General features: G+C 71.1%; 51 protein-coding genes and 1 pseudogene (1 of these 52 cut by a window edge). 19 read left to right on the plus strand and 33 right to left on the minus strand.

The features are described from left to right. Positions 1-133: 133 nt before the first annotated feature. On the minus strand, positions 134-412 hold the full coding sequence (locus tag ACZ6S6_RS04410; RefSeq protein WP_469703898.1) for a hypothetical protein: 279 nt from the start codon (positions 410-412) through the stop codon (positions 134-136). A gap of 58 nt (positions 413-470) precedes the next feature. After that, entirely contained in the window at positions 471-1,490 is a 1,020-nt protein-coding gene (locus ACZ6S6_RS04415; protein ID WP_362953119.1) for a LacI family DNA-binding transcriptional regulator, read from the minus strand. Positions 1,491-1,694: 204 nt separating this feature from the next. Here ACZ6S6_RS04415 and ACZ6S6_RS04420 point away from each other — a divergent pair, with 204 nt between their 5' ends. Continuing rightward, entirely contained in the window at positions 1,695-2,162 is a 468-nt protein-coding gene (locus ACZ6S6_RS04420) for a type II toxin-antitoxin system PemK/MazF family toxin (RefSeq protein ID WP_362953117.1), read from the plus strand. 123 nt (positions 2,163-2,285) lie between these two features. Here the strand turns inward: ACZ6S6_RS04420 and ACZ6S6_RS04425 are convergent, their stop codons facing one another. Further along, positions 2,286-3,128 carry a TIGR02452 family protein gene (locus ACZ6S6_RS04425; RefSeq protein WP_362953115.1) on the minus strand — a complete coding sequence of 281 codons (843 nt, stop codon included), beginning with the start codon at positions 3,126-3,128 and terminating at the stop codon, positions 2,286-2,288. Between the two features lie 147 nt (positions 3,129-3,275). On the opposite strand from ACZ6S6_RS04425, the gene egtA reads away from it, so the two are divergent. Genes egtA through egtD form a run of 4 tightly spaced genes read left to right on the plus strand, consistent with a single transcriptional unit; the run spans position 3,276 to position 7,652 of the window. Continuing rightward, positions 3,276-4,592 carry an ergothioneine biosynthesis glutamate--cysteine ligase EgtA gene (egtA, locus tag ACZ6S6_RS04430; RefSeq protein WP_469703901.1) on the plus strand — a complete coding sequence of 439 codons (1,317 nt, stop codon included), beginning with the start codon at positions 3,276-3,278 and terminating at the stop codon, positions 4,590-4,592. Beyond that, positions 4,589-5,938: an ergothioneine biosynthesis protein EgtB gene (gene egtB / locus ACZ6S6_RS04435; RefSeq protein ID WP_469703903.1), complete on the plus strand. Its 1,350-nt coding sequence runs from the start codon at positions 4,589-4,591 to the stop codon at positions 5,936-5,938. The genes egtA and egtB overlap by 4 nt, the downstream gene beginning before the upstream one ends. Further along, on the plus strand, positions 5,938-6,693 hold the full coding sequence (egtC, locus tag ACZ6S6_RS04440; RefSeq protein WP_469703905.1) for an ergothioneine biosynthesis protein EgtC: 756 nt from the start codon (positions 5,938-5,940) through the stop codon (positions 6,691-6,693). Before egtB ends, egtC begins: the two co-directional genes overlap by 1 nt. Beyond that, a complete protein-coding gene (gene egtD, locus ACZ6S6_RS04445; protein ID WP_362953107.1) occupies positions 6,690-7,652 on the plus strand; it encodes an L-histidine N(alpha)-methyltransferase in 963 nt (320 codons plus the stop codon). Before egtC ends, egtD begins: the two co-directional genes overlap by 4 nt. A gap of 85 nt (positions 7,653-7,737) precedes the next feature. Here egtD and ACZ6S6_RS04450 read toward each other — a convergent pair whose 3' ends face one another. After that, on the minus strand, positions 7,738-8,994 hold the full coding sequence (locus ACZ6S6_RS04450; protein WP_362953105.1) for an extracellular solute-binding protein: 1,257 nt from the start codon (positions 8,992-8,994) through the stop codon (positions 7,738-7,740). A gap of 201 nt (positions 8,995-9,195) precedes the next feature. Between ACZ6S6_RS04450 and ACZ6S6_RS04455 the strand changes: the two genes are divergently transcribed. Next, entirely contained in the window at positions 9,196-9,411 is a 216-nt protein-coding gene (locus tag ACZ6S6_RS04455) for a dodecin (protein ID WP_362953103.1), read from the plus strand. Positions 9,412-9,469: 58 nt separating this feature from the next. Here ACZ6S6_RS04455 and ACZ6S6_RS04460 read toward each other — a convergent pair whose 3' ends face one another. Further along, on the minus strand, positions 9,470-9,658 hold the full coding sequence (locus ACZ6S6_RS04460; protein ID WP_469704254.1) for a hypothetical protein: 189 nt from the start codon (positions 9,656-9,658) through the stop codon (positions 9,470-9,472). Positions 9,659-9,878: 220 nt separating this feature from the next. On the opposite strand from ACZ6S6_RS04460, the gene ACZ6S6_RS04465 reads away from it, so the two are divergent. Then, on the plus strand, positions 9,879-12,326 hold the full coding sequence (locus ACZ6S6_RS04465; protein WP_469703911.1) for an excinuclease ABC subunit UvrA: 2,448 nt from the start codon (positions 9,879-9,881) through the stop codon (positions 12,324-12,326). Positions 12,327-12,574: 248 nt separating this feature from the next. Next, positions 12,575-14,341 (plus strand): glycosyl hydrolase family 18 protein, encoded by a 1,767-nt coding sequence (locus ACZ6S6_RS04470; RefSeq protein ID WP_469703913.1) that lies wholly within the window; start codon positions 12,575-12,577, stop codon positions 14,339-14,341. Between the two features lie 65 nt (positions 14,342-14,406). Here ACZ6S6_RS04470 and ACZ6S6_RS04475 read toward each other — a convergent pair whose 3' ends face one another. From ACZ6S6_RS04475 to ACZ6S6_RS04485, 3 genes are read right to left on the minus strand one after another with little or no spacing between them, the layout of a single operon-like run. After that, positions 14,407-15,153, minus strand: a complete 747-nt coding sequence (locus ACZ6S6_RS04475; protein ID WP_362953097.1) for a succinate dehydrogenase/fumarate reductase iron-sulfur subunit — start codon at positions 15,151-15,153, stop codon at positions 14,407-14,409. Then, positions 15,150-17,099, minus strand: a complete 1,950-nt coding sequence (locus ACZ6S6_RS04480) for a fumarate reductase/succinate dehydrogenase flavoprotein subunit (RefSeq protein ID WP_469704240.1) — start codon at positions 17,097-17,099, stop codon at positions 15,150-15,152. Before ACZ6S6_RS04480 ends, ACZ6S6_RS04475 begins: the two co-directional genes overlap by 4 nt. 25 nt (positions 17,100-17,124) lie before the next feature. Beyond that, complete coding sequence (locus ACZ6S6_RS04485; protein ID WP_362953095.1) at positions 17,125-17,832, minus strand: succinate dehydrogenase; 708 nt, start codon at positions 17,830-17,832, stop codon at positions 17,125-17,127. Positions 17,833-17,927: 95 nt separating this feature from the next. Between ACZ6S6_RS04485 and ACZ6S6_RS04490 the strand changes: the two genes are divergently transcribed. Then, complete coding sequence (locus ACZ6S6_RS04490; protein ID WP_469703916.1) at positions 17,928-18,845, plus strand: LysR family transcriptional regulator; 918 nt, start codon at positions 17,928-17,930, stop codon at positions 18,843-18,845. A 34-nt stretch (positions 18,846-18,879) separates the two neighbouring features. Here ACZ6S6_RS04490 and ACZ6S6_RS04495 read toward each other — a convergent pair whose 3' ends face one another. Beyond that, positions 18,880-21,054 (minus strand): putative bifunctional diguanylate cyclase/phosphodiesterase, encoded by a 2,175-nt coding sequence (locus tag ACZ6S6_RS04495; RefSeq protein ID WP_362953091.1) that lies wholly within the window; start codon positions 21,052-21,054, stop codon positions 18,880-18,882. Then, positions 21,051-21,869 (minus strand): SAM-dependent methyltransferase, encoded by an 819-nt coding sequence (locus ACZ6S6_RS04500; protein ID WP_362953089.1) that lies wholly within the window; start codon positions 21,867-21,869, stop codon positions 21,051-21,053. The genes ACZ6S6_RS04495 and ACZ6S6_RS04500 overlap by 4 nt, the downstream gene beginning before the upstream one ends. Positions 21,870-23,146: 1,277 nt before the next feature. Between ACZ6S6_RS04500 and ACZ6S6_RS04505 the strand changes: the two genes are divergently transcribed. Together ACZ6S6_RS04505 and ACZ6S6_RS04510 are read left to right on the plus strand one after the other, a co-directional pair. After that, on the plus strand, positions 23,147-23,914 hold the full coding sequence (locus ACZ6S6_RS04505; protein ID WP_362953087.1) for a bestrophin-like domain: 768 nt from the start codon (positions 23,147-23,149) through the stop codon (positions 23,912-23,914). A gap of 359 nt (positions 23,915-24,273) precedes the next feature. Further along, complete coding sequence (locus tag ACZ6S6_RS04510; protein ID WP_469703919.1) at positions 24,274-24,828, plus strand: hypothetical protein; 555 nt, start codon at positions 24,274-24,276, stop codon at positions 24,826-24,828. Positions 24,829-24,920: 92 nt separating this feature from the next. Here the strand turns inward: ACZ6S6_RS04510 and ACZ6S6_RS04515 are convergent, their stop codons facing one another. Continuing rightward, positions 24,921-25,571: a hypothetical protein gene (locus ACZ6S6_RS04515; RefSeq protein WP_469703921.1), complete on the minus strand. Its 651-nt coding sequence runs from the start codon at positions 25,569-25,571 to the stop codon at positions 24,921-24,923. Positions 25,572-25,885: 314 nt separating this feature from the next. Here ACZ6S6_RS04515 and ACZ6S6_RS04520 point away from each other — a divergent pair, with 314 nt between their 5' ends. Next, the gene (locus ACZ6S6_RS04520) at positions 25,886-26,545 is read left to right on the plus strand and encodes a class F sortase (RefSeq protein WP_362953081.1); all 660 of its coding nucleotides are present in this window, start codon (positions 25,886-25,888) and stop codon (positions 26,543-26,545) included. A gap of 50 nt (positions 26,546-26,595) precedes the next feature. Here ACZ6S6_RS04520 and ACZ6S6_RS04525 read toward each other — a convergent pair whose 3' ends face one another. Beyond that, on the minus strand, positions 26,596-27,438 hold the full coding sequence (locus ACZ6S6_RS04525) for a polysaccharide deacetylase family protein (RefSeq protein WP_469703923.1): 843 nt from the start codon (positions 27,436-27,438) through the stop codon (positions 26,596-26,598). Between the two features lie 165 nt (positions 27,439-27,603). Here ACZ6S6_RS04525 and ACZ6S6_RS04530 point away from each other — a divergent pair, with 165 nt between their 5' ends. Together ACZ6S6_RS04530 and ACZ6S6_RS04535 are read left to right on the plus strand one after the other, a co-directional pair. Then, positions 27,604-28,065, plus strand: coding sequence for a universal stress protein (locus tag ACZ6S6_RS04530; RefSeq protein ID WP_362953077.1), 462 nt, complete (start codon positions 27,604-27,606; stop codon positions 28,063-28,065). Positions 28,066-28,264: 199 nt separating this feature from the next. Then, the gene (locus tag ACZ6S6_RS04535) at positions 28,265-28,834 is read left to right on the plus strand and encodes a sigma-70 family RNA polymerase sigma factor (protein ID WP_362953075.1); all 570 of its coding nucleotides are present in this window, start codon (positions 28,265-28,267) and stop codon (positions 28,832-28,834) included. Here ACZ6S6_RS04535 and ACZ6S6_RS04540 read toward each other — a convergent pair. Continuing rightward, the gene (locus tag ACZ6S6_RS04540) at positions 28,768-28,965 is read right to left on the minus strand and encodes a zf-HC2 domain-containing protein (RefSeq protein WP_362953073.1); all 198 of its coding nucleotides are present in this window, start codon (positions 28,963-28,965) and stop codon (positions 28,768-28,770) included. The genes ACZ6S6_RS04535 and ACZ6S6_RS04540 overlap by 67 nt on opposite strands. Before the next feature lie 123 nt (positions 28,966-29,088). Between ACZ6S6_RS04540 and ACZ6S6_RS04545 the strand changes: the two genes are divergently transcribed. Then, positions 29,089-29,604, plus strand: a complete 516-nt coding sequence (locus ACZ6S6_RS04545) for a hypothetical protein (RefSeq protein WP_469703926.1) — start codon at positions 29,089-29,091, stop codon at positions 29,602-29,604. Positions 29,605-29,691: 87 nt separating this feature from the next. Here the strand turns inward: ACZ6S6_RS04545 and ACZ6S6_RS04550 are convergent, their stop codons facing one another. The 10 genes from ACZ6S6_RS04550 to ACZ6S6_RS04595 form a co-directional block, all read right to left on the minus strand. Then, complete coding sequence (locus ACZ6S6_RS04550; RefSeq protein ID WP_362953069.1) at positions 29,692-30,882, minus strand: sensor histidine kinase; 1,191 nt, start codon at positions 30,880-30,882, stop codon at positions 29,692-29,694. Continuing rightward, positions 30,879-32,360: a sodium/solute symporter gene (locus ACZ6S6_RS04555; RefSeq protein ID WP_469703930.1), complete on the minus strand. Its 1,482-nt coding sequence runs from the start codon at positions 32,358-32,360 to the stop codon at positions 30,879-30,881. Before ACZ6S6_RS04555 ends, ACZ6S6_RS04550 begins: the two co-directional genes overlap by 4 nt. Beyond that, positions 32,357-32,719 (minus strand): hypothetical protein, encoded by a 363-nt coding sequence (locus tag ACZ6S6_RS04560; RefSeq protein WP_362953065.1) that lies wholly within the window; start codon positions 32,717-32,719, stop codon positions 32,357-32,359. Before ACZ6S6_RS04560 ends, ACZ6S6_RS04555 begins: the two co-directional genes overlap by 4 nt. 64 nt (positions 32,720-32,783) lie before the next feature. Continuing rightward, positions 32,784-33,536, minus strand: coding sequence for a LytR/AlgR family response regulator transcription factor (locus tag ACZ6S6_RS04565; protein ID WP_362953063.1), 753 nt, complete (start codon positions 33,534-33,536; stop codon positions 32,784-32,786). Between the two features lie 60 nt (positions 33,537-33,596). Beyond that, on the minus strand, positions 33,597-34,457 hold the full coding sequence (locus ACZ6S6_RS04570) for an Fpg/Nei family DNA glycosylase (RefSeq protein ID WP_469703932.1): 861 nt from the start codon (positions 34,455-34,457) through the stop codon (positions 33,597-33,599). A gap of 34 nt (positions 34,458-34,491) precedes the next feature. Next, positions 34,492-35,349: an amidohydrolase family protein gene (locus tag ACZ6S6_RS04575; protein ID WP_469703934.1), complete on the minus strand. Its 858-nt coding sequence runs from the start codon at positions 35,347-35,349 to the stop codon at positions 34,492-34,494. A gap of 1 nt (position 35,350) precedes the next feature. After that, on the minus strand, positions 35,351-35,662 hold the full coding sequence (locus ACZ6S6_RS04580) for an L-rhamnose mutarotase (protein ID WP_145766931.1): 312 nt from the start codon (positions 35,660-35,662) through the stop codon (positions 35,351-35,353). 1 nt (position 35,663) lies between these two features. Further along, entirely contained in the window at positions 35,664-36,647 is a 984-nt protein-coding gene (locus ACZ6S6_RS04585) for an aldo/keto reductase (RefSeq protein WP_469703937.1), read from the minus strand. Between the two features lie 168 nt (positions 36,648-36,815). Further along, entirely contained in the window at positions 36,816-38,195 is a 1,380-nt protein-coding gene (locus tag ACZ6S6_RS04590; protein ID WP_469703940.1) for a wax ester/triacylglycerol synthase family O-acyltransferase, read from the minus strand. Positions 38,196-38,338: 143 nt separating this feature from the next. Then, positions 38,339-40,405 carry a SpoIIE family protein phosphatase gene (locus ACZ6S6_RS04595; RefSeq protein WP_362953053.1) on the minus strand — a complete coding sequence of 689 codons (2,067 nt, stop codon included), beginning with the start codon at positions 40,403-40,405 and terminating at the stop codon, positions 38,339-38,341. A 275-nt stretch (positions 40,406-40,680) separates the two neighbouring features. Here ACZ6S6_RS04595 and ACZ6S6_RS04600 point away from each other — a divergent pair, with 275 nt between their 5' ends. After that, positions 40,681-42,048, plus strand: a complete 1,368-nt coding sequence (locus tag ACZ6S6_RS04600) for an FAD-dependent oxidoreductase (RefSeq protein ID WP_469703944.1) — start codon at positions 40,681-40,683, stop codon at positions 42,046-42,048. A 77-nt stretch (positions 42,049-42,125) separates the two neighbouring features. Here the strand turns inward: ACZ6S6_RS04600 and ACZ6S6_RS04605 are convergent, their stop codons facing one another. Next, positions 42,126-43,178 (minus strand): chitinase, encoded by a 1,053-nt coding sequence (locus ACZ6S6_RS04605; protein ID WP_362953049.1) that lies wholly within the window; start codon positions 43,176-43,178, stop codon positions 42,126-42,128. A gap of 215 nt (positions 43,179-43,393) precedes the next feature. Continuing rightward, positions 43,394-44,569 carry a DUF6777 domain-containing protein gene (locus ACZ6S6_RS04610; RefSeq protein WP_469703946.1) on the minus strand — a complete coding sequence of 392 codons (1,176 nt, stop codon included), beginning with the start codon at positions 44,567-44,569 and terminating at the stop codon, positions 43,394-43,396. Between the two features lie 204 nt (positions 44,570-44,773). Here ACZ6S6_RS04610 and ACZ6S6_RS04615 point away from each other — a divergent pair. The 3 genes and pseudogenes from ACZ6S6_RS04615 to ACZ6S6_RS04625 form a co-directional block, all read left to right on the plus strand. Continuing rightward, positions 44,774-44,991: pseudogene (locus ACZ6S6_RS04615) on the plus strand (YndJ family transporter); the annotation flags it as partial. After that, positions 44,988-45,512 (plus strand): DUF1990 family protein, encoded by a 525-nt coding sequence (locus ACZ6S6_RS04620; RefSeq protein WP_362953045.1) that lies wholly within the window; start codon positions 44,988-44,990, stop codon positions 45,510-45,512. The pseudogene ACZ6S6_RS04615 and the gene ACZ6S6_RS04620, both read left to right, overlap by 4 nt. Positions 45,513-45,549: 37 nt before the next feature. Next, a complete protein-coding gene (locus ACZ6S6_RS04625) occupies positions 45,550-46,986 on the plus strand; it encodes a lipase maturation factor family protein (protein ID WP_469703949.1) in 1,437 nt (478 codons plus the stop codon). Here ACZ6S6_RS04625 and ACZ6S6_RS04630 read toward each other — a convergent pair. From ACZ6S6_RS04630 to ACZ6S6_RS04665, 8 genes are all read right to left on the minus strand, one after another. Further along, the gene (locus tag ACZ6S6_RS04630; protein ID WP_469703951.1) at positions 46,964-49,318 is read right to left on the minus strand and encodes an alpha-L-fucosidase; all 2,355 of its coding nucleotides are present in this window, start codon (positions 49,316-49,318) and stop codon (positions 46,964-46,966) included. The genes ACZ6S6_RS04625 and ACZ6S6_RS04630 overlap by 23 nt on opposite strands. A gap of 143 nt (positions 49,319-49,461) precedes the next feature. Continuing rightward, positions 49,462-50,811: an ammonium transporter gene (locus tag ACZ6S6_RS04635; RefSeq protein WP_362953039.1), complete on the minus strand. Its 1,350-nt coding sequence runs from the start codon at positions 50,809-50,811 to the stop codon at positions 49,462-49,464. Between the two features lie 38 nt (positions 50,812-50,849). Next, positions 50,850-51,809, minus strand: a complete 960-nt coding sequence (locus ACZ6S6_RS04640; RefSeq protein WP_469703955.1) for an urease accessory protein UreD — start codon at positions 51,807-51,809, stop codon at positions 50,850-50,852. Position 51,810: 1 nt separating this feature from the next. Then, a complete protein-coding gene (gene ureG / locus ACZ6S6_RS04645) occupies positions 51,811-52,431 on the minus strand; it encodes an urease accessory protein UreG (protein WP_362953035.1) in 621 nt (206 codons plus the stop codon). 30 nt (positions 52,432-52,461) lie between these two features. Continuing rightward, positions 52,462-53,208: an urease accessory protein UreF gene (locus ACZ6S6_RS04650; RefSeq protein ID WP_362953033.1), complete on the minus strand. Its 747-nt coding sequence runs from the start codon at positions 53,206-53,208 to the stop codon at positions 52,462-52,464. 4 nt (positions 53,209-53,212) lie between these two features. After that, entirely contained in the window at positions 53,213-54,937 is a 1,725-nt protein-coding gene (ureC, locus tag ACZ6S6_RS04655) for an urease subunit alpha (protein WP_362953031.1), read from the minus strand. Further along, positions 54,937-55,428: an urease subunit beta gene (locus tag ACZ6S6_RS04660; RefSeq protein WP_469703959.1), complete on the minus strand. Its 492-nt coding sequence runs from the start codon at positions 55,426-55,428 to the stop codon at positions 54,937-54,939. Before ACZ6S6_RS04660 ends, ureC begins: the two co-directional genes overlap by 1 nt. Next, on the minus strand, positions 55,425-55,735 hold the 3' portion of the coding sequence (locus ACZ6S6_RS04665; RefSeq protein ID WP_362953027.1) for a sirohydrochlorin chelatase. The gene runs 562 nt beyond the window's last position; the window shows 311 of its 873 coding nt (coding positions 563-873); its start codon lies off the right edge, out of view; it ends in the stop codon at positions 55,425-55,427. The genes ACZ6S6_RS04660 and ACZ6S6_RS04665 overlap by 4 nt, the downstream gene beginning before the upstream one ends.

Here is a 55,735-nt window from a genome sequence, read left to right on the forward strand (position 1 = left end):
GCGCGCGCCCCCCAACCCCCCCGCCCCCCCCAAGCCCGTCCATTCGCCGGGCCCCCCCCCCCCCCCCCCCCGGCCGGGCGGGGGCCGCGGGCCCCCCCCCCCCCCCCCCCCGACGCGCTGGCGCGGGGCGGCCTCAGCCGTCCGTGTGCTTCTCCGAGATCCGGACCGAGAGTCCGTAGTCGAGTTCCGAGCCGTCGACCAGGAGTGCCTCGACGGTGTGCGTCGCCGGGTCGATGTCCGCCACCATGCCCTCACCGGCGTAGCGGGGGTAGCCGGACTCGCCCGTCGCACCGGTCGCGTCCACGACCGCGGACCGGATGGCCGTCCCGAGGCGGGAGTCGTCGGCGCCGGCCCCCTTGCTGTCGGTGAACTCGGGGACCAGCAGGATCTCGTAACTCTGCGGATGGCTCATGGTCATGACGCTAGGCAAGGGAGGTGCGCCGCGCACGTTGCCGCGCTGGCGGGCCGGGTCAGCTCGATTCCCGGTGGACGGCCCGCGCGCGCAGCAGGTCGTGCCGCTCGGGTTCCTTCCCGGGGTGCCGCACCAGGCGGTCGACCAGATCGGCGAGCGGCTGCACCGTGTCCAGTTCCATGCGTACGCTGCTGAGCCTGGGCCTCAGCAGCCTCCCCAGCATCAGATCCTCCGCGCCCACCACGGCGGTTTCGGCGGGGACCTCGATGCCCGTGTCCTGGAGCGCCCGCATCAGGAGCATCGCGTAGGTGTCGTCGTAGGCGAAGACGGCGTCCAGGCCGAGTCCGCGCCAGCGGGCGGCGAGCGCGGCGGCCGATTCCTCGTCGTGGCGCAGCGGCAGCGGCTCGATCCGGGCCGCGCCGTCGGCGGCCTGCCGGGCGCCGGCGAGTCTGGGTTCGGCGAACAGCGCCAGGCCGGGTTCCTCGGGCATCACCACGCCGATCCGGCGCCGGCCGCGCTCCAGCAGGTGGCGGACCGCGCAGCCGCCGACCCTGCGCTGATCCATGATCAGGGCGTGGGTGCCCGCCACCGGCTGCGGCCCGAGCGTGATGACCGCCTTGGCACCGGAGCGTCGGAGCACGGCTGTGCCCTGCGGGGCGAGGGGGACGGAGCCGGGCACGATGACGGCGACGGGCCGGAGCTCGGCCCAGGCGCGGGCCGCGTCGTCGGCGTCGAGTCCGAGGGAGCCGTACTGGACGACGGTGTAGTCGAGGCGGCGCAGTCCGGATTCCAGCTCGTGCAGGAAGCGTTGGTGCGGTGGCCCGGAGGGGAAGTTCCCGGTGGGCAGCAGCACCATGCGGGAGTGTCCGGCGCGCAGGCTCCGGGCGGCCGCGTGCGGTACGTAGCCGAGTTCGGCGGCCGCCTCCCGCACCCGGCGGCGGGTGGGATCACTGATCCGTACGGCCGCGTTGTTGTTCAGTACGTACGACACGGTGGCCCGGGAGACCCCGGCGAGCCGCGCCACGTCGGCGCTGGTCGGGACGGGGCCTTCGGCGGGCTGTTCGGGTAACTGACTCATCGCGTCGGGCAGTCTTGCAGACCCGTTCGGTACGGGTGTGCTCCGGCCCCCGTGCGGCCCGGTGCGAACCTCAGGCAGAGGTTCGCACCGGGCCGGACGGCCCGGCGTGGTCCGCACGGGTGCCGGTCGGGCCGGATGCCGTCCGGCGGCCCGTTTCGCGGACCCGCTCCACGCGAGGGGCCGTACAGGTTCTACGGTGTTGCGATGACCATCCAGCACCGCAGCGACATCAACGACGGCTCGGCCGACTCCCCCGGCCGTACCGGCCCCGGCGCCACTTCCGAGGCCGACCCGCACGACGTGGGCCCGGTCCGCGCCACGTACGCCCCCAACCGGGACGGCGATCCCGACCCCGGTGAAATCGTCTGGACCTTTGTGCCGTTCGAGGAGAACGACGGGCGGGGCAAGGACCGCCCCGTCCTTGTCGTGGCACGTGAGGGGGCGGGCACGGTGCTCGCCGTACAGCTCTCCAGCAAGCAGCACGACCAGGACCGCGAGTGGGTGGCGCTGGGCGCCGGACCCTGGGACAGCTCGGGGCGCCCGTCCTGGGTCGATCTGGACCGGGTGCTGCGGGTCCACGAGGACGGGATGCGGCGTGAGGCGTGTGCCCTGGACCGGGACAGGTTCGACCTGGTCGCGGGTCGGCTGCGGGAACTCTACGGCTGGAAGTGACGGTCTTGTGCGGCCCGTCACTTCCATGGGCGCCCCCCGTGCGACCGTGCCGGGCCGCCTGGCCACCGCCCCGAACGGCCCAGGCCGGCCGGGCCGGATGACGTCGAAGCCTATGGCTCAACGTCAGCGTGAGGGTTGAGGCGTTATTCCGAACACGTGATCGAAGGCGGCCCTGGTGGGCGAATTGCCGTCGCGGTCGAGAATGCCGAAGGCGAGCTGCTCGAAGTGGCCCGCGAACCGGCCGCCGTCGGTGAGCAGCGTGCGGAACACGCCCGCCACCTCCACCGGATCGTTCTGGAACACACCGCAGCCCCAGGCACCCAGCACCAGCCTGCGGTATCCGCGCACCGCCGCGACCTCCAGCACCCGTTCGGCCCGAGAGGCGAGCGCGGCGGCGATGAGGTGCGCCGAGCCGGGGGCGGTGCGGCGGATCACCCCGGCGTTGGGGGCGGGCGAGGTGAGGAATCCGGCCGTGTACGGGGTGTCGAGCAGCCGGCCGCGGTCGTCGCGGAAGACCGGCACGCCCGGTGAGTGAATGACCCGGTCGGTGTAGAAGGCGCTGCGTTCGGCGCGGTGGTGGGCGTAGTACTCCGGGGCCCGCCGCAGCGTGGCGTAGAGCGCGGAGCCGCGGCACAGGGCCTCCTCCTGCGCCTGGGCCCCGTTGAGGTATCCGCCACCCGGGTTGCGGGCGGAGGCGTAGTTCAGGACGGCGACCTTGCCCGGCCGTTCGCCCGTCATCCGGGCGGCCGCCCGCAGGCTGCTCTCGCCGGTCACCTCGATGACCGGGGTGCGGTCGCGGTCCAGCGACGCCAACGGCACCGGCTCGGGGCCGTACAGCCTGGTACCCGAGAGGGCGGCTGTCAGCGCCCGTTCGATGCTCACCTCCCGCCCCTGCGGCGTGCGGTAGAAGCCCGCCTCGACGATGGACTCGGTCTCTCGCGCGATGCCGCGCAGCCGGGCGCTCACCAGCCCTCCCCCTTATGGTGCATACGGGGCATGATCGACGCCCCCGCGGCTTGGCCGCAACCCGATTTCCGACACACAGGGGCACTCTTGTGTGAACTCCCGGCAGGGGTTTGGGTAGGACGGACGCACCGGAAAAGGAGGCCCGGCATGTCACCCGACGCACCCGGCGGCCACGGTCCGCCCGGTCACGCCCCGCCCCTCGGCGAGGGCGAGGCGGAGGATTTACTGCGCGGCATCTGCTTCAAGACGGGACCGCCGCGCATCGTGGGAGTGGAGCTCGAATGGCTCCTGCACGATCGCGACCACCCACGCACTCCCGTCCCGCACCACCGTCTCGAAGCGGCCGCGGCGGCCGTCCGGGCGCTGTCCCTGAACGCCGCGGTCACCTTCGAACCCGGCGGCCAGCTGGAGCTCAGCTCGCGCCCCGCCGATTCCCTCATGGCGTGCATCAATGACACCGCCGACGACCTCGTGGCCGTACGTGCCGCGCTCGGCCGGCTGGATCTCGCCCCCGTCGGACTCGGTGTCGATCCCTGGCAGTCGCCGCGCAGACTGCTGCGCGAACCCCGCTACGACGCCATGGAGACCTCTCTGGACCGGTGGGGACCGGCCGGCCGCGCCATGATGTGCACGACCGCGTCCGTCCAGGTCTGCCTGGACGCCGGTGAGGAGGAGCCCGGTCCGCTCGGTTACGGGCGGCGCTGGCAGCTGGCCCATCTGCTGGGTGCGGTGCTGGTGGCCGCGTTCGCCAACTCGCCGTTCCAGCAGGGCAGGCCGACGCCGTGGCGGTCGACGCGTCAGTCCCTGTGGGCCGACCTCGACCCGCTGCGCACGCTCGCCCCCGCCGGTCAGCTGCCGCCCCGTGACGCCTGGGCCTCGCACGTCCTCGACACGCCGGTCATGTGCATCCGCGGCGAGGCGGGGCCGTGGCCCGTGCCCGAGGGGCTCAGCCTCCGCGACTGGATCCGGTCCGGGGCGCCGCGGCGCCCCGTCCTGGCCGATCTCGACTACCACGTCACCACCCTGTTCCCGCCGGCCCGTCCGCGCGGACACCTGGAGCTGCGCATGATCGACGCGCAGTCCGGTGACGACGGGTGGCTCGTGCCGCTCGCGGTCACCACTGCCCTGTTCGACGACCCGGAGGCCGCCGAGACCGTGTACCGCACCGTCAAACCGCTGGCCGAGACCGCGGGGCCGCTGGCCGCTCCGCGCAATCCGCTCTGGCTCGCCGCCGCCCGTGACGGACTGACCGATCCCGAACTGCGGGTGGCGGCCGCCATGTGCTTCGAGCTGGCCCTGGAGGCACTGCCCCGGATGGGCGCGACGCGGGCGGTGCAGGACGCGGTGGCGGATTTCCACGACCGGTACGTCACACGGGGCCGGTGTCCCGCCGACGATCTCCTGGCGCTGCTCGCACCGGACGGGGCGGACGGCCGGTACCACCCGAAGGGGACCCTCTCATGACCGACTCCCCCGCACCTTCGCCAAACGGGCCGCGGAGCCCGGACGCCCAGGACGCCGAGGCGCTCCGTGAGCGCGCTGTCGCCGCGCTCCTGGCCGCACGTGAGCGCACCACGCTCCTCACCGACAGCGTGGACGACCATGAACTCACCGCCCAGCATTCACCGTTGATGTCGCCACTGGTCTGGGACCTCGCGCACATCGGCAATCAGGAAGAGCTGTGGCTGCTGCGCGACGTCGGCGGGCGGGAGGCGATGCGCCCGGAGATCGACGGACTGTACGACGCCTTCGAGCACCCCCGCGCCACCCGTCCGTCGCTGCCGCTGCTGGCCCCCGCCGAGGCCAGGTCGTACGCCGCCGAGGTGCGCGGCCGGGCCCTGGACGTGCTCGGTTCCGCACCGCTCGGCGGCCGCCCGCTGCTGCGGTCCGGATTCGCCTTCGGGATGATCGCGCAGCACGAACAGCAACACGACGAAACCATGCTGATCACCCATCAGCTGCGGTCCGGGCCCGCGGCGCTCAGCGCCCCGGAGCCGCCCCGGGCCACCGACGCGGGTACTCTCCCGGCCGAAGTGCCGGTCCCTGGCGGCCCGTTCACCATGGGCACCTCGACCGAGCCATGGGCTCTCGACAACGAACGCCCCGCGCACCGCCGCGAGGTGCCCGGATTCCTCATCGACACCGCCCCGGTCACCTGCGGCGCGTACCGGGCGTTCATCGAGGACGGCGGCTACACCGAGCAGCGCTGGTGGGCGCCCGAGGGATGGGCGATGGTCCAAGAGCACGAGCTGACGGCGCCCCTGTTCTGGCACCGGGACGCCGGCCAGTGGCTGCGCCGCCGCTTCGGCGTGACCGAGCCGGTGCCGGCGGACGAGCCGGTGCTGCACGTCAGCTGGTACGAGGCGGACGCGTACGCCCGCTGGGCCGGACGCAGGCTTCCCACCGAGGCCGAGTGGGAGAAGGCGGCCCGCCACGACCCGGCCGCCGGGCGCTCCCGGCGCTATCCGTGGGGCGACGAGGACCCGACGCCGGAGCGCGCCAATCTGGGCCAGCGCCATCTGCGGCCCGCCCCCGCCGGGGCGTACGCCGCCGGCCGGTCGCCGTCCGGCGCGGGGCAGTTGATCGGCGATGTGTGGGAGTGGACGTCGAGCGACTTCCTGCCCTATCCGGGCTTCGCACCGTTCCCGTACCGCGAGTACTCGGAGGTGTTCTTCGGCCCCGCTCACAAGGTGCTGCGCGGCGGGTCGTTCGCGGTGGACGCGGTGGCCTGCCGGGGTACGTTCCGTAACTGGGACCTGCCGGTCCGGCGGCAGATCTTCTCGGGTTTCCGTACCGCGAGGGATGCCTGATGTGCCGTCATATCGCTTATCTGGGGCCGCCGGTGCCCCTGGGCGAGGTGCTGACGCAACCCGCTCACTCGCTGGTGCGCCAGTCCTGGGAGCCGCGCCGGCAGCGGTACGGGACGGTCAACGCCGACGGCTTCGGCGTCGGCTGGTACGCGGACGGGGACCCGGTCCCCGGACGCTACCGCCGGCCGGGACCCGTCTGGGGCGACGCGACCTTCGCCGATCTGGCCAGAGTGGTGCGCAGCCGTGCCGTGCTCGCCGCGGTCCGGGATGCCACGGAGTTCGATCCGGACGGCGAGGCCGCGGCCGCGCCGTTCGCCGGGGGCGGGGTGCTGTTCAGCCACAACGGGGTGGTGAAGGGCTGGCCCGGATCGATGGCGCCGCTCGCGGCGACGCTGCCCGCGGCCGAACTTCTGAGGCTCACCGCCCGCTGCGACTCGGCACTGGTCTGGGCCCTGGTGCGGCACCGGCTCGCGGCGGGCGACGCGCTCCCGCAGGCCGTGGCCGACACCGTGCTGGAGGTCGCCGAGGCGGCGCCCGGGTCCCGGCTCAACCTGCTGCTCACGGACGGCTCCACCATCGTGGCGACGGCCTGGGGCGACAGCCTGTGGCAGCTGTCCGAGCCCGGCCGGCACGTGGTCGTGGCCTCGGAGCCCTACGACGACGATCCGCGCTGGCGCGAGGTTCCCGACCGCACTGTGCTGACGGCGACCCGCGCCGATGTTCTGCTGACCCCGCTCAAGGAGCCCACCGAGTGAGTCCCTTTCTGCTGACCCGCACCCTGCCGGTGGACGCGACGGACGCGGCACTGCGCGCCGATGTGCTGCACGGCCTGACCCGGCAGCCGAAGACACTGCCGCCCAAGTGGTTCTACGACGCCCGCGGCAGTGAGCTGTTCGAGGAGATCACCCGGCTCCCCGAGTACTACCCCACCCGTGCCGAGCGGGAGATCCTGATCGACCGGGCGGACGAGATCGCCGCCGCGTCCGGCGCCCGGACCCTGGTGGAGCTGGGCTCGGGCTCCTCGGAGAAGACCCGGCACCTGCTGGACGCCCTGCCCCGGCTGCACACCTATGTGCCGGTCGACGTGAGCGAGAGCGCGCTGCGCGGGGCGGCCGAGGCGCTGCTGAAGGAGCGGCCCGGCCTGTCCGTGCACGCGCTCATCGCCGACTTCACCGGTGCGCTGTCGCTGCCCGGGACCCCGGGGCCGCGGCTGGTCGCGTTCCTGGGCGGCACCATCGGCAATCTGCTGCCGCCGGAGCGGGCCGCGTTCCTGGCGTCCGTACGGTCACTGCTCTCCCCCGGTGACAGCCTGCTGCTCGGCACGGACCTGGTGAAGGACGAGGAGGTGCTGGTGGCGGCGTACGACGACGCCGCGGGGGTGACGGCGGCGTTCAACCGGAACGTGCTGTCGGTCGTCGACCGTGAGCTGGGTGCGGACTTCGAGCCCGCCGACTTCGAGCACGTGGCCCGGTGGAATCCCGCTCAGGAGTGGATCGAGATGCGGCTGCGGGCCCGCCGGGATCTCACCGTGAAGATTCCGGAACTGGATCTGGTGGTGCCGTTCGAGGCCGGAGAGGAACTGCGGACGGAGGTGTCCGCGAAGTTCCGCAAGGAGGGTGTACGGGACGAACTCGACCGGGCCGGACTGCGGCTGACTCAGTGGTGGACCGATTCGGCGGACAGGTTCGCGCTGTCGCTCGCCACGGTGGACTGAGCCGGCCGGGCCGGTGCCCGGTGGCCGGGCCGGCGGCCCGCCCCCCAGGCCGCACTCCGTACGGCCGGGGGGGCCGGCCGCGCGGTCAGCTGCCCGCGAGCGCTGCCGTGATCTTCTCCGAAGCGGTCTTCGCCTCCTTCGCCGGGTCGCCGCCCCGCAGGACGGCCGTCATGTACAGCTTGATCGGGTTGTCGGCCTCCACAGCCGCCCACTGCGACGAGTTGGGGGTGGCATGGCCCTGGGCGGCGCCCTCGGCCATCGCGGCGGTGCTCTCCTCGCCCTCGATGACATGGGCCAGGGTGGTTTTGTTGGGCACGTAGCTCATGGTCTTGGCCAGCACCTCCTGCCATTTGGCGCCTGCCAGTTCCTTGATCACGTCGATACCGGCGGTCCGCTGGTGCGCCTTCTCCGGAACGATCAGATCGGATCCGCCGGTGAATACGGAACCGGAAGACTTCGAGGTCTTGCCCGGGATCGGGAAGTAGCCGAGCTTTCCCTTGAGTTCGGGATTCGCCTTCTCGATCAGCGTCGCGGTGCTGGGGGTCGAAATGATCTGTGCGACATTTCCCTGGGCGAACACATTGCCCTGCGGGGGCTTTTCCTCGTCCGCGCCCTTGGGCCCGTCGCCGAGCGCCTGGAGTTCCTGGTAGAACTCCATGCCCTTGAGGGCCGCCGGGGTGTTGAGGGCGCCCTGCCAGTCGCCGCCCTTGTCGCTCGCGAGTTCACCGCCCTCGTCCCAGATGAACCCGGCGAGTACGTACCAGTTCTGGCCCGGCAGATACATGCCCTGATTTCCGTCGTGGTTCAGCTTCTCGCTGTCCGCGAGCCACTGCGCACGCGTCTTCGGCGGGGAGGTGATGCCCGCCTGCTCGAAGAGGTCCTTGTTGTAGATCACCACGCGGTTGGCCGCGTACCAGGGGATTCCGTACTGGACTCCGCCGATACTGCCCGGTTCGGCGAGACCGGGCAGCCAGTCCTCGCTGCCGAGGTCACGCATCGACTCCAGGGTGAGATCGCGCAGCCCGCCGCTCTCCGCGTACTGGGCGACCTGGGTGTTCCCGACCTCGATGACATCCGGGGTGTCCTTGCCGCCGAGGGCGTCGATGACCTTCGGCCCGATGCCACTCCAGCTCTGAATCTTGAACTCCAGTTCGACCGACGAGTGCGCCTCTTCGTACGACTTCTTGAAACGGTCCAGGAAGTCGGGCGTAACGCTGTCCTTCATCAGCCAGATCGTGACTTTCTTGCTGCCCGAGCCACCCGAACCCGGGATCACACCGCACCCACCCAGCGCGGCGACGGATATCAGGGCAATAGCTCCTACGAGCATGCGGTTCTTCACGGGGTCACCTTCTGCGAAACGGCACGACAAAATCAGGACCCGGTGTGGGGGGACTGCGGGCTGCGCTCGCACGGGCGTGGCTGGATTTTGGTATGTACCAATACTTTGGTCAAGGCCGGTTCCGGACGGACGACCGCCCCGCGAACTCTCGCGAACCCCGCCAAGGTGGGGCACCTTGGTAGAGGCGAGAGGAGACATACCATGTCAAACCATACGTATCGCGTCACGGAGATAGTAGGAACCTCCCATGAGGGCATCGATGCGGCAATCCGCAACGGGGTCGCAAAGGCTTCGGAAACGTTGCACAATCTCGACTGGTTCGAGATCAGCGAGGTGCGTGGCCAGATCAAGGATGGCCGGATCGAGCACTACCAGGTCGGTCTGAAAGTCGGCTTCCGGCTCGACGACAAGGACTGAGGCAAGGACGCGGGGGTCCGGCCGGGTCAGGTACGTCCTTCCCGCCGCTGCGCGTCCCTCAGCGCGGGCGACACCTGTGTCCAGCGGGCGCGCACCACGGTGAATCCGGCCGGCGGTCATCCACGGCGGCGGAGAAGAAGCCGGCCCGGTCGCGCCGCGCGCCCTCCAGGAAGTGCTGACGGTGGGCGGTGTCCGCGAGTGTGCCGTCCAGGTCGAATACGGCCAGCGGCCGGGCATGGCCTCTCATGGGCCCAGCAGACCAAGGCGGCGCGGCCTTCCGCGACCCGGCCCGGCACGGACCGGCACATACCCGTACGGACCTTTGAGCCGACCGGCCTCGCGGCGGCCCCTCAACGCACCGACGCCTAGAATCTGACTGTTTGTCCCGGCCGGTCCGCCGACCGGCCCGCCTGCCCCGCCTGCCCCGCCTGCCCCGCCTGCCCCGAACCGTACGGAGTCCCCGCCCCATGCCCACCCCCCACGACCCGTACGTCAGGGTCCGCGGCGCCCGCGAGCACAATCTCCAGGACGTCCGGGTCGACATCCCGCGCGACACCCTCACCGTCTTCACCGGTGTCTCCGGCTCCGGGAAGTCCTCGCTGGCCTTCGGGACGATCTACGCGGAGGCCCAGCGCCGCTACTTCGAGTCCGTCGCCCCGTACGCCCGGCGGCTGATCCATCAGGTCGGCGCGCCCGCGGTGGGCGAGATCACCGGGCTGCCGCCGGCCGTCTCGCTGGAGCAGCGCAGGTCGGCGCCGGGCGCCCGGTCGTCCGTGGGGACGGTGACCACGCTGTCCAACTCGCTGCGGATGCTGTTCTCCCGGGCCGGGACGTATCCGGTGGGCGCGGAGCGCCTGGACTCCGACGCGTTCTCACCGAACACCGCGGCGGGGGCCTGTCCGCGGTGCCACGGTCTGGGCCGGGTCCACCGCACCACCGAGGAGCTGCTGGTACCCGATCCCTCGCTGTCGGTCAGGGACGGCGCGATCGCCGCCTGGCCCGGGGCGTGGCAGGGCAAGAACCTGCGGGATGTGCTGGACGCCCTGGGCCACGACATCGACCGGCCGTGGCGTGAGCTGGACCCGGCCGACCGGGAGTGGATCCTGTTCACCGACGAGCAGCCGGTGGTGACCGTCCATCCCGTGCGCGACGCGGGCCGGATCCAACGCCCTTACCAGGGTACGTACATGAGCGCGCGTCGCTATGTGATGCATACGTTCGCCGACTCCAGGAGCCGGGCCCTGCGGGCGAAGGCCGAGCGCTTTTTGACCAGTGAGCCGTGTCCGGTCTGCGACGGCGGCCGGCTGCGGCCGGAGGCCATGGCCGTCACCTTCGCCGGCCGTACGATCGCGGAGCTGGCGGGGCTCCCGCTGACCGGGCTCGCGGAGGTGCTGTCGGCGGCCGACGGCGGCGACACCGCCCGGGTCCTGACGGCCGATCTGCTGGCCAGGATCGAGCCGGTCACCGAACTGGGTCTCGGCTACCTCAGCCTGGACCGGACGGCTCCGACTCTCTCCTCCGGCGAGCTGCAACGACTGCGGCTGGCCACGCAGTTGCGATCGGGGCTCTTCGGCGTCGTCTACGTCCTGGACGAGCCGTCCGCAGGTCTGCACCCCGCGGACACCGAGTCGCTGCTCGCGGTGCTCGGCCGGCTGAAGGAGGCCGGGAACACGGTCTTCGTCGTGGAGCACCAGATGGATGTGGTGCGGCGGGCCGACTGGCTGGTCGACGTGGGGCCGCTGGCCGGTGAGCACGGCGGGCGGGTGCTGCACAGCGGTCCGCCGGCCGGGCTCGCCGATGTCGAGGAGTCGGCGACGCGGCGCTTCCTCTTCGACGACGCGCCCGTTCCGGCGCGCGAGGTGCGCGCGCCCTCCGGGTGGCTGCGGCTGCGCGGTGTGGAGCGGCACAATGTGCGCGGTGTCGACGCGGCCTTCCCGCTCGGGGTGTTCACCGCCGTCACGGGGGTCTCGGGCTCGGGCAAGTCGACTCTGGTGGGGCAGGTGCTGGCGGACGTCCTGGCCGACCGGCGGGCCCCGGCCGAGGCGGAGCGACCCCAGGAGCCGTCCCTGGAACAAGCCCAGGAGCGGTCCGCGGCGGGGTGCGCCTCGGCCGAGGGGCTGGAGGCGGTGGACCGCCTCGTCCAGGTCGACCAGAAGCCCATCGGGCGTACTCCACGTTCCAACATGGCCACGTACACCGGACTCTTCGACGTGGTGCGCAAGCTGTTCGCCGCTACGGGTACGGCGGTCGAGCGCGGCTACCGGGCCGGGCGGTTCTCCTTCAACGTGGCGGGCGGGCGGTGCGAGACCTGCCAGGGTGAGGGATTCGTCTCCGTGGAGCTGCTCTTCCTGCCCAGTACGTACACGCCCTGCCCGGACTGCCACGGCGCGCGGTACAACCCGCAGACCCTCGAAGTCACCCTGCGCGGGCTGAACATCGCCCAGGTGCTGGATCTCACGGTGGAGTCGGCGGCCGGTTTCTTCGCCGGCACACCGGCCGCCGAGCGCAGTCTGCGGACCCTGCTCGACGTGGGGCTCGGCTATCTGCGGCTCGGGCAGCCGGCGACGGAGCTGTCCGGCGGCGAGGCGCAGCGGATCAAGCTGGCCGCGGAGCTGCAACGAGCCCGCCGGGGTCACACCCTCTATCTGCTCGACGAGCCGACGACCGGGCTGCATCCGGCCGATGTCGAGGTGTTGATGCGGCAGTTGCACGGGCTGGTCGACGCGGGCAGCACCGTGGTGGTCGTCGAGCACGACATGGCCGTGGTCGCGGGCGCCGACTGGGTGATCGATCTCGGTCCTGGCGGCGGTGACCGGGGCGGCCGGATCGTGGCGACGGGAACGCCCGCGGAGGTGGCTCGGGCGGAGGGCAGCCGGACGGCGGCATACCTCCGGACCTCGCTCCACCTCGCCTGACCGCTCTTTTCTCCCCAACTCCCCTATTTGCCCTACCGGTTGCCGGTTCGGGCAAGCAAAGAGGAATGAAACAGTAAAGAACGTTGACAGTTAGCTGGTCCAGACCAATTATGGGCATGCCTCACGGCCGCACCTGCCGTGCGGAACGTGATCTCCCGGCCGGGATTCACAGGAACGGGCCGCGCCCCTCACCGGGCGCGGCAGAGCCGTGCGATCCGCCCGTTGTCTCACTCCGCTGGGAGCTACCCATGAGACGTCCAAGAACAGTCGCCGCCGTCCTGAGCGCGCTGGCCACGGCCGTCGCGTCAGCAGGTCTGGTCCTCGGATCAGGCGCCGGCGCACAGGCCGCCGCAACCGCCGCCACCCCCCTGCCCGCGCATGTCTTCGCCCCGTACTTCGAGGCGTACAACGGAGACAGCCCGGCCGCGCTCGCACAGGCGTCCGGTGCCAAGTATCTGACCATGGCCTTCGTCCAGACCGAGGCCCGCGGTTCCTGCACCCCTTACTGGAACGGCGATTCGAGCACCCCGATCGCCCAGTCCGAGTACGGCGCCGACTTCACGACCATCCGGTCGCGCGGCGGCGATGTCATCCCGTCGTTCGGCGGGTACGCGGCCGACAACGGCGGCACCGAGATCGCTGACAGCTGCACGAACGTCGACTCCATCGCCGCGGCGTACGAGAAGGTCATCACGACCTACGACGTGTCCCGCCTCGACATGGACATCGAGGACAACTCGCTGGAGAACAGCGCCGGGGTCGACCGCCGCAACAAGGCGATCAAGAAGGTTCAGGACTGGGCCGCCGCCAACGGCCGCTCGGTGCAGATCTCGTACACCCTGCCGACCACGACCAGCGGTCTCGCCTCCAGCGGGCTCGCGGTCCTCAAGAACGCGGTGACCAACGGCGCCCAGGTCGATGTCGTGAACCTCATGACGTTCGACTACTACGACGGCGCCTCGCACAACATGGCGCAGGACACCCAGACATCCATCACCGGACTGAAGGGCCAGCTCGCCAAGCTCTACCCGTCGAAGACCGAAGCGCAGCTGTGGGGCATGACCGGCATCATCGAGATGCCCGGCATCGACGACTACGGCCCGGCCGAGACGTTCACCACGGCCGACGCCACCGCGGTCTACGACTGGGCCGTCTCCAAGGGCATCAGCACCCTGTCGTTCTGGGCGCTCCAGCGCGACAACGGCGGCTGCCCCGGCACCGGAGGCAGCGACACCTGCTCCGGGATCGCGCAGGACACCTGGTACTTCAGCCACACGTTCGCACCGTTCACCACCGGTGGCACGGGCCCGGTGACGGACGACTACTCCGTGGCCGTCGCACCCGGTTCGGCGACGGTCGCTCCCGGCGGGTCGGCCACGGCGACCGTGAGCACCGCGGTCACCTCCGGCAGCGCCAAGACCGTCGCGCTGACGACGAGCGGGGCGCCGGCCGGTGTGACGGCCGCGCTCAGCCCGACGTCGGTCACCGCGGGCGGGACGTCGACGCTGACCGTCACCGCCTCGGCCTCGGCGGCGCCCGGCACGTACAAGGTCAGTGTGACCGGTGCCGCGGGCACGCTCAGCCACGCGGCGACCTTCACGCTGACGGTCTCCGGACCGGGAGGCGGCACCGGAGCGCTGGTCAACGGCGACTTCGAGACGGGTTCGCTCGGCCCCTGGACCTGTGAGTCCGGCGGCTCGGTCATCTCCACTCCGGTGCACGGCGGTACGCACGCGCTCGCAGTGGCGGCCACCGCTTCGCAGACCGGCGAGTGCACGCAGACGCTCACCCTGTCCCCCAACACCAAGTACACGCTCAGTGGCTGGGTGCAGGGCAACTACGGCTACCTCGGTGTGAAGGGCGGCGCCACGGCGAACACCTGGGGTTCGTCGAGCGGTTACGCCAAGCAGTCGGTGCCCTTCACCACCGGGTCGAACGGTACGGTGACGGTCTATCTGCACGGCTGGTACGCGCAGGGCACGGTCTACGGTGACGACCTCTCCGTGACCTCCTGACCCACGGGACGACGGAGCCCCGGCTCCGGAGGCGGGCAGCCTCCGGAGCCGGGGCCCCGGCCGGCTCAGCGGTGGACCTTGCGGGTCGCGCGCAGCCACTCCTTGTTCATCGCGGAGATCGACGGCAGCGGGATGCCCTTCGGACAGGCCGTGGCGCACTCCCCCGTGAGGGTGCAGCCGCCGAAGCCCTCGCTGTCCATCTGCCCCACCATGTCCAGGACCCTGGTCTCGCGCTCGGGGGCGCCCTGCGGCAGGACGTTCAGGTGGTTGACCTTCGCCGAGGTGAACAGCATCGCCGAGCCGTTGGGGCAGGCCGCCACGCAGGCACCGCAGCCGATGCACTCGGCGTGCTCGAAGGCGAAGTCGGCATCGGGCTTGGGCACGGGGGTTGCGTGCGCGTCCGGGGCCGTACCGGTCGGGGCGGAGATGTAGCCGCCGGCCTGGATGATCCGGTCGAAGGCGGAGCGGTCTACCACCAGGTCCTTGACGACCGGGAAGGCCGAGGCCCGCCAGGGCTCGATGTCGATGGTGTCGCCGTCCTCGAAGGACCGCATGTGGAGCTGGCACGTGGTGGTGCGCTCCGGGCCGTGGGCGTCCCCGTTGATGACCAGGCTGCACGCGCCGCAGATGCCCTCGCGGCAGTCGTGGTCGAAGGCGACGGGGTCGTCACCGGCGAGGATGAGTTCCTCGTTGAGGGTGTCGAGCATCTCCAGGAACGACATGTCCCGCGAGATGCCCTCCACCCGGTAGGTGGACATGGCGCCGGGGGCGTCGGCGTTCTTCTGCCGCCAGACGCGCAGGGTGAGCTTCATGCGTAGCTCCGCTGAGTGGGGTGGACGTACTCGAAGACGAGGTCTTCCTTGTGCAGGACGGGAGCGTCCCCGGTGGCGGTGAACTCCCAGGCCGCGGCGTAGGAGAACTCCTCGTCGCGCCGGGCGGCCTCACCGTCCGGGGTCTGCGACTCCGATCGGAAGTGGCCCCCGCAGGACTCCGCCCGGTGCAGGGCGTCGAGGCACATCAGCTCGGCGAGCTCCAGGTAGTCGACGATGCGGTTGGCCTTCTCCAGTGACTGGTTGAACTCCTCGCCGGTGCCGGGGACCCTGATGCGGCGCCAGAACTCCTCGCGGATCTCCGGGAGCCGGTCGAGGGCTTTGCGCAGCCCCTCCTCGGTGCGGGCCATGCCGCAGTACTCCCACATGAGTTCACCGATCTCCCGGTGGAAGGAGTCGGGGGTCCGGTCGCCGTCGACCGCCAGCAGCAGACTGAGCCGGTCCTCGGTGTCCGCGACGGCCTCCTCCACCTCGGGGTGCGAGGCGTCGACCGCTTCGTGGTGCGGGTTGCGGGCCAGGTAGTCGTTGATGGTCGACGGCAGGACGAAGTAGCCGTCGGCGAGTCCCTGCATCAGCGCGGAGGCTCCGAGCCGGTTGGCGCCGTGGTCGGAGAAGTTGGCCTCGCCGATCGCGAACAGGCCGGGGATCGTGGTCTGGAGGTCGTAGTCGACCCAGAGTCCGCCCATCGTGTAGTGCACGGCGGGGTAGATCCGCATCGGTGTCTCGTACGGGTTCTCCGCGGTGATCTGGGCGTACATGTCGAAGAGGTTGCCGTACTTCTCCTCGACCTTCGCCCGGCCCATCCGCTGGACGGCCTCGGCGAAGTCCAGATAGACACCCTGCCCGCCGGGACCGACTCCGCGACCCTCGTCGCAGACGTTCTTCGCGGCGCGGGAGGCGATGTCGCGGGGCACGAGGTTCCCGAAGGCGGGGTAGACGCGCTCCAGGTAGTAGTCGCGCTCGTCCTCGGGGATCTCGTTCGCGGGGCGGGTGTCACCCTTGGCCTTCGGGACCCAGATGCGGCCGTCGTTGCGCAGCGACTCGCTCATCAGCGTCAGCTTGGACTGGTGCTCGCCGGTGCGCGGGATGCAGGTGGGGTGGATCTGGGTGAAGCACGGGTTGGCGAAGTACGCGCCGCGCCGGTGGGCGCGCCAGATGGCGGTGGCGTTGGAGTTCATGGCGTTGGTCGACAGGTAGAAGACGTTGCCGTAGCCGCCGCTGGCCAGCACGACCGCGTCGGCGAAGTACGTGTCGATCTTCCCGGTGACCAGGTCGCGGGCGATGATGCCGCGGGCCTTGCCGTCGACGACGACCAGGTCGAGCATCTCGGTACGGGGGTGCAGTTCGACGTTGCCCGCGGCGATCTGCCGGGACAGGGCCTGGTAGGCGCCGAGGAGCAGCTGCTGACCCGTCTGGCCGCGGGCGTAGAAGGTGCGGGAGACCTGGACGCCGCCGAAGGAGCGGTTGTCGAGGAGGCCGCCGTACTCACGGGCGAAGGGAACGCCCTGTGCCACGCACTGGTCGATGATCTCGACGGAGATCTGGGCGAGCCGGTGCACGTTGGACTCACGGGCGCGGAAGTCGCCGCCCTTGACGGTGTCGTAGAAGAGCCGGTGGACCGAGTCGCCGTCGTTGCGGTAGTTCTTCGCCGCGTTGATGCCGCCCTGGGCGGCCACCGAGTGGGCCCGGCGGGGCGAGTCCTGGAAGCAGAACTGGACGACGTGGTAGCCCTGTTCGGCCAGCGTGGCACCGGCCGAGCCGCCGGCCAGGCCGGTGCCGACGACGATGACGGTGTGCTTGCGGCGGTTGGCCGGGTTGACCAGTTTCGCCTCGAAGCGGCGGGTGTCCCAGCGTTCGGCGACGGGGCCGCCGGGAGCGCGGGTGTCGGCGAGGGGCTCGCCGGTCGCGTAGTCCGTGTAGTCGTTCATGCCAGCGTCCGTGTAGTCGTTCATGTCAGCTCACCACTCCGGTCATGACGGCGACGGGTACGGAGACGAAGCCCAGCGTCAGCACCAGTGCGAGCACGTTGGCGATGGTCTTCAGGGCACGCTCGCGGGTCGCGCGGCCCGCGCCGAGGGTCTGCGCCGCGCTCCAGAACCCGTGCTGCACGTGCAGCCCCATGGCGAGCATGGCGACGATGTAGATGACGTTGCCGTACCAGGTGGAGAAGGTGTCGACGACGTTCTGGTACGGGTGTCCGGACTGGAAGCCGCCGGAGTGCACGGTGCCGGTGGTCAGGTCCAGGATGTGCCAGACGATGAACAACGCGAGGATGATGCCGCCGTAGCGCATCGTGTTGGTGGCATAACTGGCGCGCGGCTTGCGGTGCACGTACTTGCTGGGCCGGGCCCGGAGGTCACGGCGGCTGAGCTGGTACGCGGAGACGGCGTGCAGCACCACGGCGGCGACGAGCACCAGCCGGACGATCCACAGCGCCCACTCGTGGTGCAGGAACGGCTCGCCCATCACGCGCAGCCAGTGCGCGTAGCCGTTGAACTCGTCCGCCCCGAAGAAGATCTTCAGGTTGCCGACCATGTGGACGACCAAGTAGAGGAGCATGATCAGACCGCTCACGGCCATGATCGTCTTCTTGCCGACGGACGAGTCCCAGAGCGTACGCGTCATGGACGGCCGTCGGTCCGTCCGTGTTGCCAATGCCATGGACACGACGCTAGGGCCGGAGGACCCGATCAGTCCAAGACATGGGGCGGCTCATATCCATAGGCACTGACTATCGGCCGAGCTATGCTGAGTGTATGCAGTTTCAGCAGCTCATGTACTTCGTGGCCGTCGCCGAGGCCCGGCACTTCACCCGCGCCGCGGAGGAGGTACATGTGTCCCAGCCCTCCCTCTCGCAGCAGATCAGGGCACTGGAGAACGAGCTCGGGGCCGAGCTGTTCAGCCGCGCCCGCGGGAACATCGCGCTGACCGACGCGGGCGAGGCACTGCTGCCGCTGGCCCGGCGCATCCTGGCCGACGCGGACACCGCCCGGCACGAGGTCCAGGAGCTGGCCCAGCTGCGCCGCGGCCGGGTCCGGCTCGGGGCGACGCCCAGCGTCTGCACGGGGCTGCTGCCCGACGTACTGCGCGCCTTCCACGATCTGCACCCGGGCATCCAGCTGCTGCTGGAGGAGGGCGGTTCGCACGACCTGGTACGGGAGCTGGCTCGCGGCGCCCTCGATCTGGCCCTGGTGGTGCTTCCGCTCCCCGCGGCCTCGCCGGCCCTGACCACGGTCGAGCTGCTCCAGGAGGATCTGGTGGTGGTCTCCTCGGCGGACGGCCCGCGCCCCGGCCGGGGCGCCGGCGTGCGGATCGCGGATCTGCAGGGCGAGCCGCTGGTGATGTTCCGGCACGGCTACGACCTGCGGGAGCTGACGGTGGCCGCCTGCCGGGCCGAGGGCTTCGAGCCGTCGTTCACCGTGGAGGGCGGCGAGATGGACGCGGTGCTCGGTTTCGTACGGGCCGGTCTCGGCATCGCCGTGGTCCCGAGCATGGTGGCGACCCGGGCGGGCCACGACCTGCGGACGACCCCACTGGCGAAGCCGGGGCTGCGCCGCACGATCGCGCTGGCGCACCGCAGTGACGTGGCGCCGCCGCGCGCGGCGCGCGAATTGCAGCGGGTGCTGCTGGCGAGCCGGGCGGACGCGTTGCCCTCAGGCACCGGACAGGCCTGAGCCGGACGGGCTTGAGGACAAGGCGTCGCCCGGCTCACACGGCGTCGGCCAGCAGCAGCGCGTGGATCCGGTCCGGGGCTCCCGGACGCGCGTAGTACCAGCCCTGGGCCGTGTCACAGCCCAGCTCCCGCAGCTGCTCGGCCTGGGCGCCCGTCTCCACGCCCTCGACCGTCACCGCCAGGCCCAGGCTGTGCGCGAGCGACACGATCCCCTCGACGATCTTCAGGTCCACCGGATCGGCCGGATGGTGCTGCATCCCCTGGGTGAAGGAGCGGTCCAGCTTCAGCACACTCACCGGCAGCCGCCGCAGGTTCGCCAGGTTCGAGTACCCGGTGCCGAAGTCGTCGAGCGCTATGCCGACGCCCATGTCGGCCAGTTGGCGCAGCGGCTTCAGCAGGTCGTCATCGGCGCCGATGAGCGCCGACTCGGTGACCTCGAGACACAGCGCCGCGGGCTCCAGGCCGGACCGCTCCAGGACGTCGACGGTCTCGCTGACCAGGCGCGGGTGGTGCAGCTGGGCCGGCGAGAGGTTGACGTTGATCCGCAGGGGGCCGCCGTCGGTGTGCCGCTCCTGCCAGAAGTTGGCCTGCCGTACCGATTCCTCCAGCACCCAGCGGCCGAGCGGCACGATCAGCCCGGTGTGCTCGGCGAGCGCGATGAACCGGTCGGGACCCAGTACGCCGTGCTGCGGGTGGCACCAGCGCACCAGCGCCTCCGCCCCGTGCACCGAACCGTCCCCGAGGTGCACCAGCGGCTGGTACTCGATGAAGAACTCGCCGCGGTCCAGCGCGGCCGGCAGCGCCGTGGTCAGCCCGTGCCTGGTGATGGCACGCGCGTCCGCCTCGGCGTCGGCCAGCTCGAAGCGGTTGCCGCCCGCGGACTTGGCCCGGTACATCGTGATGTCGGCGCTGCGCAGCACCTCGGCGGCGCTGCGTTCACCGGCCGGGCCCTCGACGACCCCGATGGACCCCCGGACGGTCAGCTCACGACCGTCAAGGCGGATCGGTGTGGCGAGCACCCCGAGAATCCGGCAGGCGAGCTCGTCGACCTCCGAGGCCGTGTCGGGACCGGTCGTCAGGGCCACGAACTCGTCGCCGCCGAGCCGCGCCACCATCTCGCCCGGCGCGGTCGCACAGCTCTGGAGCCGGTCCGCGACCTCGACGAGCAGCCGGTCGCCCGAGGCGTGGCCCAGGCTGTCGTTGATCGCCTTGAAGCCGTCCAGGTCCAGATAGCAGAGGCCGAAACGGCTGCCGTCACCGGCCGAGAGCGCTTTCTCGAGACGCTCGAAAAAAAGCGTCCGGTTCGGCAGGCCGGTGAGCGCGTCGTGCGTGGCCTCGTACCGCAGACGCAGATTCAGCAGCCTGCGCTCTGTGGTGTCCTCCATCAACGCCAGCTGGTACTCCGGCCGGCCCTCGGCGTCGCGCAGCAGGGACACCGTCAGATTGGTCCACAGGACGGTGCCGTCGTTGCGGTAGAACGCCTTCTCGATCCGGTAGTGCTCGCGCTCGCCGCTCACCAGCTCGTTGTAGTACGTCCAGACCTTCGGGGAGTCCTCGGGGTGGACCCACTCGTTGACGCGGTGGCTGCGCACGTGGTGGTCGAGTCCGCCGAACATCCGGGTGAGCGTGTCGTTGACCTCCAGCACATTGCCGTCGAGGTCGGCGATCCCGATGCCGATGGCCGCGTCCTTGAAGACGGCCCTGAACCGCGCCTCGGTGGCGTGCAGCGCCTGTTCGGCGTCGGAGCGCGCGGAGAGCGCCGAGCGGGCGATGGCCTCCTGCTCGGCGAGGGTCCGCTCACGCAGGGCCTGGGAGAAGCCGCCCGCGACGGCGTGCTGGATGCGGGCACAGCGGGACCGGCTGTCCTCGGTCGCCAGTGCCACCGGTCCGTTGCTTCCGCAGTAGAGGACGAGGTAGGAGTCGACGACGCCGAGCGTGGAGCTGAGCGCGTCCGGGTCCGTGCAGTGCGCCGCGACGAGCGCGCCGCCCACCGCGGTCGCCGATGCGGCGTCGAACGGGCGGGCGTGCAGGGTGTCGCTGAGCGTGCGGGCCAGCGGGAGCAGATGCTGTTCGAACTCCGGCCGGGTCAAGGAGGTGGCCGTCGACGGGAAGATGGCCCGGCTCCAGATCGTGGCGAATCGCCGGAGCCGGTCCTCGGGGCCGTCGGGCTCCGCGTCCGGTGCGCCGGACGACTGGGCGGGAATGCTCACGCCTTGCGTCCCACTCCTGCGAAGCCCGAAAAGGCAAATGGGTCTTCATTTGCCTGCACGACCGGGGTGTCGGGGTGCCAGTGCGGCATCGGCACGAGGCCCGGGTCGACCATCTCGTATCCGTCGAAGAACCGGCTGACCTCGTCGCGCGAGCGCATGACCAGCGGATTGCGGATGTTCTTGTACACCCCGACCGCGCCGCCGGCCTCCTCCTCGGTCAGCGGGACGCCCTCGTACGAGGCGTGGGTGATGACGATGAGGCTGCCGGGGGCCAGGATGTCGCGCAGTTGCGCGACGGCCGTGTGCGGGTCGTCGGAGTCCTCGATGAAGTGGAGTACGGCGACGAGCAGCAGCGCCACCGGCCGGTCGAGGTCGAGGAGTTCGGAGATCTCCGGATTGTCCCGGATCTCCTGCGGGCGGCGCAGATCGGCGGTGGCGATCACCGCTCCGGAATTGCCCGCGAGTACGGCCTGGCTGTGTGCGACCGCGACCGGATCGTGGTCGACGTACGCCACCCGGGCCGCCGGGTCGATCCCCTGAGCGACCTCATGGACATTGCCGAAGGTCGGTATCCCGGAACCGATGTCCAGGAACTGGGAGATCCCCTCACCGAGTGCGTAGCGCACCGCGCGGCGCATAAAAGCACGGTTCGCCTGCATGATCTTGGGAAGTCCCGGCATGAACTCCATGGCCTTGCGAGCCGCTTCCCGGTCCACCTCGAAATTGTGCGAGCCGCCCAGATAGAAGTCATACATTCGGGACACGCTCGGCACCGAAATGTCTATGCCTTGCGGTGCCCAGGCTGGACGCTCCATCGATGTCTCCAACAAGTCGCCACGGCGATCCGGCCATGTTCATGGTCAGTGTTGACCAGAGGCTACTGATCGGCCGCCAGGAGAGCGAGCGGAAACGGAAATTAGCGGTCCGTTATTGGTCACACCCGTGGCAACTGCAACCGTTCCGTCGCTGCGTGTGACATTCGGGCGACAGGACCCAAGGAAAAAGTTCGCAATAGAACTACTTTGACGGACCGGCCGACTCGGCGTTGAGGGACGCCCCTCACCATGTACCCCCGGCAGCAGGGTGGTTGGTGCCACCGCGCTCTCGCCGCCGCCCCGCGCGGCCGTGACATTGCCGACGGGCACCGGTGGCCGGACTTTCGTGCAGTCGCCTTCGCAATTCGCCCCCGGCGGGCTCGCGGTGGCCTTGTCGAATCGGAAGCGCGTGAATCCCCCGCCGGCGTTCAGCGCCCTGCCCACTCGGCACCCCACCCTGACCGCGCGCCGCCGTCGGCGCCAACAGGGTTGCCACAGCCGCCGTGTGGGAGGTGCCCGCCAGGTGTTCATGTCAACTCCCCTGATACTCAAGCCAGTTGCGACTCAGGGCGTGTCGCTCATGCGCCTGGTTACGTCCACCGGGGTCCATTTTGTTCAATGCGTCCGCAGAATTTCCCCCAGCCGCAAACACCCAGTGCTTCAGGTCCCCACCATCAGGGGAATCCGGCGGGTGTACGGCGTGCCGCCGTGCGGCCCGGAACATGCTCCCCGTCGTGTACGGATCACTCATAGGCCGGCTCTCCGCGGCCGTCGCACTCATCTGGCTGTTGACCGCCCCGGCGCCCGCAGTGGCCGACAACTGTGCGTACGCCTCGATCGGCGACGACGGGGGCAGTTCGGCGGCCGCCAGCAGTGGTGACGGCAGCTGCCATGCGGGGCCGAAGCCCCAGCCCGCTCCACCACCACCGCCACCCCCCGCTCCGCCGCCTCCCTCTCCTCCCCCTCCTCCGCCGCCACCTCCGCCGCTCCCTCCCCCGCCGGCGCCACCCTCGCCACCCACGCCACCCGCACCGCCCGAACCCGAGCCGGCACCTCCGCCCCCTCCGCCGCCTCCGCCTCCCTCGCCCTCCCCGTCTCCGTCCCCCTCCGTACGCCCCACGCCCCGGCCGGTGGCGCTTCCCGCCTACCGCAGACCGGTGCGGAAGGCACCGGAACGCCATACCTCCCTGGTCACGCTCAGCTTGATGATCACAGCCCCCGCGGTGTTCGCCGTCGCCGTGCTGCGGCCCCGTTCCCGATGACCTCCGGAGACCCACATGTCGGAATGGCTTGTTCTCACCTTCGCCATGGTCGCGGCCAGCGCCGTGGTGCTCACCATCGCCGTGCTCAACAACCGCCGGCTACCCGAGGACGACGACCCGTCCGAAACCCCTGACGTCATCGAGTACATGACGATGATGATCGGCGTGGTCTACGCGATCGTGCTGGGCCTCGCCATCGCGGGTGTCTGGGAGGGCCGCGGCGCCGCGCAGGAGTACGTACGCCAGGAGGCCCAGGCGCTCCACGAGGTCGACGTGCGCTCGTCCGTCTACCCGGCCGAGGTACGCACCCGGATCCGCGCCGATGTCGACGCCTACGTCAGCTACGTCGTCCATGACGAGTGGCGGACCATGATCGACCACGGCACGCTCGGCGACCGCGGCGCGAAGCTCCTGGACCGGGTGCGCGCCGACGTCACGGACTACGAGCCGAAGACGGACCACGAGGGAGAGGCGTATCAGCCACTGGTCGACCAAGTCGCCGCGGCCGACGACGCCCGCAGCGCGCGCGGGCAGAGCGCCGGAGCCACCATGCCGGGCGTCGTATGGTTCGGGCTGATCATCGGGGCACTGGTGACCGTGGGGCTCATCTTCACCCTGCAGATCCGACGCACCTTCCGCGAACTCCTGCTGGCCGGCCTCTTCAGCGTCCTGATCGCCTTCCTGCTCTTCCTGATCTGGGACTTCGACTCGCCCTTCGGCCGGGGCCTCTCGGCCACCGCCGCCCCCTTCCTCGATCTGTTCCCCCGCGCGTCGGGCGGTTAGGGCCTGTATTGGGTTGTCACGCGGAAGAAGGAGCGGGGCTGGGTGCGTACGATCGCAAGGCGCCGGAGCGCCCTTGTAGCGGAGCTACCAGGGCGTTTCGGCAACGCAGGAGGGGGCCCCTCCCTGCTCGAGCGAAGCCGAGAGCTTGGGGGAGTGCGTGCCCAGCCCCGCGACGCCGCGGGACAACCCAATACAGGCCCTGGCTCATGCGCCGCTCGGGGGACAACGGTGCCCCATTGGACGGACCCCGATCGCGGGCGAAATGCGCCACTTCTAGCGTTGGCGGCGTCGAGGTGCATTTCTGACGCTTTGTGGGAATCCGTTCCACAACTGCTCCTCGGGGACCCGGAGGAATCACCATGCGCGCAATACGTGTCGCCCCCGTCGCTCTGCTCGGCGCCGCAGCACTCGCCCTGACCGCCCCGGCCGTGACCGCGTATGCCGCAGTGTCGGGGGGACCCTCCAACAGCGGGAGCGGGTACACCGTCACGCCGTCGGTGATCGCGCCGGGCGGCCAGGTGACGCTGGCCGCCAAGGGGTGCTCGACCACGGCCACGGCGTCCTCCGGCGTGTTCGACACCGTCACCATCCCCAGGGGCGGCACCGCCAGGGCAACGGTCGACTGGGACGCCAAACCGGCCGCCGCCTACGAGGTGACGTTCACCTGCAACACCTCGCCGAGCTCCATGGCCAAGGTGAACCTCACGATCGGCGCGGCCACGAGCACCCCCACCACCAGCTCCACCAGCACCACGAGTTCGACGGCCTCCCCGGCCGGCGTGCAGGGTGGTCTGGGCGGCAGCATCGACAGCCCGAACACCGCGATGATCGTGGGCGGCACCGCGCTCGCGGTGGCCGCCGCGACCAGCACCGTCTTCGTGGCGCGGCGACGCAGGGAGAACCGTTCGCACTGACCGGCACCGCCGGCCGAGACGCAGGTCGCCCCGGGTCCTGTCACAGGACTCGGGGCGACGTGGTTATCGGGCCGGCCGGTATGTCCGCGAGGTCAGACCGCCCCATGGCTCATCCTCCGGCGGCGCATGACGTACATGCCTCCGCCGAGGACCGCCGAGGCGACCAGACCCGCGCCGACACCCATGTCCGCCGGGCTCGCGGCCATCGAGCCGCCGAGGCCGCCCTGCGCGCCCCGGCTGTTGAGCACGGTGAACCGGTGCCCGGCCGTCCGGTCGGTGCCGTCGCAGCGCACCGTCAGGTTGTAGGAGCCGGGCGTCGCGTCATTGAGGATCCGGACCCTGGCGTGACCGACCCGGCCCGCCGAAAGCCTCGTGGTCCGGAAGGCGTTGGACGAGACGCTGCCGCCGCGGCCGCAGCCGTCGGCGCTGACCTGCATGGCCGCGCCCTGGTGCACGCGCTCGGGGTCGACGGTCACGTTGTTCGGGCCGTTGTTGCGGCCGTTCCCGTTGCCGTTGCCGTTCCCGTTCCCGTTCCCGTTGCCGTTGCCGTTGTTGTTGCCGTTCCCGTTGTTGTTCCCGTTGCCGTTGCCGTTCTCCCAGTCTCCGGGGGCGTTCCAGTCGTTCTGGCTGTTCCCGTTGTTCTGGCCGTTCCCGACGTCTCCACCGGCTGCTGCCATCGGGGCACCGAGCCCGAGAGCGGCGACGGCGGTCGCGGCGACAACGAGAGCGCGTGTAGCACGCATCGTTCGAACCTCCAGCGGGAAGCGCCCCCGGAGCTCTGTGCACCGGGATGAATCGACGAGAACGCCTCCCATGACGAACCCTCACCAGATCCTTGATCCACCGCATTTCGACACTGCTCCACCCCGGTGATCCGACACACCGTGCGCGCGCCCGGGAAAGTGATGGATGCGCAGGTCACAGAGCGTCAGAACTTTTATCCGCGCACTACTCCGATACGCAACCGCCCACCGGGCCGCCACCCGTTCGCCCTTCTCTGATCGCCGCCCGGCCGCCCCGCGCCTAGCGTTCCCCTCGTCGCGACGAAGGGAGAACCATGGGCCGGGACAACTGGCGCCCCGAACGGATCAGACACTCGCCCTGGGGCGCGCTCGCCCTGGTGATGCTCACCGGTCTCGCACTGATGCGGAACGGCGCGGACCTCTCGCCCGGACCACCGCAGCCGGTCGCCGCCACCTCGGTCGGCCACCAGAAGGACGCTCCCGCGGCGCCGGCGTCCGGCCCGGTGGTGAAGCCGCTGGCGTACGCCCCCGTCGACCGCGTCGCCATCCCCTCGATCCAGGTCGACGCGCCGGTCATCGATGTGAACCTGGACCCGGACGGCTGGATCGAGACACCGCCCCCGCAGGACCCCAATCTCGCGGGCTGGTACCAGAACGGCATCGCGCCGGGGCAGCTCGGCACCTCGGTCGTCGTCGGCCACGTCGACAACATGGCGGGCCCGGCCGTCTTCTACAGCCTGGGTTCAATGAAGAAGGGCAGCCGCATCGAGGTCTCCCGCAGCGACGGCCGGGTCGCGGTGTTCGAGGTCTACGGTGTCGAGGTGTTCGCGAAGAACGACTTTCCCGGCGCCCGGGTGTACGGCGACACCGGCAAGGCGGAACTGCGGGTCATCACCTGCGGCGGCGGATTCACGAAGGCCGGCGGCTACGACGGCAACGTCGTGGCCTTCGCCCGCCTGGTCGCTACCCGCTGACAGCCGCTGCCGGGGGGCGGGCCCGTCCCCGGCAGCGGCCGCCGCACGGCTCAACGGCGCCGCGGCACCGTGAGCCGGTACCCGTCGTCCAGCAGCTCCGGCAGATAGCGGCCCAGCGCGGCCACACTCTGCGAACGGTTGCCGCCCGCATCGTGTGACAGCACCACGACGCCGGGTGCCGCCCCCTCCCTGACCCGGTGGACGATGCTGTCGGTGCCGGGAACCGTCCAGTCCAGCGTGTCCACGGTCCAGGCCATCGGCTCCATGCCCATCGCCGCGCCGATCTCGAAGGAATTGCGGTTCCAGGCCCCGTAGGGCGCCCGGTACCAGAGCGGCGAAGCGCCGGTGATCTTCTCGATCACCTCGCTGGTACGGCCCAGCTCGTCGGTGATACCCGCCCGGGAGAGCTTGGTGACCAGCGGGTGCGTCCACGAGTGGTTGCCCACCGTGTGACCGTCGTCGGAGATCCTGCGCACCAGGTCCTGGTTGTCGTTGGCCATCTCCCCGCAGAGGAAGAACATCGCCCGCACGTCGTGCTTCCGCAGCGTGTCCAGGATGTGCGGGGTGTAGAGCGGGTCCGGGCCGTCGTCGAAGGTCAGCACCATCGCACGCCCGATGTCGGGCAGCTTCTCGAACGGCCGGGTACGGACGGGGGGCGCCGCGGGGCGGTAGCGAGGCGGAGTATTCGCTGTCATGGGTCTCAGACGATAGGACAGCGGCTTGGTCCGGAGAGCCGACTGCGGCCCCGCCGCGACGGTGGACGGCGCCGTGGGGCGCCGGAAGGGGGTGCCTGCGGTGTCCGTGGCCACCAGGCGCACGACGGAGGCCGCGCCCAACCCGGCGGCCAGCCTCAGCAGCGTCCTGCGCATCGGCGGCCTCTGATCATTTCTCATGACCAACTGCTCGCACGTCCGTGCTCCCACCCCCCTCAACGACACCGTTCGCGCGGGGTTTCGCACCCGATGGAGGGAGCCCGTCCGCGGCAACCGGCGTCTTGCCTCCGGGGCCGCCGGGAGCCCGGCGGGGCGGCCGCCGCGGGAGCGGATAGCCTCACTGCCGTGACAGACCAGCAGCCTCACCAGTTCGAACGTGGCACAGACGGCCCAAAAGTGATCGTCGCGGGCCTCGACGGTTCGGAATCCTCCATGCGCGCCGCGGCCTATGCCGCCGGTCTCGCCCGTCGGCAGAGGGCCATGCTCGCCCTCGTCTATGTACAGCCCGTGCTGCCCGCGGGTGCCGCGCTCGGTGCGCCGGTCGGCGATACGACCGGAGAGGTCGCGGAGGGCCTGGTGAACGAGATCCGGGAGTCGACCGAGCGGCTGAAGGACGTATGGGATGTGCGCTGGGAGTTCCACACCTTCCGCGGTGATCCGTACAACGGGCTGGTGACGGCGGCGAACGAACTCAAGGCGGACGCCGTGGTGGTGGGCGCGTCGGAGTCCGCGGGGCACCGTTTCATCGGCTCGGTGGCCGTCCGTCTGGTGAAGGCGGGTCACTGGCCCGTCACCGTCGTCCCGTAGGCCCGGTACTCCCCCGCCCCAGGCGCTCCACGGCGCCGCCCGACCGCTCACCGCACCATTCGCCGCCCCGTGCGACCGCTCGTCGCACGGGGCGGCGTTTGTCCTGTTCCCCCGGGCCCGAATGCGTTCGTATACGCGAGTCAGCAGTCAGTGCCCCTCCCGAAGGCGGCAGGGGCCTCCGCGGGGAAGGGCGTTCACCATGACCACGACGACGACCGATGAGCGGGCCCTCGCGGATCTGCAGCGTGAGCACGGCCCGGCGCTGTTCCACTTTCTGCTCGGTCTGACCTTCGGCGACCGGCAGCGGGCCGAGGACCTGCTCCAGGAGACCCTGGTGCGGGCCTGGCAGCACCCGGAGGCCTTCGACGGCCCGTACGAGTCGATGCGGCCCTGGCTGTTCACCGTGGGACGCCGGCTGGCGATCGACGCCCGCAGGTCACGGCTGGCCCGGCCGGCCGAGGTGGGCGACGCGGTGCTGGAGAGCGCCCCGTGCGGGCAGGACGCCGCGGAGTCCGCTGTCGCCGCGCTCGATGTGCGCGAGGCGGTGCGCACCCTCAGCCCGGAGCACCGGGCGGTGCTGGTGCAGATCTACTTCCGCGGGCTCAGCGTGGGCGAGACGGCTCAGGTGCTCGGGATTCCGGCCGGGACCGTCAAGTCCCGTTCGTACTACGCACTGCGCCTGCTCTCCCGCAATCTGCCCGGCTACTCCAGCAGGTCCTCCTCGCTGAGCAGCGCCAGCAGTGCCGCGGCCTCCGCCAGCGCCGCGTAGTCGGCGGCGCAGCGGTGGCAGCTCCGCAGATGGCGGGAGACCTCCAGCGCCTCCGGGGCCGGGAGCGCGTCCAGCACGTAGGCGCCGAGCAGGTGCCTCATGTGCGGTCCCTCCCCGGGGGTGGCGGTCATCGCATCCTCTTGTCTGTGACGGATCGGGTCCGACGGATCCTGTCCTTCTGGCCACGCGGGGCGCGCTCCCCCGGTTCAATGCTGCGTGTAGGGGCGTACCGAGAACGGAATGAGGCGAGCGGGATGCGTCCGGAACGTCATGACGGATCCAGTGGCGGCGGGCTGCTGATCCCGATGGCCTGGATGTACGCGGAGTACATCGCCGACGAACTGCTGCGGACCGGTGAGCTGATGGAGCCGGCGACGCTGGAGTACCGGGCGGGGCGCGATGCGCTCGCCCTCACCGTCTTCCTCTCCGACGGTGCGGTGGCCGAGGCCCTCCCCGCCACCCGGGTGGACGAACTGCGGCTGCTGACGGCGTACGGGACGCCGTGGCGCGGCTGGGTCTGCGAGCGGCTCGACGCGCTGGAGGCGGCGCAGGGCGGCCCGGACCCGGACCTGGCGCTGGCACAGGCGGCCTGGCGGTGGCTGGAGGACACCGAACTGCTGGCGGCCGACCTCGACGCGATCGGCCCGCTGCCCCGGGAGCCGGCCGACGGCCCGCGGGACCCGGAGGCGGAGGGGGCGCCGGCCCAGGTGTGGACGCCGGCCTGGCAGCTGGGGCTGCCGCTGGGACACCTCTCGATCCACCTGTACTGAGGAACCGGGTACCGGGTACTGGGCACTGGGCACTGGGCACTGGGCACTGGGCACTGGCTACCGTGCACACAGGGACTGCCCGCCGCTTCAGGAACCGTGCACCCCGGCGCGGTATTTCGGCAGCCTCACCGTGATCCGCATTCCGGCGCCGATGCCCGTCTCGATGACGAGCCCGTAGTCGTCCCCGTACACCTGGCGCAGCCGTTCGTCCACGTTGAGCAGGCCGACCCCGGTGGACCTGCCGCCCTCGCCGCGCAGGATGTGGCGCAGCCGTTCCGGGTCCATGCCGATGCCGTCGTCCTCGATGACGACCTCGGCCTCGGAACCGGCGTCCAGGGCGCTGATGGTGATGCGGCTGGAGGTGACCGCTCCTTCGAGCCCGTGTTTGACGGCGTTCTCCACGAGGGGCTGGAGGCAGAGGAACGGCAGGGCGACGGGCAGTACCTCGGGGGCGACCTGGAGGGTGACCGAGAGCCGTTCGCCGAAGCGGGCGCGGACCAGGGCCAGGTACTGGTCGATGGAGTGCAGTTCGTCGGCGAGGGTGGTGAAGTCGCCGTGGCTGCGGAACGAGTACCGGGTGAAGTCGGCGAATTCCAGCAGGAGTTCGCGGGCCTGCTCGGGGTCGGTGCGGACGAACGAGGCGATGGCGGCCAGGGAGTTGAAGATGAAGTGCGGGGAGATCTGGGCGCGCAGGGCCCTGATCTCGGCCTCGATGAGCTGGGTGCGCGAGCGGTCGAGCTCGGCGAGTTCCAGTTGTACGCAGACCCAGCGGGCGACCTCGCCGGCGGCCCTCGCCAGGACCGCCGACTCCCGCGGGGCATAGGCGATCAGGGCTCCGAGGACGCGGTGGTCGACGGTGAGCGGCACGGCGACGGCCCACCGCAGCGGGCAGTCCAGATCGTCGCAGTCGCTGCGGAAGGCGGTGTCGCGGCCGGTGGCGAGCAGGTCCTCCACCTGTTCCATGACGTGTTCGCCGTGGTGGCCGCCCTCCCCGTCCCAGACCAGGATCCGGTCACGGTCGGTCAGGCACAGAGCATCGGTGCCGAGCAGTGAGCGCAGCCGGCGGGCGGACTTGCGGGCGCTGTCCTCGGTGAGTCCGGCGCGCAGCGGCGGCGCGGCCAGGGAGGCGGTGTGCAGGGTCTCGAAGGTGGCGTGCTCCACGGGGGTGCCGACGTCGCTGGTACGGAGGGGGCGGGCGGTGCGCCGGCCGAGGAGCAGGCCCCCGACCGCCGGCAGCAGGACGAGGAGCACGATGACGGCGTACCCGGCCCCGGTCACCGGTGCCTCCCCGAGGTGAGCGCTTCGGGCAGGTGGAAGCGGGTCATGGCGGCATTGGTGCCGACCGGTATCCGGCCGGGTGTGGCCAGCGAGACGAGGATCATGGCGAGGAAGCCGACGGGTACGGACCAGACGGCGGGCCAGGCGAGCAGGGCGTGCGGCCAGCCGGGCGGGCGCACCGCGCCGCTGACGGTGATGGCGACGGAGAGCAGCGCGGAACCGCCGCCGAGGAGGAGCCCTGCGATGGCGCCCGGCGGGGTGAGCCGGCGCCACCAGATGCCGAGGACCAGCAGCGGGCAGAAGGAGGACGCCGACACCGCGAACGCCATCCCCACCGAGTCCGCGACCGGCACCCGGCTGACCATCAGTGAACCGGCGAGCGGGACGGAGATGGCGAGGACCGTGGCCAGCCGGAAGTGCCGTACCCCGCGCGGGGGCAGGACGTCCTGGGTGATGACTCCGGCGACGGCCATGGTCAGTCCGGAGGCGGTGGACAGGAACGCGGCGAAGGCGCCGCCGGCGATGAGCGCGCCGAGCAGGTCGCCGCCGAGCCCGCCGATGACCCGGCCGGGCAGCAGCAGCACGGCGGCGTCCGCGTCCCCGCCCGGTATCAGCTCGGGGGCGTACAGCCTGCCGAGCGCGCCGTAGACGGGCGGCAGCAGGTAGAAGACGCCGATCAGGGCGAGGACGGCGACGGTGGTGCGGCGGGCGTCGCGGCCGTTGGGGCTGGTGTAGAAGCGGACGACGACGTGCGGCAGGCCCATGGTGCCGAGGAAGGTGGCGACGATGAGCCCGTAGGTGGCGTACAGCGGGTGGTCGGCGCGGAAGACGGACAGTTGCTCGTCGAAGGTGACGCGGGGCCGTCCGTCGCCCTGCCAGGCCAGTACCAGGAAGATGGCCGGGACCAGGAGCGCGGTCAGCTTCAGCCAGTACTGGAAGACCTGGACGAAGGTGATGGAGCGCATCCCGCCCGCGGCGACGGCCAGGACGACCACGGAGGCGACGAGGACGTCGCCGAGCCAGCCGGGCGCCCCGGTGAGGATCTTCAGGGTGAGCCCGGCGCCCTGGAGCTGCGGCACGAGGTAGAGCCACCCCGCTCCGACGACGAGCACGCTGACGAGCCGGCGCACCTGCCGGGATTCGAGCCGCCCCTCGGCGAAGTCGGGCAGTGTGTACGCCCCCGAGCGGCGCAGCGGCGCGGCGACGAAGACCAGCAGCACCAGATAGCCGGCGGTGTAGCCCACCGGGTACCAGAGCATGTCGGGCCCGTGTACGAGCACCAGTCCGGCGATGCCGAGGAAGGAGGCGGCGGAGAGGTATTCGCCGCTGATCGCGGCCGCGTTGAGGCGTGGCCGTACGGTGCGCGAGGCGACGTAGAAGTCGGAGGTGGTGCGGGAGATGCGCAGCCCGAACCCGCCGACGAGGACGGTGGCGGATACGACGGCGGCGACGGCCACCACCGCGTACGTGCGGCTCACTGTGCGGGGCGGCCTTCCACGAGCCGGGCGAAGTCGTGCTCGTTGCGCTCGGCCCGGCGCACGTACCACCAGGCGATCAGGGTGAGCGGCGGGTAGGCGGCGAAGCCCAGGACGGCCCAGACGACGGCGTCGCTGCGCAGGGCCGCGAAGACCAGCGGCAGGGTTGCGGCGACGACCGCGAGCACGGTGAAGGCGCTGAGCCCCGCGCGCAGTTGGCTGCGCATCAGCGAGCGCACGTAGGCACCGCCCAGCGCGGTCTGTTCGTCGATCTCCGACTGTGTGCGGTAGCGCGGCAGCGGACGCACCCGCCGGGGCTCCCCCGTCACCACTTCACGCCGGGGCGTTGACTCTGCGGTCATGGGGCCGGAGTGTACGCAGCACCCGACCCCGGTGGGAAGGGATGCGAACGCGGGTCGCCCCTGGTCAGCGGCCGCCCTGCCGCATCAGCAGATCGCGCAGGGCGCGGGTGTGGCGGCGGCTGACGGCGAGTTCCGCGGTGCCGATGCGCACGCTCATGCTGCCCGCGTCGAGCCGCAGTTCGTCGATCCGGCCGAGGGCCACGAGGTGGCGGCGGTGGATGCGGACGAAACCGCGGGCCCGCCAGCGTTCCTCCAGGGTGGTCAGGGGGACGCGGACCAGGTGGCTGCCGGTGGCGGTGTGCAGCCGGGCATAGTCGCCCTGGGCCTCGGCGTAGGCGATGTCGTCGATCGGGACGAAGCGGATGACGCCGCCCAGTTCGACCGGGATCTGGTCGTGCGCGGTGTCGTGGAGGGGTGCGGAGCGGTCGCCGACCTGTTCGGCGACGCGGCGCACGGCTTCGGCGAGGCGCTCGCGGCGTACCGGTTTCAGGACGTAGTCGACGGCCTTGAGGTCGAAGGCCTGCACGGCGAAGTCCTCGTGGGCGGTGACGAAGACGATCAGCGGGGGCGCGGCGAACCCGGCCAGCAGCTGGGCGACGTCGAGCCCGGTGAGCCCCGCCATGTGGATGTCGAGGAAGACGACGTCGATGGCGGCCGCGTCCTGCGGTCCCGCGTCCACGGCGCCGCCGATGCGGCGCAGCGCCTCGGTGGCCCCGGTGGCTCCTTCGGCGCTGCGGATGCGGGGATCGGCGCGCAGGAGGTACAGGAGCTCCTCCAGGGCGGGTTCTTCGTCGTCGACGGCGAGTACGCGCAGCATGAGGCCGGAGTGTAGACCGGCCGGCCGGCGCGGACGGCGCGGAAGCTCACCGGCGGGCGGCTACTTGAGCAGTCTGGAGAGCCTGCGGTCGGCCAGCGGCTTCCCGCCGGTCTGGCAGGTCGGGCAGTACTGGAGCGAGGAGTCGCTGAAGGAGACCTCGCGGACGGTGTCCCCGCAGACCGGGCAGGCCTCCCCGGTACGTCCGTGGACCCGCATCCCGCTCCGTTTCTCCGCCTTGAGCCTGCCCGCCGCGAGTCCGGCGGAGCGGGCGACGGCGTCGTCCAGCGTGGTGCGCAGGGCCGTGTGCAGCCGGGTGATCTCGTCGTCGGTGAGATGCGCGGTGAGCTTGAAGGGCGACATCTTCGCGACGTGCAGGATCTCGTCGCTGTAGGCGTTGCCGATGCCGGCGATGAGCGACTGGTCGCGCAGCGCCCCCTTGATCTGCCGGCGTTCCCCGTCGAGCAGCGCGGCGAACGTGTCGCGGTCGAAGGTGGGGTCCAGCGGGTCGGGCCCGAGCCGGGCCACGCCGGGCACCTCGGCCGGGTCGTGGACGAGGTGGACGGCGAGGCGCTTGGTGGTGCCGGCCTCGGTGAGGTCGAAGCCGCCGCCGCCGGTGAGTACGGTGCGCAGCGCCAGGGGACCCTTGCCGGGGCGCGGCGGGGTGGCGGGGAAGGCGTCCTTCCACTGGAGCCAGCCGGCCCGTGCGAGATGGGTGACCAGGTGCAGGGGTCCGACGGCGATGTCCAGGAACTTGCCGTGCCGCCGGACACCGGTGACCGTGCCGCCGTCCAGTGCGGTGAGCGGCGGGTCGTACGTCTTCAGGACGCTGATGGCGAGCGGAGTCACGCGGTCGATCTCCCTGCCGGCCAGGTGGTCGACGAGGAAGACCCGCAGGGCTTCGACTTCCGGCAGTTCGGGCATGGCTCCCAGCCTGCCGCAGCCGTCGCCGCCCCGCCTACCGGAGGCCGTACACGCGCTCGGCTGTGGTGGCGAGGACGGCGTCCTGTTCGGCGGGTCCGAGGCCGTCCACGAGAGCGCGGGCGGCCTCGACGACCTCGGTGTACGTGGCGGCGAGCCGGCACACCGGCCAGTCCGAGCCGAACATCAGCCGGGACGGTCCGAAGGCGTCGATGACGGTGTCGGCGTACGGGCGCAGACCGGCGACGGTCCACGCGTGCGCATCGGCCTCGGTGACCAGGCCGGAGAGCTTGCACACGGTGTTGGGGAGGGCGGCGAGCGCCCGCACGTCATCAGCCCAGGGACGCATCTCTCCGGTGGCGACCGGCGGTTTGCCCGCGTGGTCGAGAACGAAGGTGAGGCCGGGCAGCAGTCGCGCGGCCCCGGCGGCGGCGGGCAGCTGGTGCGGCTGGACGATCAGGTCGTAGACGAGCCCGGCGTCGGCCACCGCGGCCAGGCCGCGCAGGACGTCGGCGCGCAGCAGCCATTCGGGGTCGGGTTCGCCCTGGACCTGGTGGCGCAGCGAGACGAGCCGGTCGCCGCCGGGAAGCTCGCGAAGGGCGGCCAGGGTGTCGGCGATGTCCGGCGCGGTGAGATCGCTCCAGCCCACGACGCCGGCGACGAGATCACTGCCGTCGGCGAGCGCGAGGAACTCGGGGGTCTCCTCCGCGACGGTGACGGTCTGCACGAGCACGGTGGCGTACACGCCGTTGGCACGGGCCTCCGGCTCCAGGTCCGCGAGGGTGAAGTCACGCCGCAGGGGCGCCAGTTCCTCGCCGGTGATCCACTCCTGGTCGCGTACCGCGAGGTCCCAGACGTGGTGGTGGGCGTCGACGATCCGCGGGGTGGCGGTCATCTCACAGCTCCCAGGCGACGGGGAGTCCGGCCTCGGCGCCGTCCGAGGAGTAGTCGTGCGCGACGTCGAGGAGCTCGTCCATCCTGGCCTGCCAGGCGACGTTGACGGGGAGTTCCTCCAGTTCGGCGAGGAGCCGGGCGTAGTCGTCGCACTCGATGACGTGGAACAGCTCGGTTCCGCTGCGCCAGATCGTCCAGGAGGTGGCGCCCGCCGCGCGGATCGCACGGGTCAGCTCGGCCGGGACCTCGCGGTGCGCGGCCTCGTACTGCGCTATGCGGTCCGCGCGGACCTTGGTGTGCAGGGCGATGCGCATGTCAGTTTCCGTTCTCGGTCAGCAGTCCCTCGTCGCGCAGCTCGTCCCAGAGGTCGTCGGGGACCGGTTCGCGCAGCAGTGCGGCGGCGTCACGCACCTCTTCCGGGGAGCGGGTGCCGACGAGGACGCCGGCGACGGCGGGGTGGGTGAGCGGGTAGTGCAGGGCGGCGGCGCGCAGGGGTACGCCGTGGCCCTCGGTGACGGCCTTCAGCCGCAGGGCCCGGTCCAGGAGGTTCAGGGGCGCGGCGGCGTAGTCGTACGTCGCGCCGGGGCGCGGGTTCGCGAGGAGGCCGGAGTTGAAGACCCCGCCGACGACGACGCTGCGGCCGCGGGCCGCGGCGGCGGGCAGCAGCTCGGTCAGGGCGGACTGGTCGAGGAGGGTGTAGCGGCCGGCGCAGAGCACCACGTCGACGTCGGTGTCGCGGACGAAGCGGGTGAGCATCGCGGTCTGGTTCATGCCGGCCCCGATGGCGCCGAGCAAGCCCTCCGCACGCAGCTTCTCCAGTTCCGGATAGGCCTCGTGGAAGGCGGCTTCCGCGTGGTCGTCCGGGTCGTGCAGATAGGCGATGTCGATGCGGTCGAGGCCGAGCCGTTCCAGGCTGTCCTCGATGCTGCGACGGACGCCGGCGGCACTGAAGTCCCAGCGGCGGCGGTGGGTGGCCCGCACGGCGAAGCCCTCGGAGAGCCCTTCGGACGCCTCGGGTCCGCCGTCGGGCAGCGGGTCGAGTACCCGGCCGACCTTGGTCGACAGTGTGTACGAGTCGCGGGGCCGGGCGCGCAGCGCCTCGCCGAGGCGTCGCTCCGAGAGGCCCAGCCCGTAGTGCGGGGCGGTGTCGAAGTAGCGGACGCCCTCGTCCCAGGCGGCGTCGACGGCGGCGGCGGCCCGCGCCGGTTCGACGGCGCTGAAGAGATTGCCGATGGCGGCCGCCCCGAAGGACAGCTCGGTGACCTCGACCGCACTGTTTCCCAGCCTGTTGTGCCGCATGCTTCTGCCGCCCTCCCCGATGATCGCTTGATGCACTCAGCAAATATTCATCGGATCACTTGGGCGCGTCAACACCTCGGAGGTCATCAACTACGGTAATTGCCCGGGAATCTGTCCGACCTATGGGTCGCCTCGTGAGTCCGGCGGCCGAATCCCGAACCGAACCGCTCAGTCGGCGGGCAGCAGTGCGAGCAGCTCCGCCAGCTCGTCCTCGGCGCAGCGCCCCAGCCGTTCCAGATCGGGCAGCGCCTTGCCGTCGGCCACCAGCCCGACCTGCACCTTGCCGCCGTACGTGGTGAGCGCCACGGCCAGCGACTGGCCGCGGGCCAGCGGCGCCATCGGGTACAGCGCGCGCAGCGGGCAGCCGCCGAGCGAGAGCGCCGAGCGCGGCAGCGGCACGCTGGTGACCAGGACGTCGAAGAGCATCCTGGCCGCGCTCCCGGCGAGCGGGGCGCCGAAGCGATGGGCCAGCGAAGGGAGCTGATCGGCGAGTACGGCGACCGCGCCGGCCCCGCGCAGCGGCCCGGCGGACTTGTTGCGGTCCATGGCGCCGCGTACCGCTCGCAGCCGTTCCCACGGGTCGGGTTCGGAGACGGGCAGGCCGAGCAGGTAGGCGGACAGCCGGTTTCCGGTGGCGGCACCTCCGGGGCGGCGCCGGGAGACGGGGACCAGGGCGCGCGGATCGGCGCCGGGCAGCGGCTCGCCGCGCTCCAGCATCCAGCGGCGCAGCGCTCCGGCGACGACCGCGAGCAGGACGTCGTTGGCCGTGCCGCCCGCGGCCCGGCGGACGCGCTGCACGGCGTCGAGGTCCAGATCGGCGGTGGCCAGCCGCCGGGTGCCGCTGGAGCTGGCGCTGAGCGCCGTCGCGCCGCGCAGATCGAGGCGGCTGGCCCGTACCAGCGAGGCACCGACGCCGAAGGCCCGGCCGAGGTCCTCGATCCGCCCGAGCGCGAGACCGGCGACCTGGCGCGGGCCGGGCATCCAGGAGCGCGGCGGCACCGGCCTGGCCCGGCCGGCCGGCGTCCCGGCCCGTCCGCGGCCCGCGAAGGAGGCGATCTCGTCGAAGATCCCGGCCCCGATGGCGACGGCGCGCATCCCGTCGGCGAGCGCGTGGTGCAGCTTGACCAGGACGGCGAACGGGCCGTCGGCGGCGCCGCCGATGACGTACATCTGCCAGGGCGGGAGTCCCCTTCGCAGCGGCTGCTCCATCAGCTCACCGGCGAGCCGGGTGGCCGCCGCCATGAACGCGTCGTCGTCGCACGTCCGCGCCCCGGACAGCTCCACGCGCTTGACGTGCCGGTGGACGTCGAAGTCCTTGTCCACCGACCAGGCCGCACCGCCGACCGGCAGCAGCACGTCCCGGACCCGCATCCGCAGCCGGGGGATCGCGGCGGCCCGGGTGCCGAGCAGCTCCAGCAGGGCGTCCGGGCCGGGAGACCGGCCCCCGTCCGGGGAGAACACGGCCAGCGCACCGAGGTGCATGGGGTGGGCATCGGACTCAAGGTGCCAGAAGGCCAGGTCGAGAGGTGCCAGTAGCTCAGTGCCCAACGGGTCCTCATGTCATCGAAGACAAAGACTGACGGAATCGCGGTCAATCTCTCTCGGTCGGTTACGGTCAAGTACAGTCACATTACGCACTGTTACTTTCCAATAGTGTTCATTGTCGCCGTTCGGCAGGTCCATTCGGCGACTCAGTCGCGTGGCGGAATGCTGAATTCGCACCAGACGCACTTGCCGGTACCCCGGGACTCGACGCCCCAGGCGTCCGCCAGCTGGTCCACGAGCATCAGCCCGCGGCCCGACACCCCCGATTCACCCGCGTCCCGGCGGCGCGGCAGCGCACTCGACCGGTCCTCGACATCGACCCGGAGCCGCCGCCCGGCCCCGGTGAGCACCCGGATGGTGACGATCGCTCCGCCGTCGGTGTGCATCAGCGCGTTGGTGGTCAGCTCGTCGGCGGCCAGCTCGACCTCGTCGGCCCGGCCCTTCGCACCCCAGGCCCGCACCGCCGCACGGATCATGTGGCGTGCCGAGCTCAGCGCCTCGGGGTCGTTCTGCGCGACGTGCTGCTGGAGCCGGCCGCCGGGCTGCGGGGCGTGGGTGGCCCTGCGCCGCAGCAGCAGCACCGCGACATCGTCCTCGCCACCGCGCCTGTCGACCGATTCGCAGAGCAGGTCGGCCAGTTGCTGGAGATCCTGCGGGCCGTTCCTGACCAGGTCGGCCAGCAGTTGCATCCCCTCGTCGAGGTCCGCGCCGGGCAGCTCCACCAGGCCGTCGGTGAACAGCACCATCGTCTGGCCGGGATCCAGCTCGACCGTGCTGACCGGGTACTCCAGCCGCCCGAACTCGGCGGAGAGCCCCAGCGGCAGCCCGCCCTCGACCTGCACCTTGCGGCAGCTCCCGTCGACCTCCCGCACCAGCGGGTCCACATGACCGGCCCGGACCAGTTGCACGACTCCGGTGGTCAGGTCGGCCTCGGCGTAGGTACAGGTGGCGAAGCGGTCGGTGTCGAGCTCGTGCAGGAAGACCGAGGCACGCGCCATCACCGTCGCGGGGCTGTGCCCCTCAGCCGCGTAGGCTCGCAGCACGATGCGCAGCTGGCCCATGACGGCTGCCGCGTGGATGTCGTGTCCCTGTACGTCACCGATGACGGCGCCCACCCGGCCGCCGGGCAGCGGGATGATGTCGTACCAGTCGCCGCCGATGTCCCGGCCCATCCGGGCCGGGCGGTACCGGACGGCGATCTGCGCACCGGGCACCTCGGGAATCCGGCGCGGCAGCATGGCCTGCTGGAGCCCCTCGGCGAGGTCGTGCTCCTGCTCGTAGAGCATGGCGCGCTGGAGGCTCTGGGCGATGGAGCTGCCCAGGGCCACCAGCAGATTGCGTTCGTCGCCGGTGAATCCGTCCTTGTCGCTGTAGAGCAGCCCGAGCGCGCCGATGGGGCGGGCCTGGGCGATGAGTGGCAGATAGGCCGCGGAGGTGATGCCGAGATGGCTGATGTGGGGCCACAGGATCGGGTACGAGGCGGCGAAGTCCGCGGCGGACTCAATGAAGCGCGGGGTGAGCGTGCGGACGACCTCGCTCATCGGGTACGGCTCGTCCGTCCGGGTGTAGCGGGTGCCCGGCACGAAGGAGCCCTCGGGCCCGTCCGCCACCAGATGGATGCGGCCGGCCTCTATCAGCCCCATGACCAGGCTCGTCGCTCCCAGGTGTGCCAGCCCCTGGGAGTTCTTGAGCACGTCCGTCACGTCCTGGACGGTACGGGCGTGGGCCAGTGCGGCCGTGGTGCCCTCCACCAGGCTGGTCCGGCGCCGTCGCTCCTCGTCCACCTCGCGGCGGGCGGTGGAGTCGGCCAGCTCCTGGGTGGCGTCCCGGACGATGCCGATGATCCGGCGGGGGCGCCCGGTCGCGTCGCGCCGGACGCAGCCCTGGGTGTGGGTCCAGCGCAGGCTTCCGTCGCGGCGCAGGGTGCGGAAGTACACCCCGTAGTTCCTCCGCCCGCTCTTGAGCGCCTGCGCGACGAGGGCGTCGAGCCGCACGCCCTCGTCCGGCGGCACCCGCGTCGCGAGCGTCGCCGGCCGGTTGTCGTACTCGTCGGCCCGCAGGTCGAACACGTCGAGGGCCGGCTGGTCCATGTGCATGAGGCCGCTGTCGAGATCCCAGTCGAAGGTGCCCATACGGTTCAGGGCGAGACTGAGGTCCGGGTGGGCGGGCCAGTCGTCCGGGAGTGACAGGGCACCCGCTACCCGATCATCCATGTGGGTCACTCTGCCATCATTTGTCCGATTCTTCGAGTGAGCTGTCCATCAGGTGAACGTGCGATGGAACACACTTCGCGGCCCGGTCGGCGGGCCCGTATTCCAAGGGATCAGCGGAGGAAGTCCCGGCCGGGAGCGCCCGATACCGCCGCAGAACGCCGACCCGCCCCGAAACCGGACGGAGGCAGCGGCTAACGTGTGCGGAGGGCGAACTAAGCCAAGCCTTACCAAGGCCCGCCCTGTCCGTGTTCGCCCGTCCTAAGGAACAGCCCTCCATGACACGCCCCGTCCGCGTAGCCATCGTCGGAGCCGGTCCCGCCGGAATCTACGCAGCGGACGCGCTGCTCAAATCCGAGGCCGCCTCCGACCCGGGCGTGTCCATCGACCTGTTCGAGCGGATGCCCGCCCCCTTCGGCCTGATCCGTTACGGCGTGGCCCCCGACCACCCCCGGATCAAGGGCATCGTGCAGGCGCTGCACCAGGTCCTGGACAAGCCGCAGCTGCGGCTCTTCGGCAATGTCGACTACCCGAACGACATCGGCCTCGACGAGCTGCGGACCTTCTACGACGCCGTGATCTTCTCCACCGGCGCCGACGCGGACCGGGCCCTGGACATACCCGGCAGCGACCTGGACGGCTCGCACGGCGCCGCCGACTTCGTCGCCTGGTACGACGGCCACCCGGACGTGGCGCGCACCTGGCCGCTGGAGGCCGAGAAGGTCGCGGTCCTGGGCGTCGGCAACGTGGCGCTGGACGTGGCCCGCATGCTCGCCAAGACCGGCGACGAACTGCTGGCGACGGAGATCCCCGCCAACGTCCACGAGGGCCTCAAGGCCAATAAGGCGCTGGAGGTGCACGTCTTCGGGCGGCGCGGTCCCGCCCAGGCCAAGTTCAGCCCGATGGAGCTCCGCGAGCTGGACCACTCGCCGAACATCGAGGTCATCGTCAACCCCGAGGACATCGACTACGACCAGGGCTCGATCGAGACCCGGCGCGGGAACAAGCAGGCCAACATGGTCGCCTCCACGCTGGAGAACTGGGCGATCCGCGACGTCGGCGACCGGCCGCACAAGCTCTTCCTGCACTTCTTCGAGTCCCCGGTCGAGATCCTCGGCGAGGACGGCCGGGTCGCCGGTCTGCGCACCGAGCGCACCGAGCTGGACGGCACCGGCAACGTGCGGGGCACCGGCCGCTTCCACGACTGGGACGTGCAGAGCGTCTACCGCGCGGTCGGCTACTACTCGCAGGAGCTGCCCAAGCTCCCCTTCGACGTCGCCTCCGGCACCGTTCCGCACGCCGCCGGACGGGTCCTCGCCGGTGAGGAGCCGATGGACTCGGTCTACGTCACCGGCTGGATCAAGCGCGGTCCGATCGGTCTGATCGGCCACACCAAGGGCGACGCCAACGAGACCGTCGCCTGCCTGCTGGAGGACCACACCACCGGCCGGCTGCCCGCTCCGGCGCAGCCCGAGCCGGAGGCCGTCACCGACTTCCTCCGGTCCCGCGGCGTCCGCTACACCACCCGCGAGGGCTGGTACCGGCTGGACGCCCACGAGCGCGCCCTCGGCGCGGAGCAGGGGCGCGAGCGGGTCAAGGTCGTGGAGCGCGACGCCATGCTGGACGCCTCCGAGCCCGGCAACTGACACCACGGCCGACGGCCCCGGAAGGTCTCCGCGCAGGAGATCTCCCGGGGCCGTCGGCCGTTGCCGGGCCGGGGCGGTCAGCGTCCCTGGAGGCCCTTGACGTTGTCGCCGAAGGTCCAGTTCTTGGACCCGTCCCAGTTCAGCGACCAGTTCATCAGGCCCTTCAGGCTGCCGCCGTAGTGGTTCCAGGCCTGGGACACCAGTCCCGGCGCCATGTAGCCGCCGCCCGCGCCCGGCTGGGCGGGCAGCCCCGGGACCTGCTTGTCGTAGGGCACCTTGACCGTGGTGCCCTGGATGACGAGTCCCTTGTCCAGACAGTCCGTCTGCGCGGTGAAGCCCTCGACGGTGCCCGCGGAGTACGAGTCGCCCGAGCAGCCGTACATGCTGCCGTTGTAGTACTGCATGTTCAGCCACCAGAGCCGGCCGTTGTCCGCGTACTTCTTCACGATGGGCAGGTACGCGCCCCAGATCGAACCGTAGGTGATGCTGCCGCCGGTGACATAGGCCGTCTCCGGAGCCATCGTCAGGCCGAAGTTCGAGGGCATCTCGGCGAGTACTCCGTCGATGACGCGGATCAGGTTGGCCTGCGAGGCCGACAGCTGGTTGATGTCGCCGCTGCCGGTGAGGCCGGTCTCGATGTCGATGTCGATGCCGTCGAAGTTGTACTGCTTGAGGATCGGCACCACCGTTTCGACGAATCGGTCGGCCACCGCGCTGGAGCTGAGGTCGATACCGGCGGCCGCGCCGCCGATGGACATCAGGGTGGTGAGCCCGGACGCCTTCGCCTGGCACATCTCGGCCGGGGTCGGGACCTTGACGGTCGAGTCCATCCCGTCCTCCCACAGGACGGTTCCGTCGGAGAGGATCACCGGGAAGGCCGCGTTGATCACGTTGTAGCCGTGCTGTGTGATGCGGCTGTCCGTGACGGGGATCCAGCCCAGCGGCGGATGCACCCCGTTGGACGCGCCGTCCCAGTTCTCCCAGTAGCCCTGGAGCACCTTGCCCGCAGGCTTCGACTTGACCGCACAGGTGTCGTCCTGCGCGGAGCTCGGCGTCGCCGCGACCAGCATCTGTACGACACAGGCCGCCGCGATGCCGACCCCCAGCAGACGTGATGTCCGACCGAACATGCCCGGTTCCCTTCGTGGGGTGGAGACCAGAGAAGCCAAAAATGCCATGACCCTGACAAGTCAGAGGTTCTGACATCGCGGCCGTCGCAACGCGGCACACGCTAAAGTGGTCCAGACCATCCGTCAATAGGTCTGGACCATACGCACGGTGGCGCCGATGCCCCTCCGAAGCACGGGGGCCGGATCCCCGCCCGGCCGTCCGGCCCCCGCCGGGTTCACCCGGTGCCGGACTCGGGAGCACCTCCGGTCCCGTCCCGGCGCGGCAGCTCGATGGCGGTCTGCGGCTCCTGCGTCATGGACGGCACCAGGTCGCCGGGAGGCTCCTCCGGCTCCGCCGGGGTACCGGTCGGCTCATCGGGCGGCAACCCCGGCGGCTCATCGGTGGCGCCGTCCGAGGGCAGGCCGGTAGGGCAGTCCGGGGGCGCCGCCGGGTCGCCGTCAGGGGTGCCCGGCGGATCGCCCGAGGGGCTCCCGGTCACGGCCGCCTCCTCACCGGGCGGAGTCGGGACGCCCGGCGTCGGGCAGTCGGTGGGCGCGCTGGTCGGCTCCCCCGGAGGCACCTCGGGCAGCGGTCCGGTGATGTCGGCGCCCGGGTCGTACGGCGGCGGCACCTCGGGGGCACGGTCCCGGGCGCCCTCGTCCCCGGCCGTCCGCTCGATCCAGGCGCTGTTCACGACGTCGACGATCACCAGGTCCGTGACCTCGCGCGCGGCGGGCTCGACGACGACGACGCGCGCCGGGTCGTAACCGGTCCACTTGTCCCCCCGGCCGGCCGACTCGCGGGCACCGTTCGGCGGGGTCAGCGGGTTCCCGCAGGCACAGCGCACCCGTGGCAGCCCATGGCTGTCGACCATCACCGCGGTGCCGGCCTGGAGCACGGACTGGAACGTGGTCGCGGATCCCCCGCTGAAGCCGTGAGCGGCGACCCGGGTGTCGGCGCGCAGCAGAACCGGGGTCAGCCCGTGCAGGAAGTCGGCGATCCCGGCCGGGGCGATGCCCGCGGCGTGCGCGAAGGCCGCCCCCTTGGCGCGGTCGGCGGCGAGGAGGCGGATCTGCTTGCCGACATCGCAGGAGGCCGTGGAGCGGACGCCGCCGTAGAGGCCGGGGGTGGAGCCGGTGAGCCGGTGGACGGCCCGGCCGCCGGGGGCCGGGGTCTCACGAGGGCCGGTGCGCGACGGGGCCGGCGCAGCGCCGGACCGCTTCGCCGTCGAGCCGGTGAAGGGGTCGGGTCCCCGCGCCGCGGCCGGTTGCGGGAAGACCTCCTGGGCGTCGGCCGTCCCCTTGGTGCCGTTGCCGCTGACGGGGGCGTCCTGCGCGCAGCCCGCGGCGAGCAGGATCCCGGCGGACAGCGTGGCGCCGGCGACGCGGCGCAGGCGTATGGGTGAGCGCACGACGAGGTCTCCTGCCGGTTCACCGGTCCCGAGTGGTCCCCTTATGTCTGCCGCAGTCGCCCCTCCCCCGCAAGCCGGCGGCGCAGAAGGGGCGCACCACGCCGGACCGCGTCCGCACCATCACCTTGAACGCGTTCAAGAAAGGCTCTAGAGTCGGCACCGACATCACTTGAACATGTTCAAGACGGGGGTGGGCCATGTCGGTCCCGGCTGCTGCTCGCCACCTCCGCCGCCGTGCTCGCGGTGACCATGGCCCTGGCGCTGAGCCGGGCGCCGGGCGAGGCGACCGGACTGCCCACCCCACCCTGACCTGGATGGCCGCCACCCACGGCGTCGGCAACGCGCTGGGCTTCGCGCTCTGCTCGGTGCTCGCCCGGAAGCGGCTCCGCGACCGCACCGACCACGAAGGACGCACCGCATGAGCACCCTGACCTATCCGGACGTGGGCGCCACCCGTCTCGGCCCGCTCCCCGACGGCTACCACCACCTGCACCACCGCGACCGGATCGGCCACGGCCGCGCGGACTTCGAGGCCGCCGGCGCCGCGGTCACCGCGTTCCGGATGCACCGCGTCTCCGGGGCCCGGGTCACGGCGTCGGCGCCACGCGCCGAACCCGGGGCGGCCGTTCGGGTGAGTCTGGGGGCCGGCCCGTTCCGGTTCACCGCACCCTGCCAGGTCATCTGGACCGAGTACGGGCAGCGGCGCATCGGATTCGCCTACGGGACGCTGGCCCGGCATCCCGAGTGCGGCGAGGAGTCCTTCGTGGTCGACCTGGCGGACGACGGAACGGTGTCGTTCACCGTCATGGCGTTCAGCCGGCCCGCCCGCTGGTACACCCGGCTCGCCGGTCCGCTCGTACCGGTGGCCCAGCGCTGGTACGCCCGCAGGCTCGGCAGCACCCTGCGCCGGATCGTCACGCAGGCGCGCCAGAACCGGAACTGAAGCGCCGAAAGGCGCCGCCGGGCCGATACTGGGGGCGATGCAGTGGTTCACCGCAGACGGGTACTGGCTCAGCCGGCTGATCTTTCAGCGGGCGCTGGCCGTCATCTATCTGACCGCCTTCCTCACCGCCGCGCTCCAGTTCCGGGCGCTGATCGGTGAACGCGGCATGCTGCCCGTTCCCGGACTCCTGCGGCGCACGGACTGGCGGACCGCCCCCGGACTCTTCCGCCTCCACTACTCCGACCGCTTCTTCGCCGTGGTCGCCTGGACCGGCTGCGCGCTCTCCGTCGCGCTGATCGCCGGTGTGGACAGCCGGCTGCCGCTGTGGGCGGCGATGGTGCTGTGGGCGCTGCCCTGGGCACTGTACCTGTCGATCGTCCAGGTCGGCGACACCTGGTACGGCTTCGGCTGGGAGTCGCTGCTATTGGAGACCGGCTTCCTCGCCGTCTTCCTCGGCAACGCGGGCACCGCCCCGCCGGTGCTGGTGCTGTGGCTGCTGCGCTGGGTGCTGTTCCGGGTGGAGTTCGGGGCCGGGCTGATCAAGATCCGCGGCGACACGTGCTGGCGCACGCTGACGTGTCTGTACTTCCACCACGAGACCCAGCCCATGCCCGGCCCGCTGAGCTGGTTCTTCCACCAGCTGCCCCGGCCCCTGCACCGGGCCGAGGTGGCGGCCAACCACGTCACCCAACTCCTGGTCCCGCTGCTGCTCTTCACCCCGCAGCCGGTGGCGAGCGCGGCCGCGGGCCTGATGGTCCTCACCCAGTTGTGGCTGGTGCTGTCGGGGAACTTCGCGTGGCTCAACTGGCTGACGATCGCGCTCGCCCTGTCGGCCGTCGACTGGTCCCCGGTCGCCGAGCCGCCCGCGCAGTCCGCCGCACCCCTCTGGTACGAGGTGGTCGTCATCGCCGTCACCGCGCTGGTCCTGGCGCTCAGCTACCGTCCCGCCCGCAATCTGGTCTCGCGCCGCCAGGTGATGAACCGCTCCTTCGACCCGCTGCACCTGGTCAACACGTACGGCGCGTTCGGCAGTATCAGCCGGGTCCGGCTGGAGGTGGTGGTCGAGGGCACGGACGAGCGGATCGTGCACGCAGACACCGTCTGGCGGGAGTACGGCTTCCGCGGGAAGCCGGGCGATCCGCGGCGGCTGCCGCGCCAGTTCGCCCCGTACCACCTGCGGCTCGACTGGATGATGTGGTTCGCCGCGCTCTCGCCCGCCTATGCCCGGCCCTGGTTCGGCCCGTTCGTGGAGCGGCTGCTGGAGAACGACCGGGACACCCTGCGGCTGCTGCGGCACAACCCGTTCCCCGGCGCCCCGCCGGCGCACGTCCGCGCCAGGGTGTACCGCTACCGGTACACGACCTGGCGCGAACTGCGGGCCACCGGGTGCTGGTGGCACCGCACCTATGTGCGGGACTTCATGCGTCCGGTGCCGCCGGGGCCCTCCCCGGTCAGCCCGACCAGGCGATCTTGAACACCCAGGCGTGCTCACCGGTCCTGCGGGCCGCCGCCGGTACGTCGATCACCAGCGAGTCGCCGGTGGTGCGCCAGCGCAGCGGCCGGTCGTAGCCGAGCAGGGTGATCCGGTCGCCGGCGCGGACCGGTACGGGGGCCTCGACCTTCAGGGTCGCGCCGGGCCGGGCCAACGAGTGGATGTAGAACGCCTTGTCCGGCCGGACGGTGAACCGCAGGTCCTCGCCCAGCTGCGGCATCCGCGACCAGTACGTGGTGTCGTAGATCGCCTCTCCGTTGGTCTTCAGCCACTGCCCCGTCTCACGCAGCCTGCGCTGCATGATGCCGGGGATCGTGCCGTCGGCCTTCGGTCCGATGTCGAGCAGGAAGTTGCCGTTCTTGGAGACGATGTCGACGAGCGAGTGCACGATCTCCTCGGCCGTCATGTACTTCTCGTCCGGGGTCTGCGCGTTGTAGCCGTAGCTGTAGGGGTCGAGGCCCCGGCTGGACTCCCACTTGGCGGTGACGATCTGGTCGTACGTCGTGTACTCGGGCGTGGTGAAGTCGTGCGACCCGATTCCCGAGCGGTCGTTGACGGTGACGTCGACCGGGCGGGCCCGGTTCTTGGCGTGGTTGAAGTACTCGGCGAGCACCCGGTGGCTGTCGTTGTCGCCACCGATGTCGCACCAGATGATCTCGGGGTCGTACCCCTCGATCAGCTCCAGCATCTGCGGACCCTGGAACTCGGTGACGTAGTCCTTGCCCGCCGTGTGGCCGGTGTACGGGACGGGCTCCAGGGTGTACGGATTGCGCGGGGCGTGGCCCGTCCACGGGTGGTCCGGGTTGAACCACTCGGGCATGGAGAAGTACAGCCCGCGGTGGAGTTCGGGGGCGTAGCGGCGTGAGGCGTCGAAGAGTTCCCTGATCACATCGCGCCTGGGGCCCATCTTCACCGAGTTGCGGTCGGAGAGCTTGGTGTCCCAGAGCGCGAAGCCCTCGTGGTGTTTCGAGGTGAGGACGTGGTACTGCGCGCCGGCGTCCCGGAACAGCTCCACCCAGGAACGGGGGTCGAAGCGTTCGGCGCGGAACCGCGGGATGAAGTCGTCGTAGGCGAAGGACTCGCCGTAGGTGTCGCGGTGGTGGGCGTAGGTGGGGTTGTCCGGGTCCTGCATCTGGTTCCAGTACCACTCGGCGTACTGCGTGCCGACCGGTGCCCAGGCCGGGACCGAGTAGATGCCCCAGTGGATGAAGATCCCGAACTTCGCGTCCTGGTACCAGTACGGCGCCTGGTGGGTGGAGAGGGACGCGTCCGTGGGGGTGTAGTCGGGGACCCCGAGGGTGAGCGAGCGCCGGACCGTCGCCGCCTGCTTTCCCCGGCCGCGTGCCACCACGCTGCCGTCCCGGGCGGTGCCGGGCGATGTGCCCGCTCTGTTGCGGATGCCGATGCGGACGCGGGCCTGGTCGCCGGGGGCGAGCCTGGTGACGCGGGCGGGTGCGACGGTACGCGCCCCGGGTACGTCCACCGAGAGGGTGAGGCCGTCGGCGGCGAGGATGCCCACCGTGCCCGCGTTGACGACGGTGGCCTCGACGCTCTGGGCTCCGTGGTCCAGCAGCGAGGTGGTGGAGTGGGCGTCGCGTACGGCCAGTGCCCGTCCCTCGGCCGCCGGTTGCAGGGAGAGCGCGAAGATGTGCAGGGCGGACTTGTCGGCCTCGGCGGGCTGGGTGGTGGGAAGCGTCAGCGCGACGGCCTCCCTCGTCGGGTCGAGCGGGATCTCGGACACGGCGATGGAGACCGGGTGCGGGTCCTTCGTCCCGTCGGGGGCGTAGCGGTAGGCGGAGGTCAGGTCGCCGCTGCCGGAGTACCAGTCGGGTCCGGCGAGGGCCGGGGCCGATGTGGTGCCGTCGGCGTAGTGCACCGTGGCCTTGCCGGAGGCGGCTCCGTAGCTGCACGCGGTGAGGAGGAGGCCGGACAGGTAGCGGCCCGGCGGGAGGCCGATGCGCTGGCCGAGGGCGACGATGTTGTTCTTCGCCCCCGCGCCGGCGGCCGGGAAGCGGAAGGTGGTGCCGGCTATCTCCCGGTCCCCTGCGGGGAGTTCCTCGCCGGGGAAGGTGTAGCCGGAGCCGTCGAAGCTGCCGCCGCGGGCCTCGGCGGTGTCGATGCCGTCATTGTCGAACCAGTCGTCGAGGGGGACGGGGACGGCCGGGGGCACGGTCCCCCAGTCACCGCCGTGCGGGGTCTCGGGCGCGGTCCCGGTTAGCGGGGCCGCTTCGGCGGTGGCGGGGGTGAGCAGGGCGGCGCCGACTGCCGCCCCTGCCGTCATTCCGAGTACATGGCGCCTGGGAAGTTCGGTCATGACGTCCGATGATTGGAGCACGGCGTGCACCTGTCAATGCAATCTTCCAGACAGAACGAAACTTCTCCCCCACATCCATCGGATGACTCAGGGGAGAAAGCGGGGTGGGCCGGACATTCGACTCCCGGCCCACCCTCCTTCGGCTACTTCTCGTGCTCGCGGGCCCGCAGCAGCGTGCTGATCTGCTTGACGAGTTCGTCGTCGCTGGTCACCGGCTTGCCGGAGACCAGCGCGCCGAGGCGCTCGGCGGTCTGGAAGTCGTACGCCCGCTCCTGCTCCACGCCGGGAACGCTGTCGTACTCCTCCTTGGCGCGGAACCCGACGGTCAGGTCCACGGCCTTGGCGATGAGCCAGGTCAGGATGAAGGAGAAGGCGGTCACGGCGACGATCGCGACGAGCTGCTTGCCCAGCAGCCCCCAGCCGCCTCCGTAGAAGAGCCCCTTCTTGCCGCTGATGCGTGCGGTGGCGAACAGGCCGACCATGATCAGGCCGATCAGACCGCCGACACCGTGCACGCCCACCACGTCGAGCGTGTCGTCCACGTTGAAACGGAACTTCAGCGTGATCGCGAAGGCACTGACCGCGCCGACGACGAGACCGGTGATGACCGCGCCGAGCGTGTTGATCTCACCGCACGCCGGAGTGATGGCGACCATGCCCGCGACGGCGGACGAGACGACCCCCATCGTGGTGACCCTGCCGGTGCGCCACTTCTCCACCAGCGGCCAGGTGACCATCGCGCCCGCGGCCCCGAGCTGGGTGTTGAGGAAGGCCGCGGCGGCGGTGCCCTGGTCGCTCAGTGCCGAGCCGGAGTTGAAGCCGAACCAGCCGAACCAGAGCAGCCCGACTCCGATGACCACGAGCGGAATGTTGTTGGGACGCTCCTCGCGGCGGGCGAAGTCGCGCGGCGCCCGCAGTACGAGCGCGACGGCGAGACCCGCCACACCGGAGTTGAGCTCCACCGGGAGACCGCCGGCGAAGTCGAGGGCGCCGAGGTGCCTGACGATCCAGCCGTCCGGGTCGAACACCCAGTGCGCGATGGGGATGTAGACGATGAGCAGCCACAGCACGACGAAGACGAGCCAGCCCCTCATCGTGGCGCGGTCGGCGATCGAACCGCTGATCAGAGCCACCGTGATGATGGCGAAGCCCATCTGGAAGGTGCTGTAGACGTAGGTGGGGATCGACCCGGTCAGCGTGGTCAGGTCGATGCCGCGCATGAACACGTGGTCGAGGTTGCCGATGACTCCGGCGCCTGCGACATCGGGACCGAACGCCAGCGTGTATCCGATGACCCACCAGACGAGCGTGCCGAACGCGAGCGCGGCGAAGCTCATCTTGATCATCATCAGCACGTGCTTGGTGCGCACCATGCCGCCGTAGAAGAACGCGAGACCGGGCGTCATCAGCAGCACCATGGCGGTGGCGGCGAGCAGCCAGGCGGTGTCACCGGAGTCGTACGCGGGTGGCATCGGCGCGGGAGCGGTATTCATCGGCGGATACCTCGTGGGTTTCGTGGGGGGGGGAGAGACTAAGGCTTGCGCAGATCGGGGGCCGGATGGCCGGTGAGCAGCCGGCGCACGGACTGCCAGGCGGCCTGGTGGGCCGCGGCGACCCGGATCGGGCTGTCGTCCAGCAGCCGCACCCAGGCGCCGCAGTCCCGGGGCAGGACGCTCACGCCGTACAGGACGCCGAGGGGGGCCAGCGCCTTGTGCAGGGTGTCGGCGAGTTCGGCGGCCGGCGCGCGGTCGGTCACGACGAAGAGCGAGGCGACATGGTCGTGCCCGGCGAACACACCGGGCCCCAGGACTCCTTCGCCGTCCGGCCCCGGGGCGAGGCGCAGGGTGTCGACGGCGAGCAGCGTGCCGTCGGGCCTGCGGATACGCAGGTCGGTGGCGAGCACCCGGTAGGCGTGGCGCTCACCTCGGGCGAGCCGTCCGGCGGTGAGGGTGTCACCGACGAGGACGGTCGCGCCGCTTGCGACCGTGACCTCGGTGCGCTGGTAGAAGCGCGCGTCCTTGAACGGAATCAGCGGGTCCGGCAGGTACTCGACGTAGCTGCCGGCCTCGGCCGTCAGGTGCACCCGCTGGCTCGCGTAGTCGTGCTCCATCCGGAAGACCTTGGTGGCGGCCTGGGTGGTCAGATGGACCTGGGTGTCCGGGCCGCAGCGGAAGTCCATCCGGTAGCGGTCGGCCTGGGCGACACCGCCGCCGGTCGCCATGAGATAGACGTAGCTCATGCCGGGCAGCGCGGGGTCGATCCACAGCGGCCGCATGATCTGCAGCGGTGTCTTCTGGTAGCGCTCGACGAGTTCGGTGCGCTCGCCCCGTACGGCGAAGGCCAGGTCGAGGATGCCGACCTTGGCCGGGGACCCGGGCGCGAGCGTGTCGGGCACGGAGGCCAGGGCCGCCACGTCCGGGGGGACCCGGACAGCGGTGTAGTACTCCTCGGCGAGCCGGTCGGCCGGGGGCCAGTGCGGGGCGAGCGTCATCTCAGATCAGCACCTTGCGGCGCGATTCGAGGTAGACCGCGATGTCGTCGATGCCGACGCCGGTCAGGCAGTCGGTGAGGACGACGGGGCGGTTGTCCCGGACCCGGTGGGCGTCGGACTCCATGACGTTGATGTCCGTGCGGACGTACTTGGCGATATCGATCTTGTTGATGACGAGCAGATCGCACTCGGTGATGCCGGGGCCCCGCTTGCGGGGCATCTTCTCGCCCTCGGCGGTGTCCAGCACGAAGAGGAAGAGGTCCACGAGGGCCGGGCTGAAGGTCAGGGTGAGGTTGTCGCCGCCGGACTCGTAGAGCAGCGTGTCGGTGTCCGGGAAGCGCTCCAGCATCTCGGCGCCGGCCGCCAGGTTCATCGTGGGGTCGTCACGTACGGCGGTGTGCGGGCAGGCTCCCGTCTCGACCCCGACGACCCGTTCCGGTTCGAGGACCCCGGCCAGCGTGCGGCGGACGTGCTGGGCGTCCTCCTGGGTGTAGATGTCGTTGGTGATGACGGCGGGGCGGTGTCCGCGCTCGATCAGCATCGGCACCAGCGCCTCGATGAGCGCGGTCTTGCCGGATCCGACCGGTCCGCCGATGCCGACCCGCAGTACGTTGTCGTCCATGGTGCTCCCTGGGTGTGAGTCGGGTGGGTTTCAGCTGGCGAAGAGCCGGGCCTCGGCTCGTTCATGACGGCCCGACATGACGTCCGAGGCGAAGACGGTGGCGCCCACGTCGTCGAGTTCGCGCCGCAGCGCCGCCTCGACGGCCTCTTCGATGACGGGCGCCGCGCCCCGCAGGAGTGTCTGCGCCGAGCGGTGATCAGTCAGCCTCAGCCGCAGGGCCGCGCCCGCGAAGCTGACGCAGAACGCGAACAGGTCCGAGGCGACGGCCTGCCGGACCGGGACCCCGGTCGCGGCGTAGATGACACCGGCGGCCACCGCCTGGGTACCGGGGGCCTCCCGGCGGACCACGCGGCCGAAGTAGTCGCCGATCTCCGGGCGGTCGAAGACCTCCTGGCCCAGGTCGAGCAACTGCCGTCCGGTCCGGGTGGCGGCCTGGCGCATCTCGCGGCCCAGCTTGGTCGCGAAGAGGTGCTCGTCGATCCGGACGACGGCCGCCGGTTCGCCCGCCGCGGTCGCGCGGTGGGCGAGGGCGAGGGCCGTGGCGTCGGCGGGACCCACGCCGTGCAGCAGCAGGTCCCGGAGCAGCAGCGGGACGGCGGCGGGGTCGACGGCCCCGGCCTGGGCGAAGCCCTCCAGGCTGTGCGACAGCGTGTAGAAGCCACTCGGGAACGCGGAGTCGGTCAGCTGGAGGCTGACCAGCAGCGCTCCGAGACCCGTGCCGGCCGAGGTCATGACCGGCACGGGTTCGCCCACGGTGTCGCCCTCGTTGCGGTACACCGGCCTAGACCAGGAAGTACAGGTGGTTGAGGGGCAGCGTCTCGGCCGGGTCGATGGTGGCGACCTTGCCGTTGAGCGTGACCTTGAACGTCTCCGGGTCGACCTGGATGTCCGGCAGGGCGTCGTTGCGGATCATGTTGTGCTTGCCGATGGTGCGGGTGCGCCGGACCGGCAGGACCGTGCGCTCCAGGCCGAGTTCGGCCGGCACCCCGGCGGCGATGCCCGCCTGGGACATGAAGGTGACGTGGGTCGCCTGCAATGCCTTGCCGTACTGGCCGAACATCGGCCGGTAGATGACCGGTTGCGGGGTCGGAAGCGAGGCGTTGGGGTCGCCCATCTGAGCCCAGGAAACGATGCCGCCCTTGATCACCATCTTCGGCTTGGCCGCGAAGGAGTGGATGGGCCACAGCACGATGTCGGCGAGCTTGCCCTTCTCGATCGATCCCACGTGCTCGGCGATGCCGGAGGCGATGGCCGGGTTGATGGTGACCTTGGCGAGGTAGCGCAGCACCCGCTGGTTGTCGTTGCGCGCCGAGTCGCCCTCCATCCTGCCCAGCTTGTCCTTGCAGTGGTGCGCGGTCTGGAAGGCCCGGGTGACGGACTCCCCGACCCGGCCCATGGCCTGGGAGTCGGAGGAGAACATGCTGATCACACCGAGGTCGTGCAGCACGGACTCGGCGGCGATCGTCTCGGCCCGCACCCGGCTGTCGGCGAAGGACACGTCCTCGGGGATGTCATGGCTGAGGTGGTGGCAGACCATGACCATGTCCAGGAGCTCGTCCACCGAGTTCTTGGTGTAGGGCAGGGTCGGGTTGGTGGAGGACGGCAGGATGTTCGGCTCGCCGGCGACCCGCATGATGTCGGGGGCGTGGCCGCCGCCCGCGCCCTCGCTGTGGAAGGTGTGGATGGCCCGGCCGTCGATCGCGGAGCGGGTGTCCTCGAAGAAACCGCTCTCGTTCAGGCTGTCGGTGTGGATGGAGACCTGGACGTCGTGCGCGTCGGCGACGTTCAGGGCGTTGTCGATGACGGCCGGGGTGGCGCCCCAGTCCTCGTGCACCTTGAGCCCGCAGGCGCCCGCCACGACCTGCTCGTTGAGCGCTTCCGGCAGGCTGCCGTTGCCCTTGCCCATGATGCCGAGGTTGACCGGGAAGCCCTCGGCGGCCTGGAGGAACCTGGCGATGTTGAACGGGCCGGGGGTGCAGGTGGTGCCGTTGGTGCCGTCCGTCGGTCCGGTGCCGCCACCGATGAGGGTGGTGATGCCGTTGGTGAGCGCCTGTTCGGCCTGTTGCGGGGCGATCAGGTGGACGTGGGTGTCGATGGCGCCCGCGGTGGCGATGAGGTGCTCCCCCGCGATGGCCTCGGTGCCCGGACCGATGATCAGGTCCGGATCGACGTTGTTCTGGGTCTGCGGATTGCCGGACTTGCCGATGCCGACGATGAAGCCGTCCTTGATGCCGATGTCGCACTTGACGACGCCGACCATCGGGTCGATGACCACGACGTTGGTGATGACGGTGTCGAGAGCGCCCTGGGCGGACGTGGCCTGCGGGTCGGAGGCCATGCCGTCCCGCATGGTCTTGCCGCCGCCGTAGAGGACCTCGTCGCCGTACTCGCCCTCGCTGTAGTCCTTCTCGACCTCGACGACGAGGTTGGTGTCGGCGAGGTGGAAGCGGTCGCCGACCGTCGGGCCGAACATGTCGGTGTACTGCTTGCGGGGCAGGATGGGCATCAGCGCGAACCCTTCTTCTTTTCCTTGGTGGCCTTGGCAGGCTTGGCAGGCTTGGAGGCGGGCTTGGTGGCCCTGGCGGCGGGCTTGGCGGCCCTGGTGCTCCTGGCGGCGGCGGTGTTCTGCGCGCCCTGGAAGCCCTGCTCGATGGCCTTGCGGACGGCTTCGACACGTGCGGGGTGGGAGGCGAGGCTGCCGTTGAGGAGCCCGCTGAAGCCGATCAGCCGGCCGGTTCCTCCGTACGCGCACAGCTCGACCTCGCGCGAGCCGCCGGGCTCGAAGCGCACGGAGGTGCCGGCGGGGATGTTGAGGTGCATGCCGAGCGTCTCCTGGCGGTCGAACGACAGCGCCGAGTTGACCTCGAAGAAGTGGTAGTGCGAGCCGATCTGGACCGCACGGTCACCGGTGTTGCTCACGGTGAGCTTCAGCGTGCGGCGGCCCGCGTTGATCTCGATGGGGTCCTTGCCGTAGAGGTACTTCTGACGGAACGTCATGCGATGCTCCTGATGACTTGGCCCGCTCCATCGGCGGACGGGTGCTGATGCGTGTGCGTATGGCCTGGGCCGTGATCGTGGTGGTGACCGGGCCCGTGACCGTGGTGGTGGTCGTGGTCGTGCCCCTCGCCCGGTGGGTGGGTGTGGGAGTGACCGTGGTTCTCGGCCGCGGTCAGCCCGGTCGCGATGCCGTCGTCGCCGTGCTCGCGCCGGCGCCGCCGGGCGTCGGCCACCCGCTCGGCCAGCACCCGTCGCAGCGCGGACGCGGGCACGAGAGGACCCGCGCGGTCCACCGGCGGCCGCGCCG

This window comes from Streptomyces sp. NPDC048671 (assembly GCF_055587045.1).

Coding starts and splice junctions, on each gene's coding strand:
- ACZ6S6_RS04545 (WP_469703926.1), top strand. CDS start 29,089: ATGCGTCCGGAACGTCATGACGGATCCAGTGGCGGCGGGCTGCTGATC.
- ACZ6S6_RS04485 (WP_362953095.1), bottom strand. CDS start 17,832: ATGGCATTGGCAACACGGACGGACCGACGGCCGTCCATGACGCGTACG.
- ACZ6S6_RS04500 (WP_362953089.1), bottom strand. CDS start 21,869: ATGGAGCGTCCAGCCTGGGCACCGCAAGGCATAGACATTTCGGTGCCG.
- ACZ6S6_RS04515 (WP_469703921.1), bottom strand. CDS start 25,571: ATGCGTGCTACACGCGCTCTCGTTGTCGCCGCGACCGCCGTCGCCGCT.
- ACZ6S6_RS04660 (WP_469703959.1), bottom strand. CDS start 55,428: ATGACGTTCCGTCAGAAGTACCTCTACGGCAAGGACCCCATCGAGATC.
- egtA (WP_469703901.1), top strand. CDS start 3,276: ATGTCACCCGACGCACCCGGCGGCCACGGTCCGCCCGGTCACGCCCCG.
- ACZ6S6_RS04410 (WP_469703898.1), bottom strand. CDS start 412: ATGAGCCATCCGCAGAGTTACGAGATCCTGCTGGTCCCCGAGTTCACC.
- ACZ6S6_RS04560 (WP_362953065.1), bottom strand. CDS start 32,719: ATGACCGCAGAGTCAACGCCCCGGCGTGAAGTGGTGACGGGGGAGCCC.
- ACZ6S6_RS04595 (WP_362953053.1), bottom strand. CDS start 40,405: ATGGATGATCGGGTAGCGGGTGCCCTGTCACTCCCGGACGACTGGCCC.
- ACZ6S6_RS04460 (WP_469704254.1), bottom strand. CDS start 9,658: ATGAGAGGCCATGCCCGGCCGCTGGCCGTATTCGACCTGGACGGCACA.
- ACZ6S6_RS04465 (WP_469703911.1), top strand. CDS start 9,879: ATGCCCACCCCCCACGACCCGTACGTCAGGGTCCGCGGCGCCCGCGAG.
- ACZ6S6_RS04475 (WP_362953097.1), bottom strand. CDS start 15,153: ATGAAGCTCACCCTGCGCGTCTGGCGGCAGAAGAACGCCGACGCCCCC.
- ACZ6S6_RS04580 (WP_145766931.1), bottom strand. CDS start 35,662: ATGCGCATCGCCCTGCACACCAAGGTCCGCGCGGACCGCATAGCGCAG.
- ACZ6S6_RS04525 (WP_469703923.1), bottom strand. CDS start 27,438: ATGAGAAATGATCAGAGGCCGCCGATGCGCAGGACGCTGCTGAGGCTG.
- ACZ6S6_RS04415 (WP_362953119.1), bottom strand. CDS start 1,490: ATGAGTCAGTTACCCGAACAGCCCGCCGAAGGCCCCGTCCCGACCAGC.
- ACZ6S6_RS04585 (WP_469703937.1), bottom strand. CDS start 36,647: ATGCGGCACAACAGGCTGGGAAACAGTGCGGTCGAGGTCACCGAGCTG.
- ACZ6S6_RS04505 (WP_362953087.1), top strand. CDS start 23,147: ATGTCGGAATGGCTTGTTCTCACCTTCGCCATGGTCGCGGCCAGCGCC.
- ACZ6S6_RS04520 (WP_362953081.1), top strand. CDS start 25,886: ATGGGCCGGGACAACTGGCGCCCCGAACGGATCAGACACTCGCCCTGG.
- ACZ6S6_RS04635 (WP_362953039.1), bottom strand. CDS start 50,811: ATGAATACCGCTCCCGCGCCGATGCCACCCGCGTACGACTCCGGTGAC.
- egtC (WP_469703905.1), top strand. CDS start 5,938: ATGTGCCGTCATATCGCTTATCTGGGGCCGCCGGTGCCCCTGGGCGAG.
- ACZ6S6_RS04640 (WP_469703955.1), bottom strand. CDS start 51,809: ATGACGCTCGCCCCGCACTGGCCCCCGGCCGACCGGCTCGCCGAGGAG.
- egtB (WP_469703903.1), top strand. CDS start 4,589: ATGACCGACTCCCCCGCACCTTCGCCAAACGGGCCGCGGAGCCCGGAC.
- ACZ6S6_RS04565 (WP_362953063.1), bottom strand. CDS start 33,536: ATGCTGCGCGTACTCGCCGTCGACGACGAAGAACCCGCCCTGGAGGAG.
- ureG (WP_362953035.1), bottom strand. CDS start 52,431: ATGGACGACAACGTACTGCGGGTCGGCATCGGCGGACCGGTCGGATCC.
- ureC (WP_362953031.1), bottom strand. CDS start 54,937: ATGCCCATCCTGCCCCGCAAGCAGTACACCGACATGTTCGGCCCGACG.
- ACZ6S6_RS04570 (WP_469703932.1), bottom strand. CDS start 34,457: ATGCCCGAACTGCCGGAAGTCGAAGCCCTGCGGGTCTTCCTCGTCGAC.
- ACZ6S6_RS04605 (WP_362953049.1), bottom strand. CDS start 43,178: ATGTTCGGTCGGACATCACGTCTGCTGGGGGTCGGCATCGCGGCGGCC.
- ACZ6S6_RS04455 (WP_362953103.1), top strand. CDS start 9,196: ATGTCAAACCATACGTATCGCGTCACGGAGATAGTAGGAACCTCCCAT.
- ACZ6S6_RS04510 (WP_469703919.1), top strand. CDS start 24,274: ATGCGCGCAATACGTGTCGCCCCCGTCGCTCTGCTCGGCGCCGCAGCA.
- ACZ6S6_RS04575 (WP_469703934.1), bottom strand. CDS start 35,349: ATGACCGCCACCCCGCGGATCGTCGACGCCCACCACCACGTCTGGGAC.
- ACZ6S6_RS04600 (WP_469703944.1), top strand. CDS start 40,681: ATGACACGCCCCGTCCGCGTAGCCATCGTCGGAGCCGGTCCCGCCGGA.
- ACZ6S6_RS04625 (WP_469703949.1), top strand. CDS start 45,550: ATGCAGTGGTTCACCGCAGACGGGTACTGGCTCAGCCGGCTGATCTTT.
- ACZ6S6_RS04490 (WP_469703916.1), top strand. CDS start 17,928: ATGCAGTTTCAGCAGCTCATGTACTTCGTGGCCGTCGCCGAGGCCCGG.
- ACZ6S6_RS04420 (WP_362953117.1), top strand. CDS start 1,695: ATGACCATCCAGCACCGCAGCGACATCAACGACGGCTCGGCCGACTCC.
- ACZ6S6_RS04480 (WP_469704240.1), bottom strand. CDS start 17,099: ATGAACGACTACACGGACTACGCGACCGGCGAGCCCCTCGCCGACACC.
- ACZ6S6_RS04630 (WP_469703951.1), bottom strand. CDS start 49,318: ATGACCGAACTTCCCAGGCGCCATGTACTCGGAATGACGGCAGGGGCG.
- ACZ6S6_RS04535 (WP_362953075.1), top strand. CDS start 28,265: ATGACCACGACGACGACCGATGAGCGGGCCCTCGCGGATCTGCAGCGT.
- ACZ6S6_RS04620 (WP_362953045.1), top strand. CDS start 44,988: ATGAGCACCCTGACCTATCCGGACGTGGGCGCCACCCGTCTCGGCCCG.
- ACZ6S6_RS04470 (WP_469703913.1), top strand. CDS start 12,575: ATGAGACGTCCAAGAACAGTCGCCGCCGTCCTGAGCGCGCTGGCCACG.
- ACZ6S6_RS04540 (WP_362953073.1), bottom strand. CDS start 28,965: ATGACCGCCACCCCCGGGGAGGGACCGCACATGAGGCACCTGCTCGGC.